The sequence below is a fragment of the Puniceibacterium confluentis genome (assembly GCF_007923445.1).
GTDB lineage: Bacteria > Pseudomonadota > Alphaproteobacteria > Rhodobacterales > Rhodobacteraceae > Puniceibacterium > Puniceibacterium confluentis.
On the sequence record NZ_VOJI01000013.1, the window covers coordinates 1 to 57,010 of the forward strand.

The 57,010-nt window shown below is 63.1% G+C and carries 52 protein-coding genes and 1 tRNA gene (1 of these 53 cut by a window edge); 24 read left to right on the plus strand and 29 right to left on the minus strand.

What is annotated here, in order from left to right; genetic code table 11:
- On the plus strand, positions 1-302 hold a 302-nt coding region (locus tag FOY53_RS15005; protein ID WP_146590263.1), incomplete at its 5' end, for an efflux RND transporter permease subunit.
- Between the two features lie 112 nt (positions 303-414).
- Positions 415-1,788 carry a YihY family inner membrane protein gene (locus FOY53_RS15010; RefSeq protein ID WP_146590265.1) on the plus strand — a complete coding sequence of 458 codons (1,374 nt, stop codon included), beginning with the start codon at positions 415-417 and terminating at the stop codon, positions 1,786-1,788.
- Between the two features lies 1 nt (position 1,789).
- Here the strand turns inward: FOY53_RS15010 and FOY53_RS15015 are convergent, their stop codons facing one another.
- From FOY53_RS15015 to ubiG, 11 genes are all read right to left on the minus strand, one after another.
- Positions 1,790-3,142, minus strand: coding sequence for a TrkH family potassium uptake protein (locus tag FOY53_RS15015; RefSeq protein ID WP_246107423.1), 1,353 nt, complete (start codon positions 3,140-3,142; stop codon positions 1,790-1,792).
- Between the two features lies 1 nt (position 3,143).
- Complete coding sequence (locus tag FOY53_RS15020) at positions 3,144-3,806, minus strand: potassium channel family protein (protein WP_146590267.1); 663 nt, start codon at positions 3,804-3,806, stop codon at positions 3,144-3,146.
- A gap of 88 nt (positions 3,807-3,894) precedes the next feature.
- On the minus strand, positions 3,895-4,137 hold the full coding sequence (locus tag FOY53_RS15025; RefSeq protein WP_146590270.1) for a hypothetical protein: 243 nt from the start codon (positions 4,135-4,137) through the stop codon (positions 3,895-3,897).
- Positions 4,138-4,396: 259 nt separating this feature from the next.
- Positions 4,397-5,200, minus strand: a complete 804-nt coding sequence (locus FOY53_RS15030; protein WP_146590272.1) for a glycoside hydrolase family 25 protein — start codon at positions 5,198-5,200, stop codon at positions 4,397-4,399.
- A gap of 147 nt (positions 5,201-5,347) precedes the next feature.
- Entirely contained in the window at positions 5,348-5,740 is a 393-nt protein-coding gene (locus FOY53_RS15035) for a Na+/H+ antiporter subunit G (RefSeq protein ID WP_146590273.1), read from the minus strand.
- A complete protein-coding gene (locus tag FOY53_RS15040; protein ID WP_146590276.1) occupies positions 5,737-6,024 on the minus strand; it encodes a K+/H+ antiporter subunit F in 288 nt (95 codons plus the stop codon). Before FOY53_RS15040 ends, FOY53_RS15035 begins: the two co-directional genes overlap by 4 nt.
- Positions 6,021-6,521: a Na+/H+ antiporter subunit E gene (locus FOY53_RS15045; RefSeq protein ID WP_146590278.1), complete on the minus strand. Its 501-nt coding sequence runs from the start codon at positions 6,519-6,521 to the stop codon at positions 6,021-6,023. The genes FOY53_RS15040 and FOY53_RS15045 overlap by 4 nt, the downstream gene beginning before the upstream one ends.
- Before the next feature lie 2 nt (positions 6,522-6,523).
- Positions 6,524-8,191: a monovalent cation/H+ antiporter subunit D gene (locus tag FOY53_RS15050; protein WP_146590280.1), complete on the minus strand. Its 1,668-nt coding sequence runs from the start codon at positions 8,189-8,191 to the stop codon at positions 6,524-6,526.
- Positions 8,188-8,535: a Na+/H+ antiporter subunit C gene (locus FOY53_RS15055; protein ID WP_146590282.1), complete on the minus strand. Its 348-nt coding sequence runs from the start codon at positions 8,533-8,535 to the stop codon at positions 8,188-8,190. The genes FOY53_RS15050 and FOY53_RS15055 overlap by 4 nt, the downstream gene beginning before the upstream one ends.
- 2 nt (positions 8,536-8,537) lie before the next feature.
- Positions 8,538-11,450, minus strand: a complete 2,913-nt coding sequence (locus FOY53_RS15060; protein WP_146590284.1) for a monovalent cation/H+ antiporter subunit A — start codon at positions 11,448-11,450, stop codon at positions 8,538-8,540.
- 313 nt (positions 11,451-11,763) lie between these two features.
- Positions 11,764-12,504: a bifunctional 2-polyprenyl-6-hydroxyphenol methylase/3-demethylubiquinol 3-O-methyltransferase UbiG gene (gene ubiG / locus FOY53_RS15065; protein WP_146590285.1), complete on the minus strand. Its 741-nt coding sequence runs from the start codon at positions 12,502-12,504 to the stop codon at positions 11,764-11,766.
- A gap of 62 nt (positions 12,505-12,566) precedes the next feature.
- Between ubiG and pip the strand changes: the two genes are divergently transcribed.
- From pip to FOY53_RS15090, 5 genes are all read left to right on the plus strand, one after another.
- Positions 12,567-13,544: a prolyl aminopeptidase gene (pip, locus tag FOY53_RS15070; RefSeq protein ID WP_146590287.1), complete on the plus strand. Its 978-nt coding sequence runs from the start codon at positions 12,567-12,569 to the stop codon at positions 13,542-13,544.
- A 192-nt stretch (positions 13,545-13,736) separates the two neighbouring features.
- The gene (locus FOY53_RS15075) at positions 13,737-14,732 is read left to right on the plus strand and encodes an ABC transporter permease (protein WP_146590290.1); all 996 of its coding nucleotides are present in this window, start codon (positions 13,737-13,739) and stop codon (positions 14,730-14,732) included.
- On the plus strand, positions 14,729-15,934 hold the full coding sequence (locus FOY53_RS15080; protein WP_146590292.1) for an ABC transporter permease: 1,206 nt from the start codon (positions 14,729-14,731) through the stop codon (positions 15,932-15,934). The genes FOY53_RS15075 and FOY53_RS15080 overlap by 4 nt, the downstream gene beginning before the upstream one ends.
- Positions 15,931-17,583 carry an ABC transporter ATP-binding protein gene (locus FOY53_RS15085; RefSeq protein WP_146590294.1) on the plus strand — a complete coding sequence of 551 codons (1,653 nt, stop codon included), beginning with the start codon at positions 15,931-15,933 and terminating at the stop codon, positions 17,581-17,583. Before FOY53_RS15080 ends, FOY53_RS15085 begins: the two co-directional genes overlap by 4 nt.
- Positions 17,584-17,647: 64 nt before the next feature.
- The gene (locus tag FOY53_RS15090; RefSeq protein ID WP_146590296.1) at positions 17,648-19,201 is read left to right on the plus strand and encodes an ABC transporter substrate-binding protein; all 1,554 of its coding nucleotides are present in this window, start codon (positions 17,648-17,650) and stop codon (positions 19,199-19,201) included.
- Positions 19,202-19,311: 110 nt separating this feature from the next.
- On the opposite strand, the gene FOY53_RS15095 is transcribed toward FOY53_RS15090, so the two are convergent.
- The 3 genes from FOY53_RS15095 to hslV form a co-directional block, all read right to left on the minus strand.
- The gene (locus tag FOY53_RS15095) at positions 19,312-19,989 is read right to left on the minus strand and encodes a D-lyxose/D-mannose family sugar isomerase (RefSeq protein WP_146590299.1); all 678 of its coding nucleotides are present in this window, start codon (positions 19,987-19,989) and stop codon (positions 19,312-19,314) included.
- 132 nt (positions 19,990-20,121) lie between these two features.
- Entirely contained in the window at positions 20,122-21,423 is a 1,302-nt protein-coding gene (hslU, locus tag FOY53_RS15100) for an ATP-dependent protease ATPase subunit HslU (RefSeq protein ID WP_146590301.1), read from the minus strand.
- Positions 21,424-21,500: 77 nt separating this feature from the next.
- Positions 21,501-22,058 carry an ATP-dependent protease subunit HslV gene (gene hslV / locus FOY53_RS15105; RefSeq protein WP_146590303.1) on the minus strand — a complete coding sequence of 186 codons (558 nt, stop codon included), beginning with the start codon at positions 22,056-22,058 and terminating at the stop codon, positions 21,501-21,503.
- Positions 22,059-22,174: 116 nt separating this feature from the next.
- On the opposite strand from hslV, the gene FOY53_RS15110 reads away from it, so the two are divergent.
- On the plus strand, positions 22,175-23,161 hold the full coding sequence (locus FOY53_RS15110) for a phosphotransferase (RefSeq protein WP_146590306.1): 987 nt from the start codon (positions 22,175-22,177) through the stop codon (positions 23,159-23,161).
- A 121-nt stretch (positions 23,162-23,282) separates the two neighbouring features.
- A complete protein-coding gene (locus FOY53_RS15115; protein WP_146590308.1) occupies positions 23,283-23,576 on the plus strand; it encodes a hypothetical protein in 294 nt (97 codons plus the stop codon).
- 195 nt (positions 23,577-23,771) lie between these two features.
- On the opposite strand, the gene trxA is transcribed toward FOY53_RS15115, so the two are convergent.
- The 7 genes from trxA to regB form a co-directional block, all read right to left on the minus strand.
- Positions 23,772-24,092: a thioredoxin gene (trxA, locus tag FOY53_RS15120; protein WP_146590310.1), complete on the minus strand. Its 321-nt coding sequence runs from the start codon at positions 24,090-24,092 to the stop codon at positions 23,772-23,774.
- A 75-nt stretch (positions 24,093-24,167) separates the two neighbouring features.
- Positions 24,168-27,548, minus strand: coding sequence for a double-strand break repair helicase AddA (addA, locus tag FOY53_RS15125; protein ID WP_146590312.1), 3,381 nt, complete (start codon positions 27,546-27,548; stop codon positions 24,168-24,170).
- The gene (locus FOY53_RS15130) at positions 27,545-30,472 is read right to left on the minus strand and encodes a PD-(D/E)XK nuclease family protein (RefSeq protein ID WP_146590314.1); all 2,928 of its coding nucleotides are present in this window, start codon (positions 30,470-30,472) and stop codon (positions 27,545-27,547) included. The genes addA and FOY53_RS15130 overlap by 4 nt, the downstream gene beginning before the upstream one ends.
- Complete coding sequence (locus FOY53_RS15135) at positions 30,465-31,139, minus strand: nucleotidyltransferase family protein (RefSeq protein WP_146590316.1); 675 nt, start codon at positions 31,137-31,139, stop codon at positions 30,465-30,467. The genes FOY53_RS15130 and FOY53_RS15135 overlap by 8 nt, the downstream gene beginning before the upstream one ends.
- Positions 31,124-32,104, minus strand: a complete 981-nt coding sequence (locus FOY53_RS15140) for an aminoglycoside phosphotransferase family protein (RefSeq protein ID WP_146590318.1) — start codon at positions 32,102-32,104, stop codon at positions 31,124-31,126. Before FOY53_RS15140 ends, FOY53_RS15135 begins: the two co-directional genes overlap by 16 nt.
- A 143-nt stretch (positions 32,105-32,247) precedes the next feature.
- On the minus strand, positions 32,248-33,780 hold the full coding sequence (locus tag FOY53_RS15145) for a PAS-domain containing protein (protein WP_246107424.1): 1,533 nt from the start codon (positions 33,778-33,780) through the stop codon (positions 32,248-32,250).
- 78 nt (positions 33,781-33,858) lie between these two features.
- Complete coding sequence (gene regB / locus FOY53_RS15150; protein WP_146590322.1) at positions 33,859-35,256, minus strand: sensor histidine kinase RegB; 1,398 nt, start codon at positions 35,254-35,256, stop codon at positions 33,859-33,861.
- Between the two features lie 104 nt (positions 35,257-35,360).
- Here regB and FOY53_RS15155 point away from each other — a divergent pair, with 104 nt between their 5' ends.
- The 3 genes from FOY53_RS15155 (at position 35,361) to FOY53_RS15165 (ending at position 37,604) form a co-directional block, all read left to right on the plus strand.
- Positions 35,361-35,981 carry an SCO family protein gene (locus FOY53_RS15155; RefSeq protein WP_146590324.1) on the plus strand — a complete coding sequence of 207 codons (621 nt, stop codon included), beginning with the start codon at positions 35,361-35,363 and terminating at the stop codon, positions 35,979-35,981.
- Positions 35,982-36,057: 76 nt separating this feature from the next.
- Positions 36,058-36,615: an ActR/PrrA/RegA family redox response regulator transcription factor gene (locus FOY53_RS15160; RefSeq protein ID WP_146590326.1), complete on the plus strand. Its 558-nt coding sequence runs from the start codon at positions 36,058-36,060 to the stop codon at positions 36,613-36,615.
- Positions 36,616-36,764: 149 nt separating this feature from the next.
- The gene (locus tag FOY53_RS15165; RefSeq protein WP_146590328.1) at positions 36,765-37,604 is read left to right on the plus strand and encodes a c-type cytochrome; all 840 of its coding nucleotides are present in this window, start codon (positions 36,765-36,767) and stop codon (positions 37,602-37,604) included.
- Positions 37,605-37,631: 27 nt separating this feature from the next.
- Here FOY53_RS15165 and FOY53_RS15170 read toward each other — a convergent pair whose 3' ends face one another.
- From FOY53_RS15170 to FOY53_RS15180, 3 genes are all read right to left on the minus strand, one after another.
- On the minus strand, positions 37,632-38,102 hold the full coding sequence (locus tag FOY53_RS15170) for a GNAT family N-acetyltransferase (protein ID WP_146590330.1): 471 nt from the start codon (positions 38,100-38,102) through the stop codon (positions 37,632-37,634).
- On the minus strand, positions 38,102-38,695 hold the full coding sequence (locus tag FOY53_RS15175; RefSeq protein WP_146590332.1) for an HD domain-containing protein: 594 nt from the start codon (positions 38,693-38,695) through the stop codon (positions 38,102-38,104). The genes FOY53_RS15170 and FOY53_RS15175 overlap by 1 nt, the downstream gene beginning before the upstream one ends.
- Positions 38,696-38,925: 230 nt before the next feature.
- Positions 38,926-39,615 carry an FkbM family methyltransferase gene (locus FOY53_RS15180; protein WP_146590334.1) on the minus strand — a complete coding sequence of 230 codons (690 nt, stop codon included), beginning with the start codon at positions 39,613-39,615 and terminating at the stop codon, positions 38,926-38,928.
- A gap of 143 nt (positions 39,616-39,758) precedes the next feature.
- Between FOY53_RS15180 and ahcY the strand changes: the two genes are divergently transcribed.
- The 3 genes from ahcY (at position 39,759) to FOY53_RS15195 (ending at position 42,563) form a co-directional block, all read left to right on the plus strand.
- Positions 39,759-41,150, plus strand: a complete 1,392-nt coding sequence (gene ahcY / locus FOY53_RS15185; protein WP_146590336.1) for an adenosylhomocysteinase — start codon at positions 39,759-39,761, stop codon at positions 41,148-41,150.
- 273 nt (positions 41,151-41,423) lie between these two features.
- Positions 41,424-42,041, plus strand: coding sequence for a PRC-barrel domain-containing protein (locus FOY53_RS15190; RefSeq protein WP_186766625.1), 618 nt, complete (start codon positions 41,424-41,426; stop codon positions 42,039-42,041).
- Positions 42,042-42,221: 180 nt separating this feature from the next.
- Positions 42,222-42,563 carry a DUF2853 family protein gene (locus FOY53_RS15195; protein ID WP_146590340.1) on the plus strand — a complete coding sequence of 114 codons (342 nt, stop codon included), beginning with the start codon at positions 42,222-42,224 and terminating at the stop codon, positions 42,561-42,563.
- 328 nt (positions 42,564-42,891) lie between these two features.
- On the opposite strand, the gene FOY53_RS15200 is transcribed toward FOY53_RS15195, so the two are convergent.
- Positions 42,892-43,290, minus strand: a complete 399-nt coding sequence (locus FOY53_RS15200; protein ID WP_146590343.1) for a DUF1761 domain-containing protein — start codon at positions 43,288-43,290, stop codon at positions 42,892-42,894.
- Positions 43,291-43,732: 442 nt separating this feature from the next.
- On the opposite strand from FOY53_RS15200, the gene FOY53_RS15210 reads away from it, so the two are divergent.
- The gene (locus FOY53_RS15210; protein WP_146590346.1) at positions 43,733-44,179 is read left to right on the plus strand and encodes an EVE domain-containing protein; all 447 of its coding nucleotides are present in this window, start codon (positions 43,733-43,735) and stop codon (positions 44,177-44,179) included.
- 105 nt (positions 44,180-44,284) lie between these two features.
- Here the strand turns inward: FOY53_RS15210 and FOY53_RS15215 are convergent, their stop codons facing one another.
- Entirely contained in the window at positions 44,285-44,560 is a 276-nt protein-coding gene (locus FOY53_RS15215; RefSeq protein ID WP_146590348.1) for a YciI family protein, read from the minus strand.
- A gap of 2 nt (positions 44,561-44,562) precedes the next feature.
- The gene (locus FOY53_RS15220; RefSeq protein ID WP_146590350.1) at positions 44,563-45,525 is read right to left on the minus strand and encodes an NAD(P)H-dependent glycerol-3-phosphate dehydrogenase; all 963 of its coding nucleotides are present in this window, start codon (positions 45,523-45,525) and stop codon (positions 44,563-44,565) included.
- 38 nt (positions 45,526-45,563) lie between these two features.
- Between FOY53_RS15220 and FOY53_RS15225 the strand changes: the two genes are divergently transcribed.
- The 4 genes from FOY53_RS15225 to FOY53_RS15240 all read left to right on the plus strand — a co-directional run bounded on the left by FOY53_RS15225 (position 45,564) and on the right by FOY53_RS15240 (position 49,894).
- Positions 45,564-46,445, plus strand: coding sequence for a uroporphyrinogen-III synthase (locus tag FOY53_RS15225; protein WP_246107425.1), 882 nt, complete (start codon positions 45,564-45,566; stop codon positions 46,443-46,445).
- Positions 46,446-46,501: 56 nt separating this feature from the next.
- Entirely contained in the window at positions 46,502-47,935 is a 1,434-nt protein-coding gene (locus FOY53_RS15230) for a COG4223 family protein (protein WP_146590353.1), read from the plus strand.
- Between the two features lie 10 nt (positions 47,936-47,945).
- Positions 47,946-49,430 carry a heme biosynthesis protein HemY gene (locus FOY53_RS15235; protein ID WP_146590355.1) on the plus strand — a complete coding sequence of 495 codons (1,485 nt, stop codon included), beginning with the start codon at positions 47,946-47,948 and terminating at the stop codon, positions 49,428-49,430.
- A 388-nt stretch (positions 49,431-49,818) separates the two neighbouring features.
- Positions 49,819-49,894: transfer RNA gene (locus FOY53_RS15240), tRNA-Thr, on the plus strand.
- Positions 49,895-50,486: 592 nt separating this feature from the next.
- Here FOY53_RS15240 and FOY53_RS15245 read toward each other — a convergent pair.
- Complete coding sequence (locus tag FOY53_RS15245) at positions 50,487-51,017, minus strand: invasion associated locus B family protein (protein ID WP_146590357.1); 531 nt, start codon at positions 51,015-51,017, stop codon at positions 50,487-50,489.
- 188 nt (positions 51,018-51,205) lie between these two features.
- Between FOY53_RS15245 and FOY53_RS15250 the strand changes: the two genes are divergently transcribed.
- On the plus strand, positions 51,206-52,186 hold the full coding sequence (locus FOY53_RS15250) for an asparaginase (protein ID WP_246107426.1): 981 nt from the start codon (positions 51,206-51,208) through the stop codon (positions 52,184-52,186).
- Between the two features lie 79 nt (positions 52,187-52,265).
- Here the strand turns inward: FOY53_RS15250 and serB are convergent, their stop codons facing one another.
- Positions 52,266-53,135, minus strand: coding sequence for a phosphoserine phosphatase SerB (gene serB, locus FOY53_RS15255; RefSeq protein WP_146590361.1), 870 nt, complete (start codon positions 53,133-53,135; stop codon positions 52,266-52,268).
- Between the two features lie 158 nt (positions 53,136-53,293).
- Between serB and FOY53_RS15260 the strand changes: the two genes are divergently transcribed.
- The 3 genes from FOY53_RS15260 to FOY53_RS15270 form a co-directional block, all read left to right on the plus strand.
- On the plus strand, positions 53,294-54,448 hold the full coding sequence (locus FOY53_RS15260; RefSeq protein ID WP_146590363.1) for a phosphoserine transaminase: 1,155 nt from the start codon (positions 53,294-53,296) through the stop codon (positions 54,446-54,448).
- 76 nt (positions 54,449-54,524) lie between these two features.
- The gene (gene serA / locus FOY53_RS15265) at positions 54,525-56,120 is read left to right on the plus strand and encodes a phosphoglycerate dehydrogenase (RefSeq protein WP_146590365.1); all 1,596 of its coding nucleotides are present in this window, start codon (positions 54,525-54,527) and stop codon (positions 56,118-56,120) included.
- 210 nt (positions 56,121-56,330) lie between these two features.
- A protein-coding gene (locus tag FOY53_RS15270; protein WP_146590367.1) for a metallophosphoesterase crosses the window boundary here: on the plus strand, positions 56,331-57,010 show its 5' portion. 40 nt of this gene lie beyond the right edge of the window; only the first 680 of its 720 coding nucleotides appear in the window; its start codon is at positions 56,331-56,333; its stop codon lies off the right edge, out of view.

The following is a 57,010-nucleotide window of genomic DNA, read 5'->3' on the forward strand; positions in this document are numbered from 1 at the left end:
GTGTCGCGCTGAGTTCGACGACCAGCTTTCAATGTTTCCAAACACTTACGAAGGGGGTGCATAATGAGCAACCAACGCCGATGACATCAATGGCGTTCTCTCTGGGTGTTCTGCCTCTGGTGCTCAGCACCGGAGCGGGTTCGGGCGGGCGCCAGGCCATCGGGTCGGGCGTGTTGGGCGGCACGATTTCGGCGACTGTTCTGGGCGTGCTGCTGGTGCCGTTTTTCTTTGTCCTGATCGCCCGGCTGTCGGGCCAGTCGAAGGACAAGGTGGCATCGCCACATGCGAGCCCGGCCGAGTGATCCGTCAAGGTGAACCGGTGTCCCGGGTTGAAACGTTGCCCAAATCGGACACCGACCGCCAAAATGCTTTTGCGCACTGATCTTTGCGCCGATCTGTATTATTTTCCCCGCTATGGTAGATGTTCGCGCGCATTTCGAAGGCTGGAAACAGGCCCGCCCGGTTCAGGTTGGCCTGCACCTGGTCAATTTCCTCGGCTATGCGATCCGCCGTTTCTTTGCGGACCGGCTGACCAACTCGGCCGCAGCCCTGACCTATTCCACGCTGCTGGCGCTGGTGCCGCTGCTGGTGATCGCCTTTGCCATCCTGTCCAGTTTTCCGGCCTTTGATGCCGTCAAGGGACGCATGCAGGAGATGTTCTTCAGCGCGGTGGTGCCCGAGGCCGGCACCGCGGTGTCGGACTACCTGTCGAACTTTACCCAGAACGCCAACAACCTGACCACCGTGGGTGTGGTCGCTCTGGCTGTGGCGGCGCTTTTGCTGCTGTCGACGGTTGAGGATACACTCAATCAGGTCTGGCATGTGGACCGGCCGCGCCCGATCATGGTGCGGTTTCTGATATTCTGGGCGATCCTGACACTGGGGCCGCTGCTGATCGGGGCCAGCTTCACGCTGACCTCGGACCTGATGAAATATGTCACCCACACACAGCTTGCGATTCTCGGGGTGCCCTCGGAGGTGCCGACAAAAAGCTCCTGGATTGTTGGTGGGCTGATCAAGATCGCGATCAACACCATCGGCTTTACCGCGCTGTTCGTTCTGGTGCCCGCGCGCCGCGTCCGCATCCGCCACGCCCTGATCGGTGCCATCTTTGCTGCAGTTGCGTTCCAGTTCCTGTCCTGGGGGTTCAATACCTTTTACACCTCCGGGTCGAGCTACGAGACGATCTATGGCGCCGTGGCCGCGGTGCCGGTGTTCCTGATCTGGATCTATACCTCCTGGATGGTGATCATCCTCGGGGCGGTTTTTGCCGCCGCCTTTCCGGACTGGTGGCAATCGCGCAGCATGAGCGTCGGACAGAAACTGACGCCCTCGGACCGTCTGGCAATTGCCATTGCCCTGCTGTCGCGGCTGCACCGCAACGCCCAGGACGGCGGCACTCTGGACGAGGAAACGCTCGCCGCGGCTGTGCCTCTGGAAGAACGCGAAGAAATCCTCGATCAGCTGTGCGCAGCGGGATACGTGGTGGAAACCGAGCAGGGCGGCGTGGCGATCACCCGCGATCTGCACATGACAACGGTCTATGACCTGATTCAGGATCTGGGGCTGTTCTACAGCATTCCGTCACAACAGTCTCTGGGCCTGCCCGAACGGATTGCCGGGCGCATGGCCAGCAAGACCCGTGCCGCGCAGGCGCTGCTGGACCGCGTGCACGACAGCGAAACCGAGCTTTTGTCGGTACCGCTTGCACAGGTTCTGACGCTTGCGGACGCGTCACCGGTTATCCCGACCATTGTCGCGAAAACCGCCGCGCCGGAACGCGGCTGAGTCAGCCCAGAAAGATCTGACCCGGTGGATACCGCACCCGCGCCAGCGCGTTCCGGGCCAGAAAGAATCCCAGCGTCAGGGGTCCGACCCGGCCCAGAAACATCACGCACATGATCACCACGCGCCCGACCGTGTCGAGCTCGGTCGTGGTGCCCATCGACAGCCCCACCGTGGCAAAGGCCGAGGTCACCTCGAACGCCAGCGCGATGAAGGTCCCGTCGTGGCTGATCGACACAATGAAAAGACCGATAAACACGATGAGGATGCTGAGGGTGGTGAGGGCAAGTACCTTCATCACCTCGTCCAGCCCCAGCGACCTGCCAAAAGCGTGCAGCGTGGCGCGGCGGCGAAAGAAGGCCACCGTGGCCAGCAACAGCACGATAAAGGTGGTGACCTTGATCCCGCCCGCCGTGGACGTGCTGCCGCCACCGATCAACATCAGGGTCATCATCATCAACACGGTGGAATCGTGCAGCTCTCCGATGTCGAGGCTGTTGAAGCCGGCGGTCCGGGTGGTCACTGCCTGAAACCAGCTGGCCTGTACCCTGTCCCAGGTCGAGTCCAGCCCGCCAAGGGTTCCGGGATTGCGCCATTCAAGGGCTGCAAAGGTCACCCAGGACCACAGGATGAGGGCCAATGTGCCGACAATCATCAGCTTGCTGTGCAGGGTCAGTGCCCGCCAGCTGCGTTTGGCATAAAGATCGCCCAGCACAATGAAGCCGAGGCCGCCGATGATGAACAAAGCGGGGATTACGAGGTTCATCAACGGGTTGCCGACCCAACGTGTCAGGCTGTCGGGCCAGAGGCCGAATCCGGAGTTGTTGAAGGCCGAGACGCTGTGAAACACGGCCTGCCACATTCCGAAGGCCCATCCCGACACGGGCACGAAGAGAAAGGCCAGCAGCACCGCCCCGACCACCTCGCAGACCAGCGCCACCTTCAGGATCGTGCGCACCAGGGTGGCGAGATCTCCAAGCGAACTCTGGTTCAGGTCCTCGCGCAGGATGAGGCGTTGCGAAAAGCCGACCGGGATGCCGATTGCCGCCAGCACAAACACCGCGAAGGTCATCAGACCCAGCCCGCCAAGCTGGATCAGCACCGCGATCACCACCTGCCCGAAGATCGTGAAGGTGGATCCGGTGTCGACCACCGCCAGTCCGGTGACGGTCACCGCTGACATCGAGGTGAAGAACGCATCCAGCAACCGCACCTCGCCGTGATGCGACACGGGCATCCAGAGCAGCAGCCCGCCAAGCACGACAAATATCAGATAGAAACTGGCCAGCAATGCCGGTGGCTTGAGCCGCATTGCCTTGCGCCGCAGGCCGGCGGCGCGCAATCGGAACGGTCGCATCTCAGAGGCTCGCCGCGAATTTCCGCAGGTCCGCCCGCTGGCCCAGCAACAGCAGCAGATCGTCGCGGTGCAGGACGCAGCCAGAGCCGTCCCGGCCTATGAACTGTGTGCCGCGCATCACCCCGATGCAGCGCAGGTCATATTTTTCCGCATGCGGCAATTCATCCAGTGTTCGCCCCTCGAGGCTTTTGGGGATGCGGAAGTTCACCACGTGATACCCGTTGCCCAGGCTCACATAATCGCGCACCATCGGGTTGTGCAGGACCTGTGCGATGTGCTGGCCGACCTCAACCTCGGGGTGGACGATGCGGTCGACGCCCAGGCGGCTCAGGATGCGGTGGTGGGTCTTGGTGCGGGCTTTGGCCCAGATGGTATTCACCCCGACCAGCTTCAGGTTCATCGCCGAGAGGATGCTTGCTTCGAGATCGGTGCCAAGGGCCACCAGCGCCGTGTCACATTCGCCCAGACCTGCCTCTTTCAGCGCGGCATCGTCGCGGGCATCAACGATCAGCGCTTGCGCAAGGATATCGGCATGGGCGCTGACACGGCTCTCGTCGATGTCGATGCCGATGACATGATTGCCGAACCGCGTCAGTTCCCGGGCGACGGTACTGCCGAAGTTGCCCAGACCGATGACCGCAAAGGTTCGTTTCTTTTCTGGCATGTGGTGCGTCCGTTCTGCCCGCCGGGATCTGCCGACCGGCCATCGTTGACGCAATCCGGGGAAACATTCAACACCGGCTACGCCGGACCTAGCGGTCGCGCCGCGATCTCATGTATCCGGGCAGCAGGTAGATCGCAAACAGGGTGGCACCGAACAGGCAATACAGAGGAATGGCCCAAAACAGCGACAGGTCCAGCTGAACAACCGTGGCCACCGTCAGGATCAATGCCAGGGGAATCGAAACCAGTGCGCCGGACAGCGCCGATGGGGCGACGCGGTTGTTGAGCCCGGTTCGCGGATTTGCCTTGTCGTCAGTTGCTTCGTGGGACACCGAGTCCTCGTTTGGCCTTGAAATCTGACTGCTCCCCTGCATCCGCGACTTCGACGCCGCCAGACTGGCGACGCAGAACTTCGGTGAGCAACGCCCACTAAAGTTCCATTAACAGTTCTTATCCGAAAATCTGCATGTCACGCGACATGTTATTTCCGGTCAAATAGACCGAATTCGCGACAAAAGCGTGTGTTCAGCCGGAAAAACAGAACTCTCGTGAAGCATGGCAAAGCAAGGTGAACGCACCGGTCCGGGCCTTTTATTGTGGCCAGTTCTGCCAATGCAGGGCCGTTCCGGAAAAGACATTGATGTCCACCGGTGTCGCAACACCCGGAACGATACCGGTTCCGGTATACTGCCAAAAGGTCCAGTCCTTGCCGGGATAAGCGACGTCCGGGTGTCCCGCAACCGAGCGCAGCCAGAACTGCGTTCCCGGCAACTGTCCGATCCCGGTGTCGGCAAAGAAGTCGACCGTCGTGTAAATGACCGGCCGGTGTCCGTAGTGGCGCTCGAGCCGGTCCAGAAACAGCCTGGCCTGGGCATGAATTTCGGTTCGGTCCGGGCGGCGGGTACAGGTGGGCGAGTGCGGCGTCCATTCCATGTCAAGCACGGGGGGCAGGGCATTGCGCTCCTTGGGGACATGCTGGATGAACCAGGCTGCCTGTTCTTCTGCGGGGCGGCAGAAGTAGAAATAGTGGTACGCGCCGCGCCGCAGACCCGCGGTCCTGGACCCGTCCCAGTAGGACCGGAACATCGGGTCGATCAGGTCTCCGCCTTCGGTGGCCTTGATATAGGCAAACGAGATCCCTGCCGCGCGCGCCTGAGCCCAGTCAATGTCGCCCTGCCAGCGCGACACGTCGATGCCGTGGACCGGGTAGCGCGACGGGCTGGTTCCGACGCCTTCGTGCGGATCGCCATCGGCAAACACGGGGTGTCCGTGGGGCGTCGGCATGGCGAGCCCGCCCGGCATATGCGGACCAGAGGCGTTCCGCGACGTGCAGGCCGACAGCAGCACGCCAAGCAGCGCCGCCCCGGCCAATATCCTGATCGTCCGGTATGCCATGACCGTGCTCAACCCCGCGTCGGACCTGATGTGTGCGCCCCTGGGCAACGGCCCATGTTGCCTGCATCGCGGCCTTTGGGTCAAGCAGCCTCAGGCGCACGGCACTTTCTGGCCGACGCCGCGATTGGTCACACTTCCCGGTGTCGGCTAGGGTTCGACCGGGGCGTCGGGTCGGCCCGGGCGGGTGTCGGGCGCGTCCAGAGTCGACCATGTGTCGTCATTCGGAGGTTCGGGCGGCGGCATGTCCTGACCGCGATGAATGGCGACCTTGGCGATGAAATTCGCGGAAATCGGGGCTGTAACGAACAGAAATGCCATGATCAGCAGTTCTTTCAGCGACCCGTCCCCGAAAGCAAAGGCATGGATCATGGAGGCCGCAAGCAAGGCGCCAACACCCAAAGTGGCAGCCTTGGTCGGGGCATGAAGGCGTTTCATCGGGCTGTCGAGCTTGAGCAGACCGATCGACCCCACAAGCATGAACAGGGCGCCGACCACCAGAGCTGCGGCAATGACGATTTCGATCAGGACGATGCCGGTCATTCGATGATGTCCCCGCGCAGGATGAACCGGGCGTATGCGACGGTGGATACGAACCCGAGCATGGCAAAGATCAGCGCCGCCTCGAAATAGATCTGCGTGCCCTGCGCGATGCCCAGCAGCACAATCAGGCCGATCGCATCCACCACCATCGTGTCGAGCGCGAGGATGCGGTCGGTGACATCCGGGCCGATCACCAGCCGGATCATGGCCAGAAGCTGCGCCAGTGCCAGCGCGGCAAAGGCGAAGACCAGAGCCAGATCATACAGTCTGTCAGGGGCGATCATTCGAAAATCTCCTTGAGTCGACGTTCATAGCGCGACTTGATCTCGTCGCGTACAGCCGCGGGGTCATCGGCGTCCAGCGCGTGGACCAGCAGGCAATGGCCTTCGTCGGACATGTCGGCGGTGACGGTGCCGGGGGTCAGGGTGATGGTGCCGGCCAGGATGGCGATCGCCTCGGGGGTGCGCAGTTCAAGCGGCACGGTGACCCAAGTGCTGCGCATGTCCTGGTTGCGCCGGGTCAGCACGATCCAGGCGACAACCACGTTGGCCACCAGGATATCCCACACGACGATCAGGATGTAGACCAGCACCTTGGCCGGCGGCACGCCTTTGGGCGCATCCGGCCAGTAGGCCGCGGTCGCCAGCGGGATCAGCAGGCCGAGTATCGTGCCAAAGACCACGGTGCCGAGAGTGATGCCATTGGCCAGCAGGCACCAGACCACGACCAGTATCGTGGTCAGAAACGGGTGGGGCAGAAACGAACGTCTCACCTTGGTCATGTTCAGTGTCCCCCCTCGTCTTTGCTGTCAGATGAGTCATGCCCTGTCGCGCCGTCAGGCTGCGCGGCCGCCGCATCATCAGAATGGTGCGGGTCCTTCGACAGATCCTTGCCCGGCGGGTCGAGCACCGCGCGGATATAGGGGGTCGGCGCAAACAGCTGCTGAGTCGTCGCCTCCATATAGCGGGTCACCGGACCGGCCAGAACCGTGTGGGCCACCAGCAAGGCAAGCAGCCCGCAGACCGCTGTCAGTTCCAGCACGGGAATACGCGCCTTCGGGGCTGGCAGGTCCCGCGCGCCTTGTTGATCTTCCGGGCGCGGCTGTTCGGCGGCTTCCCCCGCCAGTTGGTGCGATTTCCAGAACATCAGACTGCCGGCGCGGGAAAAGCCGACCACGGCGATCAGGCTGGACCCAAGGATGACCGCCCAGGTGATCCAGACCAGCGGCGTGGCGAATGACGCATCCAGGATCAGCAGTTTGCCGACAAAGCCGGACAGCGGCGGCAGGCCGGCCATGGCGATGGCGGCGGTAAAGAACAGCGCCGCAATCATCGCGCCGCCGGGGATCGGCTGCGCGGCGCGCAACAGCAACCCGTCCGTGCCGCGCCCGGCGCGCACCAGATCGACGATCAGGAACAGCGCCGCAGTGGCAAGTGTCGAGTGAACCACGTAATACAGCGCGGCGGAAATGCCCGCGGGGGTGAACTGCGCCACCGCCGTCATCAGCATTCCCATCGACCCGATCACCGAGAACGCCACCAGGCGCCCCAGATCCCGGGTCCCGAGAACCCCGATCATGCCGACAGCCAGACCGATCAGCGCCACCGGAAGCAGCCACACACCGTAAAGACCTCCGGTTGTGGCAAGGTCCGGCGGAAACACCAGCGTGTAGATCCTGAGGATCGCATAGGCGCCAACCTTGGTCATGATGCCGAACAACGCGGCCACCGGTGCCGGGGCTTCGGCATAGCTGGACGGCAGCCAGAAGTGCAGCGGCGCAATTGCCGCCTTGATGGCAAAGACCATCAGCAGCAGCACGGCCGCCACCCGGATGCCGGTGTTGTCCGCCGCGTCGATCAGCGCCACCCGCCCGGCGAGGTCCGCCATGTTCAGCGTGCCGGTTTCGGCATAGATCGCGCCCAGCGCAAACAGGAACAGCGTCGAACCGAGCAGGTTGTACAGCACGTATTGTGTGCCCGCGCGCAGCCGCCGCGTGCCGCCGGAATGGATCATCAAGCCGTAGGAGGCGATCAGCAGCACTTCGAAGAACACGAACAGGTTGAAGATGTCGCCGGTCAGGAAGGCGCCCATGATGCCCATAAGCTGGAACTGATACAGCGAATGAAAGTGCCGCCCCCTGCGGTCCCAGCCCGAGCCGATGGCATAGAGCAACACCAGCAGCGCCAGCACCGCGGTCAGCAGCACCATCATCGTCGACAACCGGTCCGCCACCAGAACGATGCCGAAGGGCGCGGCCCAGTTGCCCAGCTGGTACATGGTGATCGTGCCGTCAGACGCCTGCCAGGCCAGGCCCGCCGCGATGACCAGCAGGCTGACCACACCGGCGACGGAAAACACCCGGCTCAGGTTCTGGTGAAACCGCACCACCAGCACGATGAAGGCCGCCAGCATTGCGGGCAGCACAACAGGGGCAATGATCCAGTGGGTCATGCACGCTCCTCCGACCGGTCAGGGGCCGGGTCATTCACGCGGTCGTCATTTTCCCCGAGATAGGCGCCAAGAGCGATCACCACGACCACAGCCGTCATGCCAAAGGAGATCACGATGGCGGTCAGCACAAGCGCCTGCGGCAGCGGATCAGTGTACCGCGTCACCCCGTCAACCAGGATCGGTGGAGCGCCGATGGTCAGCCGCCCCGAAGCAAACAGGAACAGGTTCACCGCATAGGTCAGCAACGAGGTGCCGAGGATCACCGGAAAGGTCCGCAGGCGGAACACAAGGTACAGGCCAGCGGCCGTCAGCACGCCTACGGCGCTGGCAAAAAGTAGTTCCATATTCAGTTCTCCTGCCGGTCTGTGCCGCGTTCGCCGGACATGCCTGCGGTGCGCATCGCATCCGACACCTCTGGTGCATCCTCGCGTGACGGGTCGATGTCCATCGCGTATTCCGGCGCATCCATCTGCGCCCTGCGCGCAAGCCGCGAAAAGGATTCAAGCGACAGCATCACCGCGCCCAGAACGGCCAGGAACACCCCCAGATCAAAGGCTGCGGCGCTGGCCAGTTCGAATTTCTCCATCGGCGGGATGCGGACATAGCCGAACGCCGATGTCAGGAACTCGTTGCCGGTGAACCAGGCGCCGATGCCGGTGAGTCCGGCGGCAAGCACACCCGCGCCGATGATGCCATGATAGGGATAGCGCTGGCGCTCGGTCGCCCAGGCGAAACCGCTGGCCATGTACTGCATCACCACGGCGATGGCGACCACAAGGCCGGCAATGAAACCGCCTCCGGGCAGGTTGTGACCGCGCAGGAAGATGTAGATCCCGACCATCAGCACCACCGGCATCATCACCCGCGTGAGCACCACCATCATCAGCGGATGCCGGTCGCCCGACAACGGCTTGTCCGGCACCCGGTTCAACAGCCGCGCCCGCACCGGTCCGCCCAGAAGCGCTTCGGTCAGGGCAAAGATCACCAGCGCGGCAATGCCCAGCACGATGATCTCGCCAAAGGTGTCAAAGCCGCGGAAATCGACAAGGATCACGTTCACGACGTTGGTGCCGCCGCCGCCCTTGTAGGAATTTTCCAGGTGGTAGTCGGAAATCGTCGGGCTGACAAAGTCCCGCATCAGTAGGTGGTAGGTGAACCCGGTTGCCGCCGCGCCGCCGACAAGGGCGATGATGCCGTCGCGCAGCTTTTTCACCGGACTGCTTTCGCTTGGAGTCTGGTCGGGCAGGAAATTCAGCGCCAGCAGCAGCAGCACGATGGTCACCACTTCGACCGAAATCTGCGTCATGGCCAGGTCCGGCGCGCTGAAATAGGCAAAGGCGACCGACACGATCAGCCCGATGATCGCCATCACGATCAGCGCCAGCAGCCGGTCCCGGTGCTTGATCACCAGAAAGATCGTGGCGCCGACCAGCATCAGCCAGCCCGCCAGCGCGATGACATGGACCGGCATCGCCGCGCGGGACGGCGCGATGCTTTGTCCGGTGAACCACGCATGGCCCGCCGCTGCGATGATCGCCAGGGTGAAGATGCCCGCATATTGCGTGAACGCGCCGTTGTGCAGCCCGTGGGTCACGGCCTGTGCCAGCCGGACACAGGCGGCGATGATCGCCTCGAAGATCGTCTTGGCCTCGGGGCGCGGCGTGGATTCCCAGACACGGATCAGCGGCTTGAAGAGCGCCAGCAGGATCAGGCCCCCGGTCACCGCGATGATCGACATGATCAGCGCCGGCGTCACCCCGTGCCACAGCGCGATGTGCGCTTCCGGCAGGGTGGCCGCGCCGCCCAGAACTGCCGCGGTGACAAAGCGCACTGCCGGTTCGGCAAGGAACGGCATCACCCCGATCAGGACCACCAGAACCGTCAGGAAGGCAGGCGGCAGCCACATTCCGGCAGGCGGATCATGCGGTTGCGTGGGGTAGTCATCCCGTTGCTGGCCCAGAAACACATGGCCGATGTAGCGGAACGAATACGCCGCCGAGAACAGCGCGCCAAAGGTTGCAAGTGCGGGCACCAGCCAGTCCGGCCCGAACAGCACCGTATGCGTCGTCTCCTCGAGCCACATTTCCTTGGACAGGAAGCCGTTGAACAGCGGAATGCCCGCCATCGACAGCGCGGCGATGGTTGCTATCACGAAGGTGACGGGCATCAGGTGCCGCAACCCGCCGAGCCGACGGATGTCGCGGGTGTGCGCCTCGTGGTCGATGATGCCTGCGGTCATGAACAGCGCGCATTTGAAGGTCGCGTGGTTGAGGATGTGAAACACCGCCGCCATGGCACCAAAGGCGGTCCCGGTCCCCAGAAGCATGGTGATCAGACCCAGGTGGCTGACGGTGGAAAACGCCAGCAGCGCCTTCAGGTCGTGCTTGAACAGCCCGATCACCGCGCCCAGCACCATGGTGATCAGCCCTGCGGTGGTCACGATATAGAACCATTCGGGCGTGCCCGACAGCACCGGCCACATCCGCGCCATCAGGAAAATCCCGGCTTTTACCATCGTCGCGGAATGCAGGTAGGCGCTGACAGGGGTCGGCGCGGCCATCGCATGTGGCAGCCAGAAATGGAACGGAAACTGTGCCGATTTGGTGAAACATCCCAGCAGGATCAGGATCAGCGCCGGAACGTACAGCGGATCCGCCTGGATCAGATCCCGGTTCTGAAGGATCACGCTGAGGTCGTAGGAGCCGACAATCTGCCCCAGGATCAGCATGCCACCGATCATCGCAAGGCCGCCCATGCCCGTGACCGTCAACGCCATCCGCGCGCCCTGCCGTCCTTCGGGCAGGTGTTTCCAGTAACCGATGAGCAGGAAGGACGACAGCGAGGTCAGTTCCCAGAACACCAGCAGCACTAGAACGTTGTCGGACAGGACAATCCCCACCATCGCGCCCTGGAACAGCAGCAGATAGGTGAAGAACTCGCCCATGTTGTCATTGCGCGACAGGTAGCTGCGCGCATAGGCGATGATCAGCAAGCCGATGCCCAGGATCAGGCTGGCAAAGAACGCCCCAAGCCCGTCCATCATCAGGTTCATGTTCATCCCGAGACCGGGCAACCAGTCCACCCGGGCCTGGACAACCTCGCCGCGCAGCAGCGCCGGAAGGTTCGACAGCAGACCGACAAGGGCGGTCAGAGACACCGCAAAGGTCGTTCCGGCACAGACTTTGCGGCCCGCCCCGATCAGTAGACCGGGCAGCAGCGCGCCCAGGAATGGCAAGGCAACAACCAGAAAGAGCGACAATGGGGCCTCCAGTTTCGGCAAGGGCAGATTGGCTCAGGCTATGTGCGGTGTTTCCCGCCTGGGCTCAAGCCAAAGCCGTTGAATCGGGTCAAATTGACCGACCACGCTGCTGATTGCAAACCATTGTCTGCCCTTGCGGCAGGTGTACCGGCCTTACAGGCGCCACCGCACGCGCGGCGGTGGCGCCGTGAAACTAGGTGATTGCGTCTCTTTGCAGAGGTGTGCAACCCCGCCGTGCTTGGTGTTCGGAACGGATTACGGCCGGCCCGATCTGCGTCACAGACCATGTCGTGCCGACAGTGCCGACAGGGGCTCAGACCGGTTTGAGCGATGCGGTGACATAGTTCACGCTGAGGTCACGGGCCGAGATCCGCCAGGTCCAGGTGATCGGGTTGAACTGAAACCCCTTGCGGTCGACAGGGCCCAGACCGGCGCGGGTCAGCAGGTCGCAGAGTTCGTCCGGGGTGATGAACTTCGACCATTCGTGGGTGCCCTTGGGCAGCCAGCGCATGATGTGTTCGGCGCCGACGATCGCCATCGCAAAACTCTTGGCATTGCGGTTCAGTGTCGAACAGATGTGCAAGCCGCCCGGTTTCAGCAAGTGCTGGCAGGCCGTGAGGTAGCCCAGCGGATCGGCGACATGCTCGACCACCTCCATGTTCAGCACGACGTCAAAGCGTTCACCGGTGGCGGCCAGCGCTTCGGCCGTGGTAAAGCGGTAGTCGATGGTCAGGCCGGATTGCTCGGCATGTGTTCTGGCCACGGGAATGTTGCGCTCGGCGGCGTCCACGCCGACAACCGTGGCGCCAAGCCGGGCCATGGGTTCGCAGAGCAGTCCGCCGCCACAGCCGATGTCCAGAATCCGCAGGTCCCTGAACGGCAGGGGGGTGGCAAGATCCCGGTCGAATTCTCCGGCGATCTGGCCGGTGATGTAGTCCAGCCGACACGGGTTGAGCATGTGCAGGGGTTTGAATTTGCCGTTTGGATCCCACCACTCGGCGGCCATGGCGGTAAACTTGGCAATTTCGGCCGGATCAACTGTGTTCGTCGTCATCTTGGTGGTCCTTACCCTTTTTCCGGTGGCCTTTTGGGCTTTGGGGTCAATATATAGCTCTTATGGATAAAGACTTGGGCCAAAAACGCGCAGTGCAGTATCTCCACCCTCCGATTGATCCCTATGACCAGCAGATGCTGGATGTGGGAGAGGGTCATACCGTCTACATGGAGCAATGCGGCAATCCGCACGGCATTCCCGTGATTGTGCTGCACGGTGGCCCCGGTGGGGGCTGCAGTCCGGCGATGCGCCGCTATTTCGACCCCGGCGTGTTCCGCGTGGTGCTGTTTGACCAGCGGGGCTGCGGTCGCTCGCGCCCGCATGCCAGCGTGACGGACAACACGACATGGCATCTGGTCGACGATATCGAACGGATCCGCACCACACTGGGCATCGACCAGTTCATCGTCTTTGGCGGCAGCTGGGGGGCGACGCTGGCGCTGATCTATGCGCTGAGCCATCCGACGCGTGTGCGCAAACTGGTTCTGCGCGGTGTGTTCCTGATGACTCAGGCCGAGCTTGACTGGTTCTATGGCGGCGGTGCCGGCCTGTTCTGGCCCGAACCCTGGGCGCGGTTTGCCGATCTCATTCCCGAGGCGGAGCGGGGCGACATGATCGCCGCGTATCACCGGCGGCTGTTTTCAGGGGACCTGCAGACCGAGACCAAGTATGCCCGGGCCTGGTCGGGCTGGGAAAACGCGCTGGCCAGCGTCTATTCCAGTGGCCAGGGCGGCGAAGCCCCCGGCGACTATGCCCGGGCGTTTGCGCGGCTGGAAAACCATTACTTCACACATGCCGGATTTCTTGAAACCGACGGCTGGATTCTCGAGAACATCGACCGGATCGCGCATGTCCCGGGCGTCATCGTTCAGGGGCGGTACGACATGATCTGCCCGCCCGCCCGCGCCTGGCAACTGGCAAAACGCTGGCCGGGTGCCGACCTCCGGATGGTGCGCAATGCAGGCCATGCCCTTTCCGAGCCCGGCATCAGTTCCGAGCTGGTGCGGGTGATGGATCATATCGCCGGGACGGAGAATTGAGGCGAGCGCGCCTCGGCGCTCCGGTGCCTGACAACGGCGCATCCGATCGTGATGCCGGCACGATCCCGGCGATTCGGACGCGCCGCTCTGACCGGGTGATCCCGAAAGTATCGGCAAGCAGAAAGATATGTTTACACATACGTTTCAGCCGTTAACGTGATCATCACCGAAAAAACACGAACTGGCGAATACTTGTCCACTGTTCTGAAAATCATCCTGCAACGACTGGCACTTGGCCTGCTCACACTGTTTGTTGTGTCCATCCTGATCTTTGCCGCGGTGAACCTGCTGCCCGGCGATTTTGCCCAGGCCATCCTGGGGCAGGGGGCAACACCCGAGGCGGTCGAGGCGATCCGGCGCGATCTCGGGCTGGATCAGCCACCGATAACGCGGTATTTCCAATGGCTCGTCGGCGCGGTGCAGGGCGATCTCGGCAATTCCTTCGCGCAGGCAAACTTTGCCAGCTTTGTCGGGGCCGACAGCGGCAACAAGGCGTCGGTCGCCGCGCAGATCGCGCCCCGGTTCTGGAACACGATGTTCCTGGCCGGTGTCACCGCACTGATCGCGGTGCCGTTTTCGGTGCTGCTGGGAATCCTTGCGGCGCTCTACCGCAATTCGGCTTTCGACAAGTTTGCCAACATGTTCACGCTCAGTTCGATCAGCAGCCCCGAGTTCTTTCTCGCCTATATTCTGATCCTGTTTCTGGCGGTTCTGAACCCGGTGCTGCCCAGCCTGTCCAACATCTATCAGGGCATGGGCCTGGGTGAACGGCTGGAAAAGACCTTGCTGCCGGCGCTGACGCTGACGCTGGTGGTCACGGCGCACATGATGCGCATGACCCGCGCCGCGATCATCAATCTTCTGGCGAGCCCCTATATCGAAATGGCCCGCCTGAAAGGCATGAGCCCGATGCGGGTGATCGTGCGCCACGCGCTGCCCAATGCGCTGGCGCCGATCATCAACGTGGTGGCGCTGAACCTGGCTTATCTGATCACCGGGGTGGTCGTGGTCGAGGTGGTTTTTGTCTATCCCGGCATCGGCCAGCTGTTCGTCGATTCGGTCAAGATCCGGGACATCCCCGTGGTTCAGGCCTGCTGCCTGATCTTTGCCGCCGCCTATATTCTGCTGAACCTGACGGCGGACATCATGTCGATTGTCAGCAACCCGCGACTGAGGCATCCGAAATGAGCGTCTGGCTACAGATCATCGGGGTCCTTGTGGCCTGTCTCGCCTTGGGCTGGCTGTTGCGCTTTGCGGGTGAAAGGGTCACCGGCGGCAGGCCGTTTTTCCGCGACATGTCGCTGAGCGTGGCTTTTGGCTATGTGGTTGCAGTGGTGGTGCTGATCTGGATCATCTGGTCGTACTACCTGGCCCGCACGCTGGTGGCGCCGGAGGTCAACAAGTACTTCTTCTTCCGGTTGGCGATCGAAGGGTTCCTGCTGTTCGCCGCCGCTGCCTGGCTGTTCCGGCTGCTCGGGCGCAGCGTCGGCACCGCAGGCTCGAAAAAGCTGTTCCGGCAGATGCCGCTGACGGCAAGTTTCGGTCTGTTTACCATCCTGATCTACGCGCTGCTGGCAATTTTCGCCGGGGTGATCGCGCCGCACGGCCAGGAGCAGATCCTGCAGGGGGTTGCGGCCAACATCCCGCCCGGCGGCGACCCGGCCATAGGCGGCAGCGCCGATTATCCGCTGGGCACCGACCAGATCGGCCGCGATATCCTCAGCCGCCTGATCTATGGCGCGCAGAACACCGTCGGCATTGCCTTTGCCACCACCTGTCTGGCGTTCTTCATCGGCGGCACCCTGGGCTTTCTGGCCGCCACGCTGGGCGGCTGGCTGGACCAGATCCTGAGCCGCACCGTCGATGTTCTGATGGCGATTCCGTCGCTGATCTTTGCGCTGCTGCTGATGACCATCGCCAGTGCCTGGGCCGGGTCGGAAAAAGGGCTGCTGACCTTCTACATGGTGATCATCATCGCGGTGATCGATTCCACCCGGGTGTTCCGGCTGGCGCGCGCCGTCGGGGTCAACATCGTTGTGATGGACTATATCGAGGCGGCCAAGCTGCGTGGCGAGGGGCTGACCTATCTGATCTTCAAGGAGATCCTGCCCAATGCCACGGCCCCGCTTTTGGCGGAATTCGGGCTGCGGTTCTGCTTTGTGTTCCTGACAATCGCCTCGCTGTCCTTTCTTGGGGTGGGCATCCAGCCCCCGCTGGCGGACTGGGGCACCATGGTGCGTGACCTCGCGCAGTTCATCAACTTTGCCGCCTTTGCGCCACGTGTCGCGTCGGCGCCGCTGCTGGCGGCGGGGGCGATTGCGCTGCTCACCGTCGCGGTGAATTTTGTGGTGGACTGGATGCTGCACCGAACCACGGGGTTGAAGGAATGAGCCGCCTGCTGACCATGAAGGACGTCTGGATCGAAGGTCGGTCCGACGAGACCTGGAACCCGATCATCAACGGCGTCGACCTGCATCTGGACAAGGGTGAGGTGCTGGGGCTGATCGGCGAATCCGGCGCCGGCAAATCGACCATGGGTCTGGCGGCAATGGGTTTCTGCCGCGACGGTGTGCGCATCTCCAAAGGCTCGGTCGACTTCGACGGCATCAACCTGCTCAAGGCGTCCGCCGCCAGGAAACGCGCATTGCTGGGCAAGCGGATCGCCTATGTGGCGCAGTCGGCCGCGGCCTCGTTCAATCCGGCGCACCGGATCATCGACCAGCACACCGAAGGTCCGGTGCAGCACGGCGTCATGTCGAAATCCGAGAGCGAGCGCGACGCCATGGAGCTGTACGCAAAGCTGCGCCTGCCGGATCCTGAAAACATCGGCTTTCGCTATCCGCATCAGGTGTCCGGCGGGCAACTGCAACGGGCGATGACGGCGATGGCGATGTCCTGCCGCCCCGATCTGATCATCTTTGACGAACCCACGACGGCGCTGGATGTGACAACGCAGATCGAGGTGCTGGCCAGCATCCGCGACATCGTCGAGCAGTTCGGCACCGCGGCGATCTACATCACCCATGATCTTGCGGTCGTGGCGCAGATGGCGGACCGGATCAAGGTGCTGCTCAAGGGGGACGAGGTCGAGACCGCCGAAACCCGGCAGATGCTGAGCCACCCGAAGGCGGAGTATACCAAAAGCCTCTGGGCGGTGCGGGAATTCAAGCGGCCGCAGAAACCGGCCGTGCACACCTCGGCAACACCGGTGGTGTCGGTGCAGGGAATCACTGCGGCTTACGGCAAGATCAACGTATTGCATGATGTGAGTTTCGACATCCACGAAGGCCGCACGGTCGCTGTTGTCGGTGAATCCGGATCGGGAAAATCCACGACGGCGCGTTGCATCACCGGACTGCTGCCACCGCGCGGCGGGGTGATCGAATTCGACGGCGTCGCCCTGCCGCTGGATTACCGCAAGCGCAACAAGCACCAGTTGCGGCAGGTGCAGATGATCTATCAAATGGCGGACACCGCCCTGAATCCGCGCAAGACCATAGGTGAAATTATCGGTCGCCCGGTCGAGTTCTACATGGGTCTCAAGGGCCGCGACAAACGCCGCCGCGTCGAAGAACTGCTGGATGAGATCGAGCTGCCCGCCGATCGCTACATCGACCGTCTGCCGTCAGAGTTGTCCGGCGGCCAGAAGCAGCGCATCGGCATCGCCCGCGCGCTGGCGGCCGAACCGAAGTTCATCATTTGTGATGAAGTGACCAGTGCGCTGGACCAGCTTGTCGCCGAGGGCATTCTCAAGCTGCTTGCGCGGCTGCAGGATGAACGTAACCTCAGCTACATGTTCATCACCCACGATCTGGCCACGGTCCGCTCGATCGCGGACGAGGTGGTGGTGATGAAGGATGGTGAGGTGGTCGAACAGGGGCCGAAAACCGACATGTTCCGCCCGCCACACCACCCCTATACCGATCTGCTGCTCAGTTCGGTGCCGGAAATGAACCCGGATTGGCTGAGCACACTGTTGGCGGAACGCGGAATTGATAACATCGGCGATGCAGCTGTGGGTAAGATGAACCAGGAATGACCCGCAATGACGGGTGACGGAAGCGTGGGACACACCTCGCCAACACTGACCAGGGAGACGAAAGATGATTGGAATTAGCAGACGCGGATTGCTCAAATCCGGCGCGGCGGCGGGTGTGCTGGCGGCGACGGGTTTGCCTGTTTTCGCACAGGCCAAGCGCGGCGGACGACTGCGGGTGGCGCTGTCCGGCGCCAACACCTCGGACAGCTGGGACGGCCGCACACATTCGGACATCTTCATGCAGGCTGCCGCCCAGGGCGCGGTGTTCGACAGCCTCACCGAAGTTGCCGCGGATGGTTCGCTTGTCGGCGAACTGGCCACCGACTGGGAGGCGTCTCCCGACGCCAAGGTCTGGACCTTCAACCTCCGCCAGGGCGTGACGTTCCACAACGGCAAGTCGTTTGGCGCTGACGACGTCATCGAATCGCTGCAGCTGCACGTGGCCGAGGGGTCAAAGTCCGCCGCTCAGCCGCTGGTCGGCGCGATCACCGAGATGAAGAAGGTGACCGAGCACCAGGTGCAGTTCACGCTGGAGAACGGCAACGCCGATTTTCCGTACCTCATGTCCGACTACCACCTGCTGATCTATCCGGCGGGTCAGATCGAAGAGGCCATTGCCACCGGAATCGGCACCGGCCTCTATTCCGTCGAAAGCTTCGAGCCCGGCGTGCGATTTGTCGGCAAGCGGGTCGACAGCCACTACAAGGATGGCAATTTCGGCTGGTTTGATGAGCTTGAATTCATCGCCGTGAACGATGCCACCGCGCGGATGAACGCCCTGATGACCGGCCAGGTCGACACCATCAACCGGATCGACTTCAAGACCGAGGCGCTGCTCAAGGCCAACCCGATGCTGCGCATTCAGGAGCTGACGGGCAACCAGCACTTTACCTTCCCGATGCTGACCGATGTCGCACCTTTCGACAACGTCAACGTGCGCAAGGCGCTGAAATATGGTGTGAACCGTCAGGAAATGGTCGACAAGATCCTGCAGGGCCACGGCCGTATCGGCAATGACACCCCCATCGGTCCCGCCAATCAGTATTTCGCCGGCGACATGGAACAGCTGAGCTACGATCCCGACAAGGCCAAATTCCACCTGAAAGAGGCCGGATTGGACTCGCTCGACATTGACCTGTCGGCGTCTTCTGCGGCCTTTGCCGGCGCGATCGACGCGGCGCAGCTGTACCAGGCCTCGGCCAAGACCTGTGGTATCAACATCAACGTGGTGCAGGAACCGGCCGATGGCTACTGGTCCAACGTCTGGCTGAAAAAGCCGTTTTCGGCGGCCTACTGGTCGGGCCGGGCGACCGAGGACTGGATGTTCTCGAACGCCTTCGAGGCAGGCGTGCCGTGGAATGACAGCCAGTGGGGCGCCGAGGACAGCGAGCGCTTCCAGTCGCTGCTGATCGAAGCGCGCGCCGAACTGGATTCGGCCAAACGGCGCGAAATGTACACCGAGATGCAGATGATCCTGCGCGACGAAGGCGGGGTAATCATCCCGATGTTTGCAAACTGGGTGCAGGCACTGAACAACAAGGTGGCAACGCCCGAGGTGGTCGGCAACCTTTGGCAGATGGACAACGCGCGCATGGCCGAACGGTGGTGGATGGCCTGATCCCGGCCGCGCGAACGACAAAGCCCCGCCAGATGGCGGGGCTTTTTTGATATGCCGGTAATCGGGCCCGTCAGTTCCGGCCCGACTGCCTTGGTATGTCGTTTCCGGCTTCAGAGCATGGTGTCGTAATCGTTCACCAGCAGATGCACCGGAGCCTCGTCTTCCTCGATATTCGAGAAGCGACCAATCTCCATTTCAAAGATGTTGTCGAGCAGGTCGTCGTTCACGGTCGAGACCTCGACGATCAACACATCTCCGCCTTCGCCCCAGAACGCGTGCCAGTCCCCCGGCATCAGTGTCACCGATTCGCCCGGGTCCAGCTTGAGCAGGCCACCTGCCTGAACGGTGCGGGAAATGCCATCGACCATCACCGTCACATCGGAGGTTCTGTCAATGCTGCCGTCGGGGTTGGAGGCGAACAGCTCCATCACCAGCTTGCCACCGCCGCGGTTGATGATGTCCTCGGCCTTGAGGTCGTGCCGATGCATCGGGCTCAGCTGCTGCTCGCGCGAGATCATGATCTTTTCGGCATAGAGCATGCCGCGCCCCTTGTTCAGATCGGACAGCCGCCCGTTGCGGGTGGTGAACAGGAACAGGCCCATCTCGTCGAACTTCTCGGCACCATAATCGGTGATGTCCCAGCCCATCCGCCGCTCTTTGATGGTGCCGTGATCCGCTGCACGCAGAGCCTCGGGCGCCCAGTAGGCAAAGGGCGGCAGGATGACGCCGTGGGATCGGATGAAGGCATCGCCTTCGCGCAGAATTTCGTTGATGCGGGAGCGTTTCATGGCCAGTCCTCGGGTCGATGTTTGCGCCAACATAACCGCCCGCGACCGCTGCCACCAGCATATGATTGCATGTTGATGACAATCGGCGTTCGCGGGCCACCGGTCCGGTGACGCCGCTCGGTGCGGATCGCGTCAGAGAACGTATCGGCTCAGATCGGTAGAGCGGCTGAGATCGCCCAGATGCCTTTCGACGAACGCGGCATCAACGGTGACCTGTTCGCCCGCCCGGTCGGGAGCAGTGAACGACAGTTCTTCGAACACCCGTTCCATCACCGTGTAGAGCCGCCGTGCGCCGATGTTTTCGACCGCGGTGTTGACCTCGGCGGCGATCCGGGCAAGCGCCGCGATCCCGGTGTCGGTAAAGGTGACTGTCACCTCCTCCGTGGCCATCAGCGCGGTATATTGCCGGGTGAGGGCGTTGTCGGTTTCTGTCAGGATGCGCACAAAATCCGCTTCGGTCAGCGGCCGCAAGTTGACGCGGATCGGCAGACGGCCCTGGAGTTCCGGCAACAGATCCGACGGCTTGGCGATGTGGAAGGCGCCCGAAGCAATGAAAAGGATATGGTCGGTTCTGACAGCCCCGTGCTTGGTCGACACGGTCGTTCCCTCGATCAGCGGAAGCAGGTCGCGCTGCACGCCTTCGCGGCTGACATCGCCGCCGCGGGCATCCGAGCGCGCACAGACCTTGTCGATCTCGTCGAGAAACACGATGCCGTTCTGTTCGACCGCTTCCAGTGCCGACACCTTGACGGCTTCGTCATCCAGAAGCTTGTCAGCTTCCTCGGAAATCAGCAGCTCGTAGCTCTGCGCCACACTCAGACGTTTGCGGGTGGTACGCTGTCCGAAGGCTTTGCCAAAGATATCGCCGATGTTCAGCATGCCCGCCCCTGGCTGACCGGGGATGTCCATCTGGGGAAAGGGACTGGCGGTTTCCGCGACGTCCAGCTCGATCATCGTGTCGTCGAGCTCACCGGCCTTGAGCTTCTTGCGAAACATCTCGCGGGTGCCGCTGCGCGCATCTTCGCCGGCGATGGCCGAGATCACTCGGTCTTCCGCAGCCTGATGGGCCGCAGCCCTGACATCCTCACGCATGGCGTCGCGTGTCAGGGCAATGGCCGTGTCGACCAGATCGCGGATGATCTGCTCGACATCGCGGCCCACATAGCCGACCTCGGTAAACTTGGTCGCTTCGACTTTGATGAACGGTGCACGGGCGAGCTTTGCCAGTCTGCGCGAAATTTCAGTCTTGCCGACGCCCGTGGGGCCGATCATCAGGATATTTTTCGGGTACACCTCGTCGCGCAGGTCGTCGGACAGGTGTTTGCGGCGCCAGCGGCTGCGCAGGGCGACGGCGACAGCGCGTTTGGCGTCGGACTGGCCGATGATGAAACGGTCAAGTTCCGATACGATTTCGCGCGGAGTGAGATCTGTCATGGGGGTATCCTTTCGAAACGGACGGGCGGGCAAAAATTTCTTGGAAAGAAATTTGCCAAAAGTTTCCGGGAAACTTTTTACGCGCTGATGCTTTCCACGGTCAGGTTGCCGTTGGTGTAGACGCAGATGTCGGAAGCGATGGCCATGGCCCGGCGCGCGATCTGTTCGGCGTCCCTGTCGCTGTCCATCAGGGCGCGGGCGGCGGCCAGGGCAAAGTTGCCGCCCGAACCGATGGCGGTCACGTCATGTTCCGGTTCCAGAACGTCACCCGCTCCGGTGATCACCAGCAGATCGCTGCCGTCCGTCACGATCAGCATGGCCTCGAGTTTCTGCAGGTACTTGTCCGTCCGCCAGTCCTTGGCCAGTTCAACGCTGGCGCGCTGCAGCTGACCCGGGGTGGCCTCGAGCTTGGCTTCGAGCCGTTCGAGAAGTGTGAAGGCATCGGCGGTCGAGCCGGCAAACCCGCAAACCACGTCGTAGCCCCCCGGCGACAGGCGCCGGACCTTGCGGGCGGTGCCTTTGATCACTGTCTGACCCAGGCTCACCTGTCCATCGCCAGCAATCACCACGCGCCCGCCTTTGCGCACGCCGATGATGGTGGTGCCATGCCACCCGGGGAAGTCGTTTTCTGCCATGATCCGTCCTTTCGCCTCGGGGCGCACATGGGGGCTGGACAAGCGGCCTGCAAGGCGGTCGCATGGGTCCGAAGTATTGCGTCGGCTCTTCTTAGCCCAGGAGTCAGGGGAACAACATGGCCGAGAATGACCTTCTGCGGGCTGCGCTGGACTGTTGGCCGCCGCTGGCGGCGCAGGCGGGAATCGCGCCTGAGGGATGGACCGTCGACGTCTTGGCGCGGCGACAGGACAGTCGCGTTCAGCGCCTGCTTCTGCGCCTGTCCCGGGATGGAAAAACCCTGGTGCTCAAACACGAAGCCGCGCCGTTGCGCCCGGAGGACTTCGGTCGGGCCATGCAGGAGCACATGCTGGCAATGCAATCCGTCTCCGGATCGGCCGGGCAGGGAGTGCCCGAGTTGCTGGCGTTCGATAGTGCGCTTCAGAGCTGCCTGATGACTCATGTTGCCGGCAGGACACTTCGACAGTGTCTTGAGGACACATCCGCACCACAGACCGTCGCCGCCCTTCTGACCCGGGCAGGGGCCTGGGTTGCGGCTTTTCACCGGGGCCAGATCGGTGCGCCGCGTACATTCCAGCCGCGCTTTACCGAGCAATATTTGCGGCAGGTGATGTCCGAAGTGCGGGACCAGAGCCGTCGGGTGGCGGAACCGGAGTTCTTTCTGAGTTGCGCAGAGCGGCTCTGTGCGCTGGCCCATCGCTACGAAGGGCAGCAAACCGTGACTGCAAAGACCCACGGCGATCTGCACCTCTCCAACCTGCTGATCGGCACACGGAACGTCTGGGGAATCGATTTTGCCGGCGGCCGGACCGTGCCGGTTGGGCATGATCTGGCACGGTTGCTGGTCGATTATGCCACCGGGTTCGCGCTGCGCGACGACATCGCCCCCGGAGAGGTCCTGCCCGAGGCTGCGGAGCAGGCGTTCTTTCGCGGCTACGATCTAGTGGGCCCGGGGGATCCGTCGGTGCAGATGCTGCTGCGCAACCGGGTCTTGGCCGATTGGTGGGGAATTCCGGATCGGGAAGAGCACAGGACCGTGGCGCAGGCGCGCCGTCTGCACGGGCTGCTGTCGCTGGCACGACGGACGTTTGCCGAAACCACGTGACGCCCGCCGAACCGGAAGCTGACTTTGTCCGGACGTTGTGTTAGCCTGTGCAAGCGAGGGACACCGTTCCCGGAGGCAGACATGCACGTGAGAGCCGCACCCAGAAACCGGGAGGCCGCGCATGATCATGCGCATTTTTCAAGTCCGCACCAGACCGGGAAAAGAGGCGGAATTCGCGACGTTCTTCCGGGACACCGCCATTCCATTGATGAAATCCACGCGCGGTATCGTGACCGTCCTGCCCGGGGCGCCCCGGGCCGAGAGTTCACGCGACTTCAGTTTCGTGATGGTCTGGAAGGACCTGGCCTCGCTGAAGGCGTTTGTCGGCGAGGACTATGAGACCCCGCATATCGACCCGGCAGAGGCCGAGCTGGTCGAGGCCCGAACCATCAAACATTACGATCTGGTCGAATAGCGCGGCCTGTAACCGGAAACAGGACCGGTTTCCATCTCTGGCGCAACATCTGATGCGGCGGCGAGCGGCGCCAGACCGAGTGGCGGCTGCGCACGTCTGAAGGCACGATCTGGACAGCGGCTGGTCCGGACACAGCCAAAAGAAAACGGCCCCGCACAGGCGGAGCCGTTTCGAGGTAAGCCGGGCGTCAGAGGCTCAGATGGCGCCTTCGATCCAGCTTTTCAGCGCTGCCTTGGGAGCGGCGCCGGCACGGTTCGAAACCACCTGTCCGTCCTTGAAGATGAACAGCGCGGGAATTCCGCGCACGCCCATCGCGGCGGCGGTGTTCGGGTTCGAATCGACATCCACCTTGGCGATCTTGATCCTGTCGCCATATTCGGCGGCGAGATCTTCGAGTGCCGGGCCGATCTGTTTGCACGGTCCGCACCATTCCGCCCAAAAGTCGACTACAACCGGAACATCAGAGCCTTTTACCACGTCGTCAAAGGTGGCGTCGGTTACGGCAACTGTGGCCATGTGAGATTCTCCTAACCAATTCGGGGTGTGACATGTGTCCTTGGCTGCAGAAGGTATGGACCCGCCCCACGCACGTCAAGGTGTGCCCGCGCGTTCGAGAGCTTGTGTCACAAGCGCGTGTGGCAGCGGCATGTAGTGGGCGGTGCGGGTCCAGAGCAGTCCAACTTCAATTTCCCGGTCCGGGTAGACGGTTTGCAGCATGGCGGCATAGGCGCCCATCTGCCGCAGCAACCCGTCGGGGCAGGCCTCGGGACTGTGCGGCACGGTCCGGTTGGTCTTGAAGTCGACAGCGGTGATCCTGTCCGGCGCGATGATCAGCCGGTCGATAACACCATGCAGCCGGCCCAACGGCGCGACATCGGCCGTCAGCGACACCTCGATCAGCGCGTCGGTGGCAAACAAAGGCGCGAGCACGGGATTTTCCAACACCGCCGCGGCTTCCGCGATCAGCGCCGCCGCTTCCGGTGTCTCGGACTCGCTGGTCAGTCGGGTGGCCAGAGCGCGACGCGTGTCCCTGTCCAGGGGCGCGAGACGCTCGAGGAGTTTGTGCACCCGGTCCCCGCGGTCAAGCGCGACCTCGACGGCGTCTCCGTCGGCCCCGGGCAATGCCTTGGCACCGCCAAGATCCGAGGGGCTGCGCACCGCGGGCAAGGAGACCGGGGCGGGTGCCTCGCCGAGAAAGTGACCCGGCAATTCCGGTGTCTGCTCTGTCTGCTGGTCGGGTTCGGTCAGCGTCAGCGTCGAAAGATCAGTGTGTCCCAACTGCAGTCCGTCCCCCGCGCCGAGATCCCGGAAGGCATAATTCTGCGGTACCGCACCGGAACGGTCGAGCCCCTGCCGGACGCGGTCGTACCAGGACTCTCCATTTTTGCCGAGCTCCCCCGCAGCGGCGACGATCAGCCATTTTTCCGCACGGGTCAGGGCAACGTAGAGCAGCCTGTCACGTTCGCGCGCCTGGGCGTCCTTTGCGATGTCCTGGGCATGGGACTGCGCCGGGGGCATCTGGTCAGCGGGTTGCTTCCACACCACCGTGTCGCCCTGAACAAGCAGCGCGTCACGCAGCGCGGTCTGCGGCTGTGCACAATCCGGCAGGATCACGATCGGCGCCTCGAGCCCCTTGGCGCCATGAACGGTCATCACCCGCACCCGCCCACCGGCGCTGTCGGCGGCCCGCTTGATGGTCAACTCGTCGGTCTGCATCCAGGTCAGAAACCCGGTGAGCGAGGGAATGGCATTCTGCTCGTAGGCCAGCGCCTGTTGCAGCAGGGCGTTGATGCCATCCTCGGCTTCGTCACCCAACCGGCCAAGCAGCAGCTTGCGGCCGCTGTGTCGGGTCAGGATCCGTTCAACGAGATCGAAGGGCCGCAGGAAGTCGGTCTGCGCCATCAGGTCGGACAGGACTTCCATGATCTGCGGAAAGTCCTCTGCACGCTCGCGCAGCGCGGTCCAGAGATATCCCTTTCGGCCCTGTGCCAGCCCGAACAGCTGTTGTTCAGTCAGCCCGAACAACGGCGAACGCAGAGCGATTGCCAGTGACAGGTCGTCCTCGGGGGTCGACAGGAAGGACAGCAGCGCCCCCAGATCGCGCACCGCCAGTTCCGCCATGACCTTGAGCCGGTCCGCGCCTGCGATGGGCAGGCCCTCCTGCTTGCAGGCGCGGATGATCTCGGTGAACAGGCGTGACCGTCCGCGCACGAGGATCAGGAAATCGCCCGCCTGCACCGGGCGCGCCTGATAGGTGCCGCTGTTGCCGATCTCGATCGGCAGCGGCGTTGCGGCGTCAATGGTGTCGCGCATGAACCGGGCGATGCGCTGGGCCAGGATCACCGTGTGGTGACGCTGGCCCACCTGATCGACCGGGTTGAACCAATCGCCGTCCTTGTCCTCTTCGGTCTTGGGGACATGGGGCCAGAGATCGACGCGCCCCGGCATCTGCTCCTTGAATGCAATATGGTGCTGTGCGGCGGAAAATCCGGCTGCTTCGGCACCGACAAAGGTGTTGTCGACCAGCCTCAGGATGGGTTCGGCTGAACGGAAACTGTAGTCCAGCGTGAGGTCGTTCAGCGGGTCACCGGTGGTTTCCAGCCGGGCGGCAAAATCGTCGCGCATGCGATCGAATTCGCGTGGATCGGCCCCCTGGAAAGAATAGATCGACTGTTTCTTGTCCCCGACGACAAAGATCGTGCGCCGGACATCGGCCCGCGCACCGTCACCGGACGTGAATTCCTGCGCCAGCCGTTCGATCACCTGCCATTGCGCCGGAGAGGTGTCCTGCGCCTCGTCGACCAGAATATGGTCGATGCCGCCATCCAGCCGGTAGAGCACCCATTGCGCGACGCGAGGATCCGAGAGCAGGGCGCGGGCCTTGTCGATGAGGTCGTCAAAATCAAGCCAGCCTCGGCGCTGTTTCTCAGCCGCATAGGCGGGCAGAAAGGCTTGCGCGAACCGGTGCAAGGCGATGTCGCGGCTGGCCGCGCGCAGGCCCAGGCGGGTGGCGCGGGCGGCTTCCGTGCGCAGCATCAGATCTTCCAGCCGGGGCAGCAGATGGTCGATGGCACCGCTGTTTGCGAGCTTTTTGGTGGGCACGCTGCCTACTTTGGCAGTGAACGGCTCCTTGGCGCTGGATCCGGTAAGCAGGGTGGACTCGAGGATCTCGAGCGCGGCCAGGTCAGGCGCGGTGATGGTGGCCAGTCTGGCGGCGGTCTTCTGGTCATTTGCACTGCTGGACTGCAAGTGCGGGATCAATGCGGCAATCAGTTCCAGTTCGCCGCCGAGAAAAACCTGGTTCAGCAGCGTGTCGGCATCGGCATCCGGAGCCAGACCGTAGAGTGCGCGGATGGTGGCATCGTCGCGCGGCGGCAGAAACGCCTGCGGCTGGCGCACGATGTCGCGCAGCAACGCCTCTGGTGCGTCACCGGTGAGATGGTCGGCAAGTTGCGCCACCAGGGGCGCTTCGGGACCGTCCGAGAAGCGATCAAGGATGTCAGAGCGCAACAGGTCGGCGGCGCGGTCCTCCATTTCCTGAAACTGCGGCGACACCTGTGCTTCGAGCGGGAACCGGCGCAGCAGGGCCGCACAGAACGAGTGGATCGTCTGAATCCGCAGACCACCCGGCGTTTCGATGGCGCGGGCAAACAAGGTACGGGCCTTTTGCAGAAAGGGGCCCGAAGCGCCTGAATCGACCCCAAGCTGGCGCAATTCGTGGCGCAGTTCCGCGTCAGGCAGCATTGCCCAGGCGCCAAGACGCCGGAACAGCCGGTTCTGCATCTCGGTTGCCGCCGCCTTGGTGTAGGTGAGACAGAGGATATGTTCCGGCAGAACATCGCCGAGCAACAGCCGTGCCACGCGGTCGGTCAGCACCCGGGTCTTGCCCGACCCGGCATTGGCCGACAGCCAGGTGGACAGGTCCGGGCTCGCTGCCAGTACCTGGCGTTCGCTGGCTGCGTCGCGGGTCATTCCAGCACCTCCGATTCTGCGGGCGCGGATGTGTCCCATTCGCCAAATCTGGACAGCTGGTCATAGTCCGAAACATCGCCTTCCTTGAGCATGGCGCGACGTGCGGTATACCCTTTGTCAGGCTCGAAATAGGCGGCGATCAGAGCCTGAAATTCGGCCCAGACCTGCGTCGCCGGGGTTTCGTCGAGGGGGGCGTCGACCTCGCCGGGAGCGGTGCCGAGCGCGATGTAACTGGCCCGGATGGCGTGGCGGGCGCCGAGCGCGTCAAAGGCCATGTTTTCCACCATCGCCGCCTCGAGCAGGAGTTGCTTGTCAAAAAACCTCTGCTCGGATTTTCCAGGCGCATTGCCGGTCTTGTAATCATAAATGTGGGCGTTTCCCTGCGCATCCAGGTCGATGCGGTCCGCCTTGCCCACCAGCGCAAAGTTGAGGCCGGGCAGCGGCGCGCGTCCCCGCATCTCGATTCTGGCCGGATGCGGCACGGCACGGGACTGGCGCTCGATCTCGGATGCGACAAACCAATCGGCGACGCGTGCGACCCGCGACAGCCAGAGGTGACGCATGGTCGGAAACGGAATGTCGCGGGCGATGATCCGCTGACTGAGGTCCAGCAGATGCGCCGGGGTCAGCAGCACGGGGTCGGCGATCACATCGCGCAGGAACTGCTCCATCACCTCGTGCACCACGATGCCGCGCATCAGCGCGTCGGGCGCGCGTTGCAGCGGGTTCAGCGGCGACAACTTCAGCACATGCCGGGCATAGATCGCATAGGGATCACGGATCAGGCGCTTGATTTCGGTGACCGAAAGCTGGGACGGACGTGCGGTGACGGGCGGCACTGGCGAAGGGCGCTTGGCCGGTTGCGCCGCAACCGGGGCTTCGACCGCGCGGGCGAGGGCCAGCCAGTGCTGGCCACGCGCCTGCATTGCCTTGAGGGCAACCGGGCCATTCTGATCCGGCAATCCGCGCATCAGGTTCATCAACCGGTTGATCCAGCGGCTTGGCACCGTTTCCGCATCATCCGATTTCACCGAGCGTGTCAGCCAGACCTCGGGCGCGGCGACCGCCTGCTGAAAATCATGTGCCGACAACCCGATGCGGCGCTCGGGCAACAGAAGCCCGGCATCGTTGCGCATCTTGCGGTTCAGCCAGGGGTCCGCTCCGGGCATCTCGGGCCAGCTGCCTTCGTTCAGCCCGCCGAGGATCAGCAGGTCGGCGCCCATTACCCGGGCCTCGATGGTGCCCCAGATGCGGATCAGGGGATGCGGCGCGTCGGGGTTTCGCACTTCGCCGCGCGACAGGATGGCCCCGAACAGGTCGGCGTAGTCGCGGGCATCCAGCGTACCGCCATAGGCGGCCTCTGCGCGCAGATCCTCGACGATCGCCGCAACCGCGCGCCCGGCGCTTTCGGCCCAGAGCTCTGACGAGTCGTCGCTGGCCGATCCGGCGGCAATCGCTTCGGCCCGGGTGATGTGGCGGCTCAGCCACGCGCTCAGCGGCAGGTCCGCGGGCTCTGCCGGTTGTACGAAGCATCCAAGGATCCAGCCGATCCAGTCGGAGTTTTCGGTCTTTTCCCCCCAGGGGACCAAAGCATCCGCTGTCGGGTAGGGCATGCCTTCGCGGCGGATGTAAAGTTCGAGATCCCGGGTCCGGCGCAGGTGGTCATTGCGCGCGGCGCCCCTGTGGGTCAGCGGGTGTTTCAGCAGGGTCAGAAGCGCTTCGGCGGTGAGATCCTGCTGAAACAGTACCGCAACATGGCGCAGGAACCGGCCCGGCGGTGTCAGTTGCGGCGGCGTGCCGGCGCTGTCATCCGGCAGGATGTTCCAGCGGTCGAGCGCGGCCGTGACCTGCCGCGACAACATCCGGTCCGGCGTGATCAGGGCGGCGGTCTGCCCGTCTTCGGCGGCCTGCCGCAGGCGCAGGGCAATGGTCAGCGCCTCGTCACGGGTCGAGGCTGCCTCGACCAGGGTCAGAGCGCGGGTGGCTGTGTCGAGCGGCGGCAGGTTCGGCCCTTCGGTCAACCATTGGCTTGTGACCGGGGCCGGGCGCAGCGCAAGCGAGATCAACCTGTTGCGATCCGCGCCGGGCGGCGGCGTATCGCTCCAGCGGCGCACATCGGTGGGCGCCAGGTCCAGCGCCGCCATCATCGCGGCAAATCGGAACTGCGGGTGATCCTCGCCGGTCAGGCTGTCGCTCAGCTGATCCCAGACCGGTGCAGGCATGTCGAAATCGAACCCGGGCAGCACCACGGCGCCCTGCGGCAGGCAGGCCACGGCGCGGATCAGCCGGGCCGTTGTCCCCCGCGACCCGGTCGAGCCTGCGATGATCACCGGATGGGTCGGCGGCGCCAGTTCCCAGAGTTTCAGGCGTTGCTCGACCGCCATGCGCTGCAAGGCGCCGACGTCCGGGGAGGTGTCTGACGTGTCAAAAAAGCCCTGGACGATCCGCAGGAATGTCAGCGCGCGTTCCCAATGACCGGATTGATCCGACACATCCAGAGCGGCGAGCTTGTCCGGAGGTACGCCTTCGATCTGCATTTCATCCATCAGCGCGGCAAGGCTGTCGGCCAGATCGTACAGCGCTGCACGCGGGGCAAGGTCGGGTTGTCGGTCCAGCAGGGTCGAAACCAGCTGTACCAGTTCCAGACGCCGCCGCAGCGGCGGCACCGGTTCGGGCAGGATCAGATCGGGCGCGGACAGGTCGGTGAGCAGGCGAATGCGCGGCAAGAACCCCGGCGGGCCCGCGTCAAACAGATCACGCAGGCGCCGGGCCATCCGGTGCGTGTTCACGATCAGCTCGACACCGGCCATGGCTTCGGGAGGCTGTCCGTTCAGCCGGGCGCGCAGTCCGGCAATCAGGGCCTTCGGAAAGTCGATGCCCGGGGCGAGACCGAACAGTCGCGGAGCGTGGTCCGGTTCAAACATGCGGCAACAGCGATTCGGCCAGCGCGATGCCTTCGGGGTGCCCGACGTCACACCACTGGCCCGGGTAGGTGATGCCAAAAAGTGTCCCGCGTGCCTGCATCCGGTTCCACAGGAGATTCAGCGAAAAGACGGTTTCCGGGATCTCTGCCAGACCGTCGGTGCGGAGAATCTGCGCTCCGGTGTAGACCAGGTCGCCGCCCCGGTGCAGGCGCCCGTGCTCCAGGCGGAAATCTCCGGCGCCCTTGCGGCCAAGCGCTTGGTGCAGGGGAACGCAGAGCAGCAACCCCTCCATCCCGGACGGATCCCAACCGGCCGCCAGCAGATCCAGGGGGTTGGGGCCCGACCAGACCGCATCGGTGTTCAGCGTGAACACCGGGTCCGGTCCCAGCAAAGGCAGCGCGGCGCGCAGCCCGCCGCCGGTGTCGAGGATCTCCGGAAGCTCTGTCGACACCGAGACGTTCCTGTCCGCCAGATGCCGGGCCATCTGGTCGGATTTATAGTGGGTGTTCACCACGCGGCGCAAAGGTCCGTGGCTGTCGGCGATGTCCAGCGCATGGTCGATCAAGGGGCGACCACCAACCGGAATCAGAGGTTTGGGACGGTCCCGGGTGAGCGCGCCCATGCGTGTGCCAAAGCCGGCCGCAAACAACATTATTGCATCGGGCATGTCTGTCTCAATCTGGCGATGATTTCTGGATCTGGCGGCGGCATCACGGGATGCAGGGTGGCGGCGATTCGGCCAAGGGCCGGGTGTGCCAGGTCGCGCTGAAGGTGAGACCACACCCGCGGCATCAGTTCCAGATAGCGCGGCTTGCCGTTGGCGGCGAGCCGGGCAAAGACGCCCAGGATCCGCAGGTTGCGCTGGGCGCCAAGCACCGCAAGAGCCGCACGGAACGGCGTATCGGGCAGGCCGCTCTGGTCCACATAGTGACGGATCACGGCCTGGCACGTCGTCGGCGTCACGTCGCGGCGCACATCGGTCAGAAGCGAGGCGAGATCATAGGCCCGATGTCCCTGCAAGGCATCCTGAAAGTCGAGCAGCCCGGTGCGCGCGGCGCCGACCCGATCGGGCAGCCAGAGCAGGTTTTCGGCGTGAAAATCCCGCAGGATCATGACGTCGGTGTCCGGTGCATAGGCGTTCAGGGCGTCCGCCATGGCATCGCGGCAGTCTGCCTTGGCCTGCGGTGCAGCGGCCCCGGCAGCAGCGGCAAGGTAACAGTCAAATGCAAGATCGGTCATCTGCGCCAGATGGTCTGGTGTGGCCTTGTCCAGCGGAGGCGGCGCGTGGCGGTGCAGGGACAGCAGCGTGTCGGCGGCGGCCAGGTACAGCGGCGTTTCCCGAGCTGGATCAACCGCGGTGAGACGGGCAAACAGGCCGTCGCCAAGATCCTCGATAAGCAGCAGGCCCGCTGCGAAATCCTCGGCCAGGATCTGCGGCGCGCTCAGGCCCAGGTCGGTGAGGTGCCGTGAAAGCCATGCGAAACGGCCGACATCGCCGGTGGGGTCCTGCATCAGGATCGCGGAGGTTCCGCCACGCTGCAACCGACTGTAGGCCCGCGCAGAAGCGTCCCCGGCAAGCGGTGAAATCAGGGCATCGGCCCAGCCGACAGAGGCGAGAAAGGCATCGATCACAGAGATGCCCTTGTGTCCGGGCCTGCCTGCGGCAGGGCGCAGGGTGCTGCATTGCACGGATCGTACGGCGCGCGACGGAGGGCGGGAAATTCTGGCTTCATGGCTGCAGCTTTACCCGCTCTGTCGGGGCCTGCAACCCGGGATCAGCCCTCGGTGCTCAGGTGCAGGTTCTGGACTTTGGGTATGGTCCGGGGTGCAGCCCCCGAAAAGCAGACCACAGTTGCGCCGCCCACCAGCGGTTCGACACGGCATTCCATGCTCTGGCCGGTTTTCAGCATCAGTTCCGCACCCCATGCGGCCCGGTCCTGACTCTCCAGCGCAAATTCCCGCAGGTCCGCCCAGATCGGGTTGGGCTCACATGCCATTTGCCAGTGGCGGGTCGCATCGAGCACGGTCATTTCCGCAAAGGCACTGTCGGGGTCGGTTTTCCAGAGTTCGCGATAGGCGGCGTTGCAGTAGGTCAGCACTCCCAGGTGCGAAAAGACCGCCACGGCGTCCTCGATGGCATCCAGAACCGACTGGCTCAACTCCATTTCTGCGCGGAACCGCCGGGTGAGCGAAATCTCGGCGCTGATATCCTCGATCAGAAAGGCGATGGCGCCGTCGGGATGTGGTCTGCCGGTGATCTTGTACGTCAGACCCGAGGGCAGGGACCACGTCTCGGAATAGCGGTCGTCCGAGGCAGCGGCGACAAGTTCGGCCATCTGTTCCCGCCAGCCGGTGTAGTTCTTGGGCTCTGGCATCATGCGGTTTTCGCGCATGTGGTCGAAAAACGACAGCAGGTTCGGCCGTCCGCTCAGGAAGTTCGCCGGCAGCGAGGTCAGGTCTATCAGAGCCGGGTTGAACAGGGCGAGCTGTCGGTCGCGGTCAAAGATGGCAAGACCGATGGGCAGGTGCGCAAAGGTCTTCGTCAGGGTCTGGACAAAATTGCGCTGCGCCGTCTCTGCCCTGACCACGGCGTCGATATCGACGGCGTGATGCAGCCAGGTCGCGTTCGTGTTGCGTGTCGTGACTTCGTACCAGGCAGGCGCGTCGGGCTGGTTGCTTCGGACACTGACGCGAACCCGCGATGTTTCGCTTGCCTCCGGCAGGACGAGGTCGAACAGTGGCGTCTCAAGCGCCTCGGATCCGGCACGCTCGCTCAGATCCTGATAAGCGGCGTTCGCCCAGATCACCCAGCCGGTTGCATCGCTTTCCCAGAAAGGGCTGGGGATTGAGGCCATGGCCACCCGCAACATATCCAGTTCGGCGCTTTGCAGCAGGAACAGCACCATTTCGGCGGCGGTTGGTGGGCGTCCGGTCAGTTCGATCCTCAGGAAATCGGCTTCCGGCTGAATCGTCAGCCGTGTTTCGGGCAGATCCACCGCATGGAGATGAAGGGTCCGGTCCGGTGCCTGCGCAGGCAGGTCGGGAAAGGCCGGCGCCAGACGGGCGCGGACCTGGTCCCACCCGGCATCCTCGAACCGCAGCCCGGCCAGGATTTTTTGTGCGGCACGACTGGCATTGTAGATCCGCCCGTCCCGCAACAGAAAGGCGATGTGGCCCTCTGTGATGCCTGCCCCCGGTGTTTCCCCGGGCCTCAGGCCGGGTCGGTTCAGGACCCAGCAACCAAGCACCGCCGCCAGACCGGCGCCGCAGCCGATAGAGAGTGCAAGAATAAGGGTCAAACGTTTCACCAACCGGGTTGTCAAGAGCAGCACCCAGATTGCGAATGCCTGGTTAAGAAGATGTTAACCGCTGCAAGTGACGCGGGGTCAGATTTCCAGCGGCCGGTTTTTCCCCATGGCGACGCCGCGTTGTCCGGCTTCCGAGACGATCCTGGCGCGTGGCCAGACGACCTCGACAATGGCCCCCCGGCGTTCGCCCTGCTCGGTGGACGGCAGAAACGGGTCCGATCCGTTGGCAAAGTTCAACTCGGCGCCGGTGCGTTCCAGCAGGGTCTTGGCGATGAACAGGCCCAGTCCCATCCCCTCGTATTCCGGGCGCGAGCGGCGGTCGGCGGCGCTGCGGCGCTGGCGCACGAACGGGTCCCCGATCCGCCCGATCAGCTGCGGTGGAAACCCCTGACCGTCGTCGACGATGCGCACGGACACGTGGGTGTCGGTCCACACCGCTTCTATCCAGATGTGGGCCCGGGCAAAATCCACGGCGTTCTGTACAAGATTGCGCAGACCGTGGATGACTTCGGGACGGCGAAGGATCTGCGGTTGCGCCTCGGTCGCGCCAGGTCCCGGGCGTTCCTCGATGTGGATTTCCTTGCCACGGCCCTGATGCGGTTCTGCCGCTTCGCGGATGACCTCGGACAGCGGCGCCTGGCGCATGTGCAGATCGTCCTTTCCGACCTGGCCCATGGACCGCAGGATGTCGCGGCACCGATCCGCCTGATCCCGTATCAGCTGTGCATCTTCCTGCAGATCCGGGCGGTCTTCCAGCTCTTCGATAAGTTCGGACGAGGCCAGTTTGATCGTTGCCAGCGGGGTGCCGAGCTCGTGCGCCGTCGCCGCCACCACACCCCCCAGATCGTTCAGCTTTTGCGCCCGCGCCAGCGCCATCTGGGTGGCGGCGAGGGCGTCGGACATGGCGTGCATTTCATGGGTGATGCGCCGAGCGTAGATGGAAATGAAGATCAGGGCGATGCTGATCGCCGCCCATTGGCCAAAGACGAAGATATCCGGCAGGCGCAGGATCTGGCCCGAAGCAGTGTGCAGCGGCACGTGCCAAACGACCAGGGCGGTGATCAGGGCAAAGGCGGTGCCGCCCAGCAGCACGGTCGACCGCAGGGTCAGCACCGTCGCCGACACCGTGACCGGGCCCAGCACCAGCAGCGCAAACGGGTTGTGCAACCCGCCGGTCAGATAAAGCAGGAAACACAATTGCAGCAGGTCGAACATCAGCATCAGCAGGTTTTCGGATTCCGAAAGCCGCTTGTTTTCCGGAAAAACGAAGATTGCGACCATATTGCCCATGACGGACACGCCGACGGCGAGGTAACACAACCCCAGTTCTAGCTGGAGGTCGAACAGCCACTGCGCAACCGTCAGCGCACCCAACTGGCCGACGATGGCGAACCAGCGCAGCAGGATGATGGTACGCAGCCGGATCCAGTTGCTGCGGTTGTGCTCTCCCATCAGTCCGAATTCGGTCAAAGACATTGCTGCTCCCTTGCGCGGCTGCGGGCAATTGTTAGGTGTCGCAGGCGGGATAGGCAACGATTGCCGCAAGGAATACGACCGCCGCAAGCATGAGGAAACAGGACATGAGCCGCATCGCCGCCTTCTTCGCAGGAACCTCTTTGGTCGCCCTGATCTTTGGCGTCTGGTATGCCACCACGCCGCGCGGGGGCACAGACATCTTTGCCGACTGCCGGTCGTCACAGATTGCGGGGGGATCCGACACCATCGGTGGCGCCTTTACCCTGATCAACAGCAAAGGCGAAACGGTGACGGACGCGGATGTCATCACCAAACCGTCGCTGGTCTATTTCGGCTACACGTTCTGCCCGGACGTGTGCCCGCTGGACAATATCCGAAATGCCGAAGTGGTTGATATCCTTGAGGAGCGCGGCGAAGATGCGACGCCGGTCTTCATCACCGTCGACCCGAAGCGCGACACCCCCGAGGTGATGGGCGCCTATGCCGCGTCCCTGCATGAACGGATGATCGGCCTGACCGGCAGCGCCGAGCAGATCAAGGCGGCAAGCGCTGCGTACCGCACCTACTACAAGGCGCAGGACACCGGCGACGACTTTTATCTCGTGGACCATTCGACCTTCACTTACCTGGTTCTGCCCGAACAGGGATTCGTGGAGTACTTCCGCCGGGACCTGAGTGCGGATCAGGTCGCCGACCGGGTCAGCTGTTTTGTCGCCAAGCTGTGAACGGCGGGAATGTTTGACCGCTTCGGTGTCACAGGATAAGTGACTGGCCAGACAAATTCTGTCTGGAGGACGGCAAGTGGCAGCAGAACGCGCAGTGGATGAACTGGGGGACGACCGGACTCTGCTTTTGGTCGATGACGACGAACCCTTTCTGCGGCGACTTGCCAAGGCTATGGAAAAGCGCGGATTTGAGGTCGAAATGGCCGACTCGGTTGCGGCGGGTTCTGCCATCGCAACAGCGCGCCCGCCAGCCTACGCGGTGGTCGACCTGCGGCTCGAGGATGGCAACGGGCTGGATATTGTCGAGGTGCTGCGCGAACGGCGGCCCGACTGCCGGGTGGTGGTGCTGACCGGATATGGCGCCATTGCGACCGCGGTCGCAGCGGTCAAGATCGGCGCCACGGATTATCTGTCCAAACCGGCCGACGCGACGGACATCACCAACGCCTTGCTGGCCAAGACCGACGATCTGCCGCCGCCGCCCGAGAATCCGATGTCGGCTGACCGGGTGCGCTGGGAGCATATCCAGAGAGTGTACGAGCTGTGCGATCGCAACGTGTCCGAGACCGCGCGGCGGTTGAACATGCACCGGCGGACGCTGCAGCGGATACTCGCGAAACGAAGCCCCCGCTGAAACCACCCGGCACTGCGGCCCTTTCCCGAGGATCTTTTTGCGATTCCCGACCCCGGCCGGGGACTTCCCCGCGGCAGCCATAATTGTCCTGCCACCGACTCAGTGTCGGTGGTAGGGTGACCCATGGTCATTTTACCAAGGGGATTAACATGAAATTATTTCTTACCACCGTCCTTGCAGGATTTTGTCTGACAGGCGGGGCCGTGGCGGCCCCCAGTGTCGAGCGGGGGGAATATCTGGTTCAGGGGCCGGCCGGTTGCGGCAACTGCCATACCCCCTTTGGCCCGCAGGGGCTTGACCAGTCCAGGGATCTGGCGGGACGCCTTGTCGAAGAGAACCCCGCGTTCAAGGCGATTTCGGCAAACATTACCCCCGAGGGGCGTGTCGCGGACTGGAGCGATGCGGAACTTGCAAAAGCGATCCGCGAAGGCCTTCGGCCCGATGGCAGCCTGATCGGACCACCGATGCCGTTTGCGATGTATCGCGGGCTGGGCGACGACGACCTCATGTCGATCGTGATGTACCTGCGCACGGTGCCGGCGGTCGAGAACGATCCCGGGCAGTCGGTCTACAATATCGAATTGCCACCCGCCTACGGCCCGGAAGTCAACTCCGTGCAGGCTCCCGAACCCGGTCCAACGGCAGAGTACGGCGCCTATCTCGCCAACGCCGTGGCCCACTGTCTGGAATGCCATACGCCGATGGGACCGACCGGACCGATGATCGACACGGACCTTGGGCGCGGGGGGTTCGAATTTCACGGACCCTGGGGCACCTCGGTCTCCGCGAACCTGACCAACGGGCCGGACGGGCTGGCCGGTTACAGCGACGACGAGATCAGGGCGATGATCTCGCAGGGCAAGAAACCTGACGGGTCGGACATGCTGCCGCCGATGCCCTACGGCTATTTTGCACGCATGACTCCGGATGACCTGACGGCGGTCGTCGCGTATCTGCGCACCTTGCCGCCGCTGCCGGACGCCAAGTAGGGCAGGTTCGGCCCTCGGCGGCGCCGGTCAGAGATCAAAGCGTTTGCAGATGCGCGGTGCGACCGGTGCATCCGGCCAGTCGCGCCAATCCTCGAATCCGCGCGACTGGTAATAGGCCAGACCACCGGCATTGTCCTGGCGGATGACGGCAATGATGGCGCGATAGCCCAGCGTGCGGGCCGCAGCGCTGGTCGCGGCGAACAGGGCGGATCCGATGCCGATGCCGGTTTCGCCCGGACGGACATAAGAGGCGATGTCGCAGGTGTCCGGCGGCAGGTCGGGGTGTGGTTCGATATACTGAAACCCGAGAATGCGCCCGTTCTCGTCCTCGGCCACGTGCCAGGCCGAATGCTCCGGTGCGCTTTGCATCCAGGCGGCCAGATCTGCCGCGGACACCGGGCTTGTGAGCGCGGTGCTGCCTCCCTTCAGGATGATCTGGTTCAAAAGGTCGGCCATGTCGCGGGTATCCAGCCGACCGGCGCGGCGGACCGTCACCATCAGAGCCTGTCCATCAGCGCGGCATGGCGACGGGTAAAATCCTGCCGGACCGCGGGGGCCGGGCGCAGATGGATGTCCAGCCCCCGGATCAGTTCGGCGTCCGGGTGGCCGAAAATGCGGTCAGCCTCGGCATGCGAAAACCCGGCGATCTGCGTTGCCTCCATCCAGGCGCTGACCTTGTCGGCGCGCTTGATCCGCTTCTTGATCAGCGCGGGAATGGCGGCAGGCAGTCCAAAGCGGATATGGATCGCCGCGCTCAACCGGTCGTCCAGGGCGACATACTCGGGGCCGACGGCGGCCTTGACCGGCGAAATCATGTCGCCAATCACATATTCCGGGGCGTCATGCAGCAAGGCGGCCAGTTGCCATTTCACCGGCGCGTCGGGCCAGAGCCGGGAATACAACGCCTCGACCAGCAGGGAATGTTCGGCAACCGAATAGGCATGGTCGCCGCGGGTCTGCCCGTTCCAGCGGGCGACAAAGGCAAGGCCGTGGGCAATATCCTCGATCTCGATGTCCACCGGCGTCGGGTCAAGCAGGTCGAGACGGCGGCCCGAGAGCATACGTTGCCATGCACGGGGTTGGCGGGGCATGACGGTGCCTTCCTGCGGATCATTGCGGTTCTGTGCCCGTGCTTAAGCGGGGCATCGGGGTAAGTAAATAATCCAGTCCCGATCCGCCAATCTGACCGGTGGTGGTCCCCCGGCGGAATCCGGGTGCTGTCCCACCCGCCTGCTCTGGCAGATCAGGGCCGGGGAGGGACCGTCACCTCGGCGGTGCCCCGGGGACGCCATGTGTCGGCGCAGAAACCCTGCGCAGGACGTCACTGCAGCGCGATCTGCGCAGTGGCATAGACATGGTTGCCATGCAGTTTGCCGACATGCTGGTAGTTCAGCCCGCGGAACGTGCGGCTTATCCATTTCGGTTTGTTGAAATATTCGAGCACCAGGATCGGCTGCCAGCGGTGGATGATGTGGTGCGCTCCCATCAGCGCCTGCTGTTCGTGTCCTTCAACATCCAGTTGCAGGATCGACACCCGGCGCGACAGGGGGACGGTATAGTCCAGCATCACCGCCTGTACCAGTTCGACTCCCTCGCCGGGGTCGGTGACGAAATGTGACAGCCCGCCAAGCGATTTTCCCTCTGCGTCCCGGGTCCGGAACAGCACGGTGTCAGTCCTGTTCGAAAGGGCCGCGTTGGCGAGGGTGACATTGCCGAGATTGTTGAGCGCGACAGTGCGTTGCGCTGCTGCGAAATTTCCGGGGTTCGGCTCGAAAGCCCAAAGACGGGCCTCGGCTGCCAGCGCCGTGGACAGCGCCGGGATGAAATCGCCAAAGAACGCACCGGCATGGATGATGTCGCCAAGACCCGCATGGCGGCGCATGAACCGCAGGGTGTCGGGTTCGTAGGGATTGCCGGACAGGACCGCCCGGGCGGCAGGACGCTGTTCCAGCCCGTCGGGCACACAATAGACGCCATATTCGTTGCGGGGAAGCGGCCTGGGCTCGGTCATGTCCGTCCTGTTGTTCGGGCGCGCCCGGGCCGGTTTATCGGGCGTCGGCGGTTTTATCCGGGCGATTCTGATCTACGTTGCGGCACAAATCAAGGGATGCTAGGTCTCGCCCCAACCTGAGAATTTCATATTGGAGTGCCGGAATGGCGAACGACTACATTGTCAAAGACATCAATCTTGCCGCCTTTGGACGAAAGGAACTGGATATTGCCGAAACCGAAATGCCGGGCCTGATGGCACTGCGCACCGAGTTCGGAGAAGCGCAGCCGCTGAAGGGCGCCCGGATCGTCGGATCGCTGCACATGACGATTCAGACCGCAGTGCTGATTGAAACGCTGGTGGCTCTGGGCGCGGATGTGCGCTGGGCTTCGTGCAACATCTTTTCGACGCAGGACCACGCGGCGGCGGCCATTGCCGCGGGCGGCACACCTGTCTTTGCGATCAAAGGTCAGACGCTGGTTGAACATTGGGACTATCTGGACAAGTCCTTCATGTTCCCGGAAGGCGCGAACATGATCCTCGACGATGGCGGCGACGCGACTCTGTACGTCCTGCTGGGCGCACGGGTCGAGGCCGGTGAAACCGACCTGATCGAAGTGCCGACCTCGGAAGAGGAAGAGGCGATCTTTGCACAGATCAAGAAGCGCATGAAGGAAAGCCCGGGCTGGTTCACCAAGACCCGCGATGCAATCAAGGGTGTTTCGGAAGAGACCACGACCGGCGTGCACCGCCTGTATGATCTGCACAAGAAGGGCCAGCTGCCCTTCCCGGCGATCAACGTCAACGATTCCGTCACCAAGTCGAAGTTCGACAACAAGTACGGGTGCAAGGAATCGCTGGTCGACGGCATCCGCCGCGCCACCGACACGATGATGGCCGGCAAGGTGGCTGTGGTCCTGGGGTATGGCGACGTCGGCAAGGGCTCGGCCGCGTCGCTGCGCGGCGCCGGCGCCCGCGTCAAGGTGACCGAAGTCGATCCGATCTGTGCGCTGCAGGCGGCGATGGACGGTTTCGAGGTCGTGCTGCTCGAAGATGTGATCTCTTCGGCGGACATCTTCATCACCACCACCGGCAACAAGGACGTGATCCGCATCGAGCACATGCGCGAGATGAAGGACATGGCCATCGTCGGCAACATCGGCCACTTTGACAACGAGATCCAGGTTGCCGCGCTGAAGAACCACAAGTGGACCAACATCAAGGAACAGGTGGACATGATCGAGATGCCCAACGGGCACCGTCTGATCCTGCTGTCCGAAGGCCGTCTGCTGAACCTTGGCAACGCCACCGGCCACCCGTCATTTGTGATGTCCGCGTCCTTCACCAATCAGGTTCTGGCGCAGATCGAGCTCTGGACCCGGGGCGATCAGTACGACAACCAGGTGTACATCCTGCCCAAGCATCTGGATGAGAAGGTGGCGCGCCTGCATCTCGACCGCATCGGTGTGAAGCTGACGAAACTGAACAGCGAGCAGGCCGCCTATATTGGCGTGACGCCCGAAGGTCCGTTCAAGCCGGAACATTATCGCTACTGATCAGCCGACCGTATCGGTTGAACACATTGCGCCGCCTGGTCCTCCAGGCGGCGTTTTCTTGTTCACGCGCTCACCCGGCGGCTGGTTCCGGGATGGCTTCCATCCTGGGCCTCGGTGTCGCAGCCAGACTGGAATGCCGAAGACAAGGGCAAACAGACGGGCGAACGCGATTCGCAAGCCTCTGGTTCCAAAGATAAAGTTGGCATGAGCGGAAACCCCCACGGCTCTCGCGAATTGTACTGGCAGATGTCAATGCACGATAGGAGATGCACAATGACCCTGAAAGACATGATGCTTGGCTCGGCAATCGCAGCACTTGTTGCTGGGGGTGCTGTCGCACAAACCGCAACGCCTGACGCGGGCGTGTCCGCCGAAACCGCAGTGGAGGCGCAGACCTCGACCGACACCAATATCGGCGCAGGTGCAGCGGGCCTGGACTCCAGCGCGGAGTCGACCATCACCGGCGACGCTGACGCCAGCGCCGGGACAGATGCGACGACCGGATCCGTGCTCGCACCCGAAAGCGGAACCACCGTGACCGGGGATGTCACCACCGAGATGGACGAATCCCGGACCTCGCTCAACCAGATGACGGTGGATCAAGTTGTGGGCACCGATGTCATCGGCATAGATGACGAGGAAGTCGGCGAGATCGACTATGTTGTCCAGCAGACCGACGGTCTGGCGTTTGTCATCGGCATCGGCGGCTTTCTGGGGCTGGGCGAATACACCGTCGCAATCCCGGCGGATCAGTTTTCGCTGAACGCGGATGGTGACCTGGCCCTGTCCTCGATGACCAAGGAAGAGCTCAAGACGTTGCCGGAGTTTGACGAAGATGGAGTCGAGGGCCTCGACGGCGACCTGATCATCGGCGACCTGATGAACTCCTGACGGCACCGGGAAACCTGAATGCATGACGCGCCGTCCGGCGCGTCATTTTCCGTTTTGCGAGTGTCCCGACGGCACTTGGCGAATTGGCGAAATTTCTTTACCGAAACCGCCCCGATACGCTAGTTTCACTTTCAGACTGACAAAAAAGTCGGCAGAAACAAGAACAGGGGACTGGAAGACATGGGAAAACGTGACGATTTGATTGCCAAATACGCCGAGGACCTGCGCAGCAAGTGCGGAATGGAACCGGATATGGCCCTCTTGACCAAGGTGACGATCGGATGTGGTCCGGCAATCTACAGTGACGATGCCTCGACGGTCGCCGCGACCCAGCCTGGCGAACTTGAAACCGTCAAGACCAACTTCCTGATGAAAAAACTTGGCCTGCCGGACGGACCGGACCTGATGGACGCGATCCAGTCCGTGATCGAAACATACGGCAAGTCCGAGCGGAACAAATACCGCGCGGTGGTGTACTATATGTTGACCAAACACTTCAACAAAGACGCGGTCTACGGCTGACGTGATCCGATCCGGCATGTCCACCATGCCGGACACTGGCGCTGCTTTTCACCGGGTGCGCAATAAAATCCGATGGATTGTAAGTACTTGACGTTTGCCTGACGACGGTTTTGGCGATAGTCCTGAGCCATCGGGCCAGGACGGCCGGAACCTTTATCAGAACACGACCGGTGCTGTGGGAGCGACTGGGGTGATGGGGGGGTTCGGAAGGTCCGGAGCCCCCCATGTCTTGCCGTTGGTTCGAAATGCTGCGCCCAGCCCGCCTTGTCGGCCCGACAGAACCCGTATCAGTCCGAAAGGCACCTTGCTGCGCAACGATCCTCGGCGGTCAGGCGAACAGCCCAAGCACCAGTCCGATCACTGTCGGCCCCAAAACCGCATATCCACCATCAATGAGCATGAGCTGACGGGGGCGCATGGCGTATGCGTAATTCATCGTGATCCACGGGGCGAGGATGAACAGCCCAACGCCCAGCCCCGCGACCAGCCCCTTGCCCGCTGTGTCAATGCCGGCGCTGGCAAACACGTGACGCATCATGCCTGCCATCAGGACCGCGGCGACAAAGCTGATGACAAAGGGCACCGGTGATCCGCTGCCCTTCGGCCTGCCGTTCTCGTCGCTCTCGATCCCGGCGGCCTGCATCCAGGGCTTGCCGAGTGTCATGTACCACGCCGCTCCGGTGGCGAAACACGCCAGCGCAGCAATCAGAACCGAAATAATGCCCATTGCAGTCATTCCCAACATGTCTTGGGGCCGATGTGACGCAGCTTCCGGCGCCCACTCCGGGTCCCGGAGTCACTGATTTATAGCCAGAACCGGGCGGTTGCCGCAAGCGCGATGGCGGGGGACAAGCCTTTGGGCCGCGCTCATGCCTGCTCGCGCCTGTCACCCGTCCTTGCGGCGACCCAACCGGCGCCGCGACCGTCTTGCGCCAAACATGCGTATCACGGGCCCGAAACAGTTGAACCCGTCATCTGGCGCAGTGGCACCAAAGCAATGTCGCGATGAATCTTGCGGACGAGCCGCCACCGTGACACTTGTTTTCCTTCCTTCGCTTTGGGCCTCGATGCATAGAAGGTATGTACCGAGTGGGTGCTGATGACGGCACTCCATCGACCTACAACAGGAAACTCCTCGCCAAATTCGCGGAACAGGAAGGCAGGCTCGAATGGCAAAGCAGTATTGGTTGTTCAAGACCGAGCCCTCGACCTGGTCATGGGAGGATCAGGTTGCCAAGGGCGAGACCGGGGAAGAGTGGGACGGCGTGCGGAACTACCAGGCACGCAATTTCATGCGCGACATGGCGGTCGGAGATCTGGGCTTTTTCTACCTGTCGCAGCGAGACAAGGCCGTGGTCGGTATCATCGAGGTGGTCGCCGAGGCACATCCCGACAGCACCACCGAAGATCACCGCTGGGAATGTGTGGACATCCGGGCGATAGCGAAGTTGCCGAAACCTGTGCCGCTCGACCGGATCAAGGCTGATCCGCGGCTCTCGGAAATGGTCCTGGTCAAGAACTCCCGTCTCTCTGTCCAGCCTGTCACCGAAGAAGAATGGCGCATAGTGTGCGACATGGGCGGGCTGGACATCGAAAGCCTTCAGCGGCGGGGCTGAAGGGGCCGGGTCAAATCAAGGGGCAATCTCGCCTTGCAGCCCCCGCCAACCCATTTCGCGTCGGCGTGGGCCAGGTGTCAGGGCCGAAGTTTCAAAACCGGTATCTCATCCGCCGATGACCCGGTTCCAGACAACCAGTTCCACGCTTTCAAACAGACCGGCGTGGCCATAGGGGTCGCCTTTGACCCAATCCTCGGCAGCGGTCAGGTCCGGTACATCGAGAACGATCAGCGATCCGGCCATCTCGCCGGCCTCATCCAGAAGCGGACCGGCCTGCTGGACCGCCGCCGACGCCTTGAGATAGGCAACATGCGCCGGACGATTTTCCTGACGGACCGGCAGGGCACCGGGTTTGTCCCGGGCGATGATGGCAACAAGCATGGCTATTCCTCTTTGAGTGGGCGTGAGAGCAGGGATTGCAGCGCTTCGGCGACGCTCAGGCGCTGATCGAGAATGGCCGTGACCGCGGCGCAAATCGGCAGGTCCAGGTGACGGTCCGCAGCCAGGGCGGTGACGGCACGTGCGGTAGAGGCGCCTTCCACCGTGACCGAGGGATCTGCGGCCTCGCCGCGACCCAACAACAGACCCAGCCGGTAATTGCGCGACAGCGGAGACGTGCAGGTCAGGGCAAGATCGCCAAGCCCGGAAAGCCCCATCAGCGTCAGAGGTTTGGCGCCGAACGCCCGGGCCAGTCGCTGCATTTCGGCAAAGCCGCGCGTCATCAGCGCCGCGCGCGCGCTGTCGCCAAGTCCGACGCCGATGCAGGCGCCGCAAGCAATGGCAATCACATTCTTCAGCGCTCCGCCCAGTTCCGCGCCGACCGGATCGTCCGATCTGTACAGGCGCAGCGTTCGTGTCGACAGCAGCCTTTGCACGTCGGCGCAGACCGCGTCCTCCGTGCAGGCCAGGGTCAGGGCCGTGGGCAGACCGGAGGCGATATCGGCGGCAAAACTGGGTCCGGTCAGTATCAATGGCACGGCGCCGGGCTTTTCCGCTGCGATCGTCGCGCTGGGGCCGCGCCAGCTGCGCAGATCAAGCCCCTTGCAGGCGGCGACAACGGGCTTCCCGGTCAAGGTGCTTGTGATCTGGCCAAGCAGCGTTGGCAATGTCTGCGCGGGGGTTGCAAGGATCAGAACCTGTGCCGCGCAGGCGGCTTCCAGGTCATCGGACACGACCAGAGGTTCGGGCAGGAGGGCGTCGGCCAGGTGGGTTGAACGGCGGGTGCTTTGCATCTGGGTTACGGCTTCGGCGTTCCGTCCCCAAAGTGTTACCTGTCGGCCGTCCTGCGCCAGCGCGATTGCCAGAGCGGTGCCAAAGGCTCCGGCACCAAGTACGGCGATGGTCATGCCGGACGGTGCCTTGTGCCAAAGGCGCGCATCGTGGTTTGGGCGCAAAGCACACCACTGGCTTGGCGGTTCGGGCGGTCGATCATGGCCGTTTCCATTGCGTCAGACTGCCCCTGCAGCTACCACCGTCTGATGCAGCTCACAATCCCGACCCGCATCCTTGCGGGACTTGCCTCATGACCCAGGTGCAGCCGGTTCTTCTCATGACACGTCCGCTGGCGGCGTCAGAGGCGTTCGCGGCAGCGGTGCGCGGGGCGGATGGTGATGATTTCACCGTTGTCATCAGTCCGCTGATGCAGGTGACCGCCTGTGGCGCCCTGCCGGATATGACACAATATTCCGGTGTCGTATTCACCTCTGCCAACGGGGTTTCTGCGTATCGCGCCCTGGGTGGCCCCGTGCTGGACCTTTGTTTCGTGGTCGGGGCGACCACCGCGGACGCAGCACGGAACGCGGGCTTCGCGCCGGTGTCCGCTGATGGCGATGCGATGGGTCTGGTCAAACTGATACGCGCCCAGCCCGCGCTTTCGCGTCCGTTGCTGCATCTGCGTGGCACACATGCACGCGGTGCCGTGGCCGATACTCTGACCCGGTCCGGCATCGAGACCCATGAAGCAGTGATTTATGACCAGCCGCTGCTCGATCTGACCGCCGAGGCCAAGGCAGCACTGAACGGCACGGCGCCGGTGGTGGTGCCGCTGTTCTCCTCGCGCAGCGCCGCGCGCTTTGCAGAAGTGAACGGGGGTGCGGCACCTTTGCTGGTTGCAGCAATAAGTGCGGCTGTTTGGCAGGAAGCTATTGATTTATGCGCAATTCGCCACATTGTCACCGATCAGCCAACGGGCGAAGCGATGCTAAAAGCGGCATTGCAATTGCTTCATTTGGCAAGGACGCTTGAGAGCAGGCAGGACGCACAGTAAGGTCTTTGAAACAGACAACATCTTAAGTGCTTTAAGATTCGAAAGGGTGGATCCAAGTGGCAGACGGCAAAAAATCCAAGGACACCCGGGATCAGTCAACCGGGGCCGACGGGAACTCGACCAAAACCGCAGATGTTTCCACATCGCAGGCCCGGACCGACATTACCGACACCCAGGAGAATGATGTCGTGGTGCAGAAAGAACCGGTGGCAGAGCCGTCGGGTTCGAAAGAGGCTGCCGACGCGCCCGAAGCGCCCGAGGTGACAAAGCCGGACGAGGCAGAGGCCTCTGCCGTGGCAGGGGATGGATCGCCTGAGGACACGTCGAGTGACACCGCGGCCGCCCCCTGGTCCCGGGACAAGACCAGCCAGACAGAGGATTTGGTCGGCGCAGGCGACGCCCCCGAGGCTGAGTCCGCAGGCGCCGCAGAAGTTCCGCCTGCTGCCATGCCGTTGCGCCCGGCAGAGGGGCAAGTGATCAAGGAAACCGTTGTTCAGCGCAAAGGCGGATTTTTCCCGATGTTGCTGGGCGGCGTGGCGGCGGGTGTGATCGGCTACGGCGTGGCCCAGTATCAGGCCAACGCATGGCCCTTTGGCACCGGCGCCGAGGATCCGTTCCGCGCGCAGACCATCGCCGCCCTGGAACAGCAGCGCAGCCAGCTGGACGATCTCGCAGCCCGGTTGGGCAATACCGAAACCGCGGTCGGGGCCTTTGATGTCTCGGACCTGACGACTGCCGTAAGCGAATTGCGCACGTCAGCGACGGAAACGCAGAACCAGATTGCCACTCTGTCGGACCAGATCGGCCGACTTGAAGTGCGCGTCGTCGAACTGGAAAAACGCCCGATGGAAGCCGCACTTTCGCCCGAGGCCGTGGCCGCCTACGAGCGTGAAATGGATTCCCTGCGCAGCGACATCGCATCGCAGCGTAATGAAATCATGAACTTCGCTGCCGAAGCCGTGGCCGCAGAACAAAGCGCCGAAGCCCAGGCCTCGCTGGCCAAGGTCCGCGCGGCACTGGCGGAACTTACAACCTCTCTGGAAAGCGGCGCGCCGTTCGAACAGCCCCTTGCCACGATCCGCACCAACAGCGACGTCGACATTCCCCCCGCCCTGAGCAGCGTCGCAGGCGAGGGTGTTCCGACGATGGCAGAGCTGGGCGCGGAATATCCGGATGCCGCCCGCGCGGCACTGGCTGCCGCCCGTGCGGAAGCCGCCCCCGCCGAGGGCACGAACCATGTGCTGAACTTCTTTCGCGACCAGGTGGGCGCACGGTCTGTGACGCCGCGCGAGGGATCTGACGCGGATGCGGTTCTGTCGCGCGCCGAAGCAGCATTGACCAGCGGGGACCTTGCCGCGACTCTTGCCGAGGTGAGAACCCTGAGCGGTTCGGCGCAGTCTGCGATGGCTGACTGGATGGCACGGGCAGAAGCACGCGTGTCGGCACAAGGCGCGGCGGCAACGCTCGCGCAGGAATTGAACCAGGAATAAGGGTCGGACAATGCTTTGGTCTCTCATAAAGATTGTGTTCTTCGTCGCGCTGGTCGCGGCGCTGACCCTTGCTGCCGGGTATCTGATGGAAAGCACGGGCGGCGTTCAGATCACTCTGGCCGGGACGGAATATACCCTTGGCCCGCTGCAATCCGTGCTGGCTGCCATGGTGCTGGTTTTTGCGGTCTGGGTGGCGTTCAAGCTGCTGTCCCTGCTGATCGCGGTGCTGCATTTCCTGAATGGCGACGAAACCTCGTTGTCGCGCTATTTCGACCGCAACCGCGAACGCAAAGGGTATCAGGCGCTCAGCGAGGGGCTGATGGCGTTGGCGTCCGGCGAAGGGCGGGTGGCCATGGCCAAGGCCTCCAAGGCCGAGCGCTACCTGCACAGGCCGGAACTGACCGATCTGATCACCGCACAGGCGGCCGAGATGAATGGCGACCGCGCCAAGGCCGAACAGGTTTACAAGCGGCTGGTCCAGCGTGATGAGACCCGCTTTGTCGGTGTGCGCGGCATCATGAAGCAAAAGCTGGCGCAGGGCGATACCGAGACTGCCCTGAAACTTGCCGAACGGGCGTTTGTCCTGAAGCCGAAACATGAAGAAGTGCAGGATATCCTGCTGAAGCTTCAGGCGCAGAAGGCCGACTGGGTCGGCGCGCGCAAAACCCTGAATGCCAAGCTCAAGCACGGGTCTTTGCCGCGCGACGTCCACAAGCGGCGCGACGCGGTTCTGGCCCTGTCCGAAGCCAAGGACATCCTCGACAGCGGCAAGTCGATCGAGGCCCGCGAAGCCGCGATTGCAGCCAACAAGGCGTCGCCCGATCTGATCCCGGCGGCCTGCATGGCGGCGCGCGGCTTTGTTGCCGAGGGCCGCACCAAGAACGCCGTGCGCCTGCTGAAAAAGGCGTGGCAGGTGCAGCCGCATCCCGACCTTGCAGCGGCCTTTGCCGAAATCGTGCCGAACGAAACCCCGGTCGAGCGGCTCAAACGGTTCCGGCAATTGACGGCGATCCGGCCCGAGCACCGGGAGACCCGGCTGCTGACCGCCGAACTGAACCTCGCGGCCGAAGATTTTCCCGAAGCCCGCCGCGCGCTCGGGGATCTGATCGAAACGGACCCGGACACCCGGGTACTTGCCATCATGGCGGCTGTCGAACGCGGGGAAGGGGCACCGGATGCCGTGGTCCGCGGCTGGCTGACCAAGGCGCTGACCGCGCCGCGCGGGCCGCAGTGGGTCTGCGAAAACTGTAACAACATCCACAATGCCTGGACGCCCGTTTGCGAAAACTGCGGCGCCTTCGACACCCTGTCCTGGAAGTCGCCACCACAATCGGCATCCTCGATGCCGACCGGTGCCGAAATGCTGCCGCTGTTGGTGGGGGAGGATGAAACGCCATCCGCCGCGCCTGTTGCCGTGGATGCGGAACTGGTCGAACCCGACCAGACCGAGGATCCCGCAGCAGAGGAGACACAGGCGAAAGGTGCCCAGAGTTAACGGCGCCTTGACCGCACCTCCGCTGGATGTCCCACGGATCGCACAATGGTGTGCGCGTCGGGCGCGCGGGTGAGTGAAGTAACATTCACTGACCGTGGAGACCGTGGACATGGCATTCGAACGCCACAGATTTCAGGTGCATCGGGCGATGATTTCACCCAGAGGCCGGATTGCAAAGCGCCCTGTGAACCGCGCGCGGCGCTGGGGTGCGAGAACAAAGGGTACGGCGGGCTGCACCGGGGCGCCGAGGGACGTCCTGCCTGCGGTTCAACGGCCCTACCGGCCAGAAGTCGCGTGATGGTGCCGGAACATGGCACCACACAGTCGCTTTGACCGAACCATGGACTTGCAAAAAGAAAATCGCGGATATATTGCCTCGCTCCACAATGCCCCAATAGCTCAGCTGGTAGAGCAACTGTTTCGTAAATAGTAGGTCGGCGGTTCGAGTCCGTCTTGGGGCACCAGTTCACCTGTTGAACACCGTTATTTCATTGCATATCAGGCGCTTAGGCTGTCCATCGGGGTACTTACCGAGTCACAACCGGGACACCTCGGGCTATGGCGATGACAATTGAACTGAAATACGTGGATACACTGAGCGGTGCTCGGAAGCGGTTTCGCCGCCGATTCCCCAAGCATCTGCAGACCATCTTGAAGAAGGAGTTCTTTCAGGAACCCCTTAAATGCCCGTGATGGTGCGGCGCTGCTGCGTGAGCACGAATACCTGAAGCGCCTACCGATTTGCCAGTTTGCTTTTTGTCATAACCGCCATCCTTACTTAACGTGACGGTCTCCGACAGGCCCGGGGCGGTTCAGGGGCGTCCTGTGGCTACATCTGCAAGACTTGGAGTGCAGAGCGCGAACGATCCCCGTCAGCCGGGACAACCGGCTGCCCGGAGCGCGTGCCCGCCCGCGCGGCCAGAGGTGGGCGAAACCGCAGATGGCTGAGCCCGCCCCGAACTGGTCGCTATTGGCTCTCACCATCTACCCGGTAGACGAAGTGCGAAATGGCCTCAAAATATATCTGCGGTGCAGAGGTGCCCCCTGCACGGCGGATCAACTGGAGCAGCGTTTCTCGGCATCCTCAACAGCGGCGGTAAAGCCCAGCAGCGAAAACGTGTCCTTTGTCTGGGTGCCGCGCGCCGATCGTGCGGTCAGAGCCGCGTCCGAGCCGCGCTTCATCGCCGTGATCAGCTTGGCATCATCTGCCGGAGTGGCAGGCCAGGCCCATTCGCCTTCGGTGAACAGCTCGAACTGGGTGCCGCTGACGTTGACATTCACCGTCGAACCGTCGGCAAAGGGGTAGCCTCCGGTGAAGGCAACCTGGCCGGCAACATTAGCTCCGGGGCGATAGAACACCATCAGCAGGATCTCGCCCCGCGTCACCGCAACCACCCGACCGTCCTTGGTGTTCACGCTTTCCTTGTACGTCGTCACCGCCCAGCACTCGCGCGGCTCCTTGCCCTCGAACACGGACCAGTCCGTCATCGCATCCACGCGGTTCGTGCTCGCGTCCTGCGCGACCACAGTTCCGGCCATCAGTGCCAGAACGGTCCCGGCCAACACACGGCTCAATATTGATGTCATACGCGCAGCCTCCAGCTGTCTTCAGCCCCAATACCCTTGGTTGCGCCCTTGGTGGTCTGGCTTATGATGCCGCGCAACCGTTTTTGTCTCGACGGGCGGAGATTAGCCTGAAATACCTGCTGCTTGAAAGCCCCGTTGGCAGAATATCGCTTGTTTGTGAGGTCCCGATGCGTCCAATGCCTGTCCCCATGGCCGAAATCTGGCGTGGGCCATTTACGGAAAGTCTGCACATGGGGCATGCGGTGATCTGTGGTCCGGACGGCGACATCACCGAAGCCTGGGGCGATCCGCAGGCGGTGGTGCTGCCACGCAGTTCGGCCAAGATGATTCAGGCGCTGCCGCTCGTGACTTCTGGCGCTGCTGATGCCTGCGGCCTGACTCCCCGCCAGTTGGCGCTGGCCTGCGCGTCGCACCAGGGTGCGACAGTCCATGTCGACGCAGTTCAGGCCTGGCTGAACGATCTCGGTTTGACGGAACAGGACCTGCGCTGCGGCCCCGAGATCAGCCGCGACACGGCCCTCGCACATGAGATGATCCGCCGCGATCTTTCGCCGTGCCAGTTGCACAACAATTGCTCGGGCAAACACAGTGGCTTTTTGACCCTGAATCAGCGGCTCGGGGCGGGTCCGGACTATGTCGAGGTCGATCATCCGGTGCAGCAGGCCTGTCTCGATGCGTTCGAAACGGTTACTGGCCAGTCCAGCCCGGGATACGGCATCGATGGCTGTTCCGCCCCCAACCATGCCACGACGATGCAGGGCATGGCGCGCGCGATGGCTTTTTTCGCCAATGCCCATACAGGGTCCGACAGCCTGAGCCAGGCTGCGGCGCGACTTGCCGAGGCGATGTATTCGCACCCCGAGATGGTGGCCGGAGAAAACCGCGCCTGCACACTCCTGATGCGGGCCGCGAAAGAGCCGGTCGCCGTCAAGACCGGTGCCGAAGGCTATTTTGTCGCGATCTTGCCGGGGCGCGGGCTGGGTCTGGCTCTCAAGATCCAGGATGGTGCGACCCGGGCTTCGGAATGCGCCATCGCGGCGTTGCTGGTGCGACTGGGAGTTGTCGATGCGCAACATCCTTCGGTGGTGCAGTTCCTGAACCCCGAGATTCTGAACCGGCGCGGCTTTCTGACCGGGCAGATCCGTCCGGCGTCTGATCTCATGCAGTGACCTGTCAGTCCGACGCCCAAGAGTTTTGCAAAAACTCTTGGCAAAACTTTTTGAAAAAGTTTTGCGCCGGTACGGGCTGTCAGGTTGTGAAATCGGTCCTGGCGTAGCCCTGAAGGAACAACAGCGCCGTGAGATCGCTGTTGTTTATGCGCACGCTGCACTCTGCCTGAACCGTTGGCTTGGCATGAAGGGCAACCCCGGTGCCGGCCAGTGCCAGCATGCCCAGATCATTGGCGCCGTCGCCGACGGCCAGTACCTCCGAGGGCGACAGGCCAAGCCGCGTGGTGATCTCCTGCAGTGCAGTCACCTTTGCCTCACGTCCGAGAATTGGCAGGGCCACCGATCCTGTCAGAGCGCCGTCCTGGATCAGCAGGGTATTTGCCCGGTGCTCGTCGAACCCCAATTGCGTTGCAACCGACCCCGTGAAGGCGGTGAACCCGCCCGAGACGAGGGCTGCATACCCGCTCTGTGCCTTCATCGTGGCCAGGAGCACCGACCCACCTGGCATCAGTGTGATTCGGGTGTCCAGCACCTTTTGGATCACGCTTTCCTGCAGACCTTTCAGCAGGCTCACGCGGGCGGTCAGTGCGCCCTCGAAGTCCAGCTCGCCGTTCATCGCCCGCGCCGTGATCTCGCGGACGTCTGCTCCGACGCCCGCCTCTTCGGCCAGCTCGTCGATACACTCCTGCTCGATCATCGTGCTGTCCATGTCGGCAAGCAGCATTTTCTTGCGTCGCCCCGCACTTGGCTGAATCACCAGGTCGACCGACAGTGCCTGCAGGTCCTGCCACACCTGCCATTGATTTGCCGGTGCCTGCGCCAGGGCAAACTCGGCCGCCTCGTCCGGTGACAGCCAGACAGCATCCTGGCCACCCCAGGCATTGCGCAGTGAGTCGACCAGGGCGGGGTCCAGGCCGCCGGGGCGGGCTATCAAGGTGGCTGTGAACATGGGCAGGTTTCCGATCGTAGACATCGCGTGTCGCGAATTGCATCTGATGCGGCGCAATATCGTCATTTAAGGGATTGTGGAACCGAAAATTGGCCCGTATTCCGGCACGTGGGACACCCCTCCCCAACGAGGGGCGCTTATCTGGAAGGATAGCACATATGGCTATTGCACTACCCGTCACGCGGCCGGCTAACCCGCGTTTTTCTTCTGGCCCCTGCGCCAAAATCCCCACATTCTCGCTTGATCTGCTGGCCGACGCGCCGCTGGGGCGTTCGCACCGCGCCCCGGTCGGCAAGGCCAAGCTCAAGGCCGCCATCGAAGGCACCCGCGAGCTTCTGAACATTCCCGCCGACTACCGCATCGGCATCGTGCCGGCCTCGGACACCGGCGCCGTCGAGATGGCCATGTGGTCGCTGCTCGGCGCCCGTCCCGCGACCATGGTCGCCTGGGAGAGTTTTGGCGCCGGCTGGGTTACGGACGTGGTCAAGCAGTTGAAGATCGAGGCGACGGTGAAAACCGCCGAATACGGCCAGATCGTCGACATGGCCGCGCTGGATTATGACACCGACGTCGTCTTTACCTGGAACGGCACCACCAGCGGCGTCCGGATGCCGGATGGCGATGCGATTCCCGCCGACCGTGCCGGCCTCACCATTTGTGACGCCACCAGCGCCGCCTTTGCGCAGGATCTGCCCTGGGACAAGCTCGATGTGACGACGTTCTCCTGGCAGAAGGTGCTGGGCGGCGAAGCGGCCCACGGCATCATCGTGCTGGGCCCGCGTGCTGTTGCGCGTCTGGAAAGCTATACCCCGGCCTGGCCGCTGCCCAAGATCTTTCGCCTGACCAAGGGTGGCAAGCTGATCGAAGGCATCTTTGCCGGCGAGACAATCAACACGCCTTCCATGCTGGCGGTCGAGGATTACCTCGTTGCCCTGGACTGGGCGCGCGCGGTTGGTGGCCTGAACGGTCTCATGGCCCGCGCCGATGCGAACGCGCAGGCAATCTGGGATTTCTGTGCGGCCAACGACTGGATCGCAAACCTGGCCGAGGTTGACGCGACGCGCTCGAACACCAGCGTCTGTCTCAAGTTCACCGATGCGCGCATCACGGATGGCGCGACCTTTGCCAAGGCCGTGGCAAAGCGGCTGGAAGCCGAAGGGGTGGCGCTGGATGTCGGGGCCTATCGCGATGCGCCCGCAGGCCTGCGAATCTGGTGCGGCGGCACGGTCGAAACCTCGGACATCGAGGCGATGCTGCCCTGGCTCGACTGGGCCTTCCACGTCGAAATCGAGGCGCTGTCGAAAGCCGCCTGAACCAGAATTTTCTGCGAAAATTCTTGGGCTCCGCCTGGGGCCCAAGCCTTTCCCCATTCTTTGAAGGACCATCACCATGGCCCCCCGCGTACTCATCTCCGACGAACTCTCCGAAGCTGCCGTTCAGATCTTCAAGGATCGCGGCATCGACGTCGACTTTCAGCCCGACCTTGGCAAGGACAAGGACAAGCTTGCCGAGGTCATTGGTCAGTATGATGGTCTTGCCATCCGGTCGGCCACCAAGGTCACCGAAAAGATCCTGGCCGCCGCAACCAACCTCAAGGTGATTGGCCGCGCCGGCATCGGTGTCGACAACATCGACAAGGAAGCCGCGTCCAAAAAGGGCGTGATCGTGATGAACACGCCTTTCGGCAACATGATCACCACCGCCGAACATGCCATCGCCATGATGTTCGCCGTTGCCCGCCAGATCCCCGAGGCATCCGCGTCGACCCATGCCGGCAAATGGGAAAAGTCCAAGTTCATGGGCGTGGAGCTGACCGGCAAGACGCTTGGCGTGATCGGTGCGGGCAATATCGGCGGCATCGTCTGTGACCGTGCGCGGGGCCTGAAGATGAAGGTCGCCGCCTACGACCCTTTCCTGAGCCAGGAAAAGGCCGACAAGATGCGCATCGAAAAGGTCGAGCTGGACGAGCTGCTCAAGCGCGCCGACTTCATCACCCTGCACGTCCCGTTGACCGACCAGACCCGGAACATCCTGTCACGCGAGAACCTCGAAAAGACCAAGCCGGGCGTGCGCATCATCAACTGCGCCCGGGGCGGTCTGGTGGACGAACAGGCCTTGGCCGACCTTCTGACGTCGGGCCACGTCGCTGGCGCCGCGTTCGATGTCTTCGCCCAGGAACCGGCAAAGGAAAACCCGCTGTTCAACCTGCCCAACGTGGTCTGCACGCCGCACCTTGGCGCCGCGACCTCTGAGGCGCAGGAAAACGTCGCCCTTCAGGTGGCGGACCAGATGGCGGATTACCTGCTGACCGGCGCCGTGACCAATGCGCTGAACATGCCGTCGGTGACAGCCGAAGAGGCCAAGGTCATGGGCCCCTGGATCAAGCTTGCGGACCATCTCGGCGCCTTCATCGGCCAGATGACGGACGAGCCCATTCAGGCCATCAACATCCTGTACGACGGCAGCGTTTCGACGATGAACCTCGCGGCGCTGAACTGTTCGGTCGTGGCCGGCATCATGAAACGCGCCAATCCGGATGTGAACATGGTCTCGGCCCCGGTTGTGGCACAGGAACGCGGGATCCGCATTTCGACCACCAACCAGGCCAAGTCCGGCGCCTTTGACGGCTATATCAAGGTGACCGTGGTGACGTCCAAACGCGAGCGGTCGATCGCCGGTACGGTGTTCAGTGACGGCAAGCCGCGCTTTATCCAGATCAAGGGCATCAACATCGACGCCGAAGTGGGCGCGCACATGCTGTACACCACCAATGAAGATGTCCCCGGGATCATCGGCACGCTGGGCATGACCATGGGCGAAAATGGTGTGAACATCGCCAACTTCACCCTTGGTCGTTCGGCGGCCAAAGGCGAGGCGATTGCCCTGCTGTACGTCGATGACGTCGTGCCGGCCAATGTGATCAACAAGCTGGTCAAGACCGGCATGTTCCGGCAGGTCAAGCCGCTGGTTTTCGACGTCGCCTGAGCGGGTGCCGGGATCGCTGGTCCCGGCCCGTCAGACAAGCCCTGCAACGCACCGGTTTTCCGGTGCGTTTTTTTGTGCCGCACATTCTGGCGGCACGATCCGAAGATGCCTTTGATCCTGGCTCCGTAGCGGGGGCGGAGTGGCTTTCCCGCGCGGCGATGCGGGGGTAAAGGATCGTGCAGGGTCGACTATCAGCGCAAGGAAGCGGAGATGACACCGATCTATGCCATCGGCGACATTCACGGCCAGGTCGGCGAACTGGACGGGGCGCTTGCCCGTATCGAAGTCGATGAAGATTCGTCGGCGCCGGTGGTGTTTCTGGGCGACTCGGTGGATCGCGGTCCCGACAGCCGGGCGGTGCTGCAAACCCTGATCGACGGTCAGGCCCGGGGTCGTCCCTGGATCACGCTGTTGGGCAACCACGATCGCTATATGCGCAATTTCCTGAACGGCAGCGGTGTTCGGCCGCCGGAATACCTTGACTGGCTCGACCCGAGAATCGGTGGGCAGAGCACCCTGGCCTCTTACGGGGTGGATGCCGACAGCCGTCGCCACAAGAGCGACATCCGGGCGGATGCCCTGCAGGCAGTGCCGCAGTCGCACCTGAAATTCCTCGACAACCTGCATCCGATGCACGAGACGGCAGAGCAGATCTTTGTACACGCAGGACTGCGCCCCGGCATAGCGCTTGCGCAGCAAAGCGAACATGACCTGATCTGGATCCGCGACGGGTTTCTCGAGCACACGGATGATTTCGGCCGACTGGTGGTGCATGGCCACACCGCGCTCAGGGCGCCGCGGCACTATGGCAACAGGCTGAACCTGGACAGTGGTGCGGGGTACGGTCGTCCCCTAACGGCGGCGCTGATCCGCGGGCGCGCGGCCTGGAA

Bases quoted from the DNA above. Each gene is read 5' to 3' on its own strand.
- FOY53_RS15220 (WP_146590350.1), bottom strand. From the start codon at position 45,525: ATGACCATCGCCGTACTTGGTGCCGGAGCCTTTGGCACCGCTCTGGCA.
- FOY53_RS15095 (WP_146590299.1), bottom strand. From the start codon at position 19,989: ATGAAACGCTCCCGCATCAACGAAATTCTGCGCGAAGGCGATGCCTTC.
- FOY53_RS15260 (WP_146590363.1), top strand. From the start codon at position 53,294: ATGGCTATTGCACTACCCGTCACGCGGCCGGCTAACCCGCGTTTTTCT.
- FOY53_RS15085 (WP_146590294.1), top strand. From the start codon at position 15,931: ATGAGCCGCCTGCTGACCATGAAGGACGTCTGGATCGAAGGTCGGTCC.
- pip (WP_146590287.1), top strand. From the start codon at position 12,567: ATGGATAAAGACTTGGGCCAAAAACGCGCAGTGCAGTATCTCCACCCT.
- FOY53_RS15200 (WP_146590343.1), bottom strand. From the start codon at position 43,290: ATGGGCATTATTTCGGTTCTGATTGCTGCGCTGGCGTGTTTCGCCACC.
- FOY53_RS15110 (WP_146590306.1), top strand. From the start codon at position 22,175: ATGGCCGAGAATGACCTTCTGCGGGCTGCGCTGGACTGTTGGCCGCCG.
- FOY53_RS15020 (WP_146590267.1), bottom strand. From the start codon at position 3,806: ATGCCAGAAAAGAAACGAACCTTTGCGGTCATCGGTCTGGGCAACTTC.
- ahcY (WP_146590336.1), top strand. From the start codon at position 39,759: ATGGCGAACGACTACATTGTCAAAGACATCAATCTTGCCGCCTTTGGA.
- FOY53_RS15155 (WP_146590324.1), top strand. From the start codon at position 35,361: ATGAGCCGCATCGCCGCCTTCTTCGCAGGAACCTCTTTGGTCGCCCTG.
- FOY53_RS15015 (WP_246107423.1), bottom strand. From the start codon at position 3,142: ATGCGACCGTTCCGATTGCGCGCCGCCGGCCTGCGGCGCAAGGCAATG.
- FOY53_RS15040 (WP_146590276.1), bottom strand. From the start codon at position 6,024: ATGATCGCCCCTGACAGACTGTATGATCTGGCTCTGGTCTTCGCCTTT.
- ubiG (WP_146590285.1), bottom strand. From the start codon at position 12,504: ATGACGACGAACACAGTTGATCCGGCCGAAATTGCCAAGTTTACCGCC.
- FOY53_RS15045 (WP_146590278.1), bottom strand. From the start codon at position 6,521: ATGACCAAGGTGAGACGTTCGTTTCTGCCCCACCCGTTTCTGACCACG.
- addA (WP_146590312.1), bottom strand. From the start codon at position 27,548: ATGACCCGCGACGCAGCCAGCGAACGCCAGGTACTGGCAGCGAGCCCG.
- FOY53_RS15090 (WP_146590296.1), top strand. From the start codon at position 17,648: ATGATTGGAATTAGCAGACGCGGATTGCTCAAATCCGGCGCGGCGGCG.
- FOY53_RS15115 (WP_146590308.1), top strand. From the start codon at position 23,283: ATGATCATGCGCATTTTTCAAGTCCGCACCAGACCGGGAAAAGAGGCG.
- FOY53_RS15010 (WP_146590265.1), top strand. From the start codon at position 415: ATGGTAGATGTTCGCGCGCATTTCGAAGGCTGGAAACAGGCCCGCCCG.
- FOY53_RS15170 (WP_146590330.1), bottom strand. From the start codon at position 38,102: ATGGTGACGGTCCGCCGCGCCGGTCGGCTGGATACCCGCGACATGGCC.
- serA (WP_146590365.1), top strand. From the start codon at position 54,525: ATGGCCCCCCGCGTACTCATCTCCGACGAACTCTCCGAAGCTGCCGTT.
- FOY53_RS15235 (WP_146590355.1), top strand. From the start codon at position 47,946: ATGCTTTGGTCTCTCATAAAGATTGTGTTCTTCGTCGCGCTGGTCGCG.
- FOY53_RS15050 (WP_146590280.1), bottom strand. From the start codon at position 8,191: ATGACCCACTGGATCATTGCCCCTGTTGTGCTGCCCGCAATGCTGGCG.
- FOY53_RS15175 (WP_146590332.1), bottom strand. From the start codon at position 38,695: ATGCCCCGCCAACCCCGTGCATGGCAACGTATGCTCTCGGGCCGCCGT.
- trxA (WP_146590310.1), bottom strand. From the start codon at position 24,092: ATGGCCACAGTTGCCGTAACCGACGCCACCTTTGACGACGTGGTAAAA.
- FOY53_RS15035 (WP_146590273.1), bottom strand. From the start codon at position 5,740: ATGACCGGCATCGTCCTGATCGAAATCGTCATTGCCGCAGCTCTGGTG.
- FOY53_RS15195 (WP_146590340.1), top strand. From the start codon at position 42,222: ATGGGAAAACGTGACGATTTGATTGCCAAATACGCCGAGGACCTGCGC.
- FOY53_RS15165 (WP_146590328.1), top strand. From the start codon at position 36,765: ATGAAATTATTTCTTACCACCGTCCTTGCAGGATTTTGTCTGACAGGC.
- FOY53_RS15055 (WP_146590282.1), bottom strand. From the start codon at position 8,535: ATGGAACTACTTTTTGCCAGCGCCGTAGGCGTGCTGACGGCCGCTGGC.
- FOY53_RS15130 (WP_146590314.1), bottom strand. From the start codon at position 30,472: ATGTTTGAACCGGACCACGCTCCGCGACTGTTCGGTCTCGCCCCGGGC.
- FOY53_RS15245 (WP_146590357.1), bottom strand. From the start codon at position 51,017: ATGACATCAATATTGAGCCGTGTGTTGGCCGGGACCGTTCTGGCACTG.
- FOY53_RS15210 (WP_146590346.1), top strand. From the start codon at position 43,733: ATGGCAAAGCAGTATTGGTTGTTCAAGACCGAGCCCTCGACCTGGTCA.
- regB (WP_146590322.1), bottom strand. From the start codon at position 35,256: ATGTCTTTGACCGAATTCGGACTGATGGGAGAGCACAACCGCAGCAAC.
- hslU (WP_146590301.1), bottom strand. From the start codon at position 21,423: ATGACAGATCTCACTCCGCGCGAAATCGTATCGGAACTTGACCGTTTC.
- serB (WP_146590361.1), bottom strand. From the start codon at position 53,135: ATGTTCACAGCCACCTTGATAGCCCGCCCCGGCGGCCTGGACCCCGCC.
- FOY53_RS15215 (WP_146590348.1), bottom strand. From the start codon at position 44,560: ATGCTTGTTGCCATCATCGCCCGGGACAAACCCGGTGCCCTGCCGGTC.
- FOY53_RS15190 (WP_186766625.1), top strand. From the start codon at position 41,424: ATGACCCTGAAAGACATGATGCTTGGCTCGGCAATCGCAGCACTTGTT.
- FOY53_RS15030 (WP_146590272.1), bottom strand. From the start codon at position 5,200: ATGGCATACCGGACGATCAGGATATTGGCCGGGGCGGCGCTGCTTGGC.
- FOY53_RS15180 (WP_146590334.1), bottom strand. From the start codon at position 39,615: ATGACCGAGCCCAGGCCGCTTCCCCGCAACGAATATGGCGTCTATTGT.
- FOY53_RS15080 (WP_146590292.1), top strand. From the start codon at position 14,729: ATGAGCGTCTGGCTACAGATCATCGGGGTCCTTGTGGCCTGTCTCGCC.
- hslV (WP_146590303.1), bottom strand. From the start codon at position 22,058: ATGGCAGAAAACGACTTCCCCGGGTGGCATGGCACCACCATCATCGGC.
- FOY53_RS15250 (WP_246107426.1), top strand. From the start codon at position 51,206: ATGGCCGAAATCTGGCGTGGGCCATTTACGGAAAGTCTGCACATGGGG.
- FOY53_RS15135 (WP_146590316.1), bottom strand. From the start codon at position 31,139: ATGCCCGATGCAATAATGTTGTTTGCGGCCGGCTTTGGCACACGCATG.